48 protein-coding genes (1 of these 48 running past the window's edge) are annotated in these 57,671 nt (G+C 56.5%); 20 read left to right on the top strand and 28 right to left on the bottom strand.

Features of this window, described 5'->3' with window-relative positions; genetic code table 11:
* Nucleotides 1–126, top strand: partial view of a LysR family transcriptional regulator gene (locus IV433_RS16410; RefSeq protein ID WP_195815150.1) — the end only. It extends 780 nt beyond the left edge of the window; 126 of the gene's 906 nt are visible here — the last part of the coding sequence; its start codon lies off the left edge, out of view; it ends in the stop codon at nucleotides 124–126.
* A 3-nt stretch (nucleotides 127–129) separates the two neighbouring features.
* Here the strand turns inward: IV433_RS16410 and IV433_RS16405 are convergent, their stop codons facing one another.
* Nucleotides 130–456 carry a YnfA family protein gene (locus IV433_RS16405; RefSeq protein ID WP_152326211.1) on the bottom strand — a complete coding sequence of 109 codons (327 nt, stop codon included), beginning with the start codon at nucleotides 454–456 and terminating at the stop codon, nucleotides 130–132.
* A gap of 134 nt (nucleotides 457–590) precedes the next feature.
* Between IV433_RS16405 and IV433_RS16400 the strand changes: the two genes are divergently transcribed.
* Nucleotides 591–947, top strand: coding sequence for a DUF1283 family protein (locus IV433_RS16400; protein ID WP_195815151.1), 357 nt, complete (start codon nucleotides 591–593; stop codon nucleotides 945–947).
* Nucleotides 948–1,057: 110 nt separating this feature from the next.
* Nucleotides 1,058–1,354, top strand: coding sequence for a DUF1161 domain-containing protein (locus IV433_RS16395; protein WP_195815152.1), 297 nt, complete (start codon nucleotides 1,058–1,060; stop codon nucleotides 1,352–1,354).
* 625 nt (nucleotides 1,355–1,979) lie between these two features.
* Here the strand turns inward: IV433_RS16395 and malI are convergent.
* Entirely contained in the window at nucleotides 1,980–3,011 is a 1,032-nt protein-coding gene (malI, locus tag IV433_RS16390) for a Mal regulon transcriptional regulator MalI (protein ID WP_152326208.1), read from the bottom strand.
* 256 nt (nucleotides 3,012–3,267) lie between these two features.
* Here malI and malX point away from each other — a divergent pair, with 256 nt between their 5' ends.
* The 3 genes from malX (at nucleotide 3,268) to add (ending at nucleotide 7,265) form a co-directional block, all read left to right on the top strand.
* Nucleotides 3,268–4,881, top strand: coding sequence for a maltose/glucose-specific PTS transporter subunit IIBC (malX, locus tag IV433_RS16385; protein WP_195815153.1), 1,614 nt, complete (start codon nucleotides 3,268–3,270; stop codon nucleotides 4,879–4,881).
* Nucleotides 4,882–4,941: 60 nt separating this feature from the next.
* A complete protein-coding gene (locus IV433_RS16380; RefSeq protein ID WP_195815154.1) occupies nucleotides 4,942–6,129 on the top strand; it encodes a MalY/PatB family protein in 1,188 nt (395 codons plus the stop codon).
* 137 nt (nucleotides 6,130–6,266) lie between these two features.
* Nucleotides 6,267–7,265, top strand: a complete 999-nt coding sequence (gene add / locus IV433_RS16375) for an adenosine deaminase (protein WP_195815155.1) — start codon at nucleotides 6,267–6,269, stop codon at nucleotides 7,263–7,265.
* Nucleotides 7,266–7,340: 75 nt separating this feature from the next.
* Here add and IV433_RS16370 read toward each other — a convergent pair whose 3' ends face one another.
* From IV433_RS16370 to argH, 9 genes are all read right to left on the bottom strand, one after another.
* Entirely contained in the window at nucleotides 7,341–8,351 is a 1,011-nt protein-coding gene (locus tag IV433_RS16370) for a bile acid:sodium symporter family protein (protein WP_165057505.1), read from the bottom strand.
* A gap of 51 nt (nucleotides 8,352–8,402) precedes the next feature.
* On the bottom strand, nucleotides 8,403–9,446 hold the full coding sequence (locus tag IV433_RS16365; protein WP_195815156.1) for an oxidoreductase: 1,044 nt from the start codon (nucleotides 9,444–9,446) through the stop codon (nucleotides 8,403–8,405).
* Nucleotides 9,447–10,237: 791 nt separating this feature from the next.
* Complete coding sequence (locus IV433_RS16360) at nucleotides 10,238–11,593, bottom strand: MmgE/PrpD family protein (RefSeq protein ID WP_195815157.1); 1,356 nt, start codon at nucleotides 11,591–11,593, stop codon at nucleotides 10,238–10,240.
* The gene (locus IV433_RS16355; protein ID WP_195815158.1) at nucleotides 11,586–12,488 is read right to left on the bottom strand and encodes a polysaccharide deacetylase family protein; all 903 of its coding nucleotides are present in this window, start codon (nucleotides 12,486–12,488) and stop codon (nucleotides 11,586–11,588) included. The genes IV433_RS16360 and IV433_RS16355 overlap by 8 nt, the downstream gene beginning before the upstream one ends.
* The gene (locus IV433_RS16350) at nucleotides 12,481–13,338 is read right to left on the bottom strand and encodes a polysaccharide deacetylase family protein (RefSeq protein ID WP_195815159.1); all 858 of its coding nucleotides are present in this window, start codon (nucleotides 13,336–13,338) and stop codon (nucleotides 12,481–12,483) included. Before IV433_RS16350 ends, IV433_RS16355 begins: the two co-directional genes overlap by 8 nt.
* A gap of 21 nt (nucleotides 13,339–13,359) precedes the next feature.
* Nucleotides 13,360–14,181: an ABC transporter substrate-binding protein gene (locus IV433_RS16345; RefSeq protein WP_195815160.1), complete on the bottom strand. Its 822-nt coding sequence runs from the start codon at nucleotides 14,179–14,181 to the stop codon at nucleotides 13,360–13,362.
* 38 nt (nucleotides 14,182–14,219) lie between these two features.
* Nucleotides 14,220–14,984 carry an amino acid ABC transporter ATP-binding protein gene (locus IV433_RS16340; RefSeq protein ID WP_195815161.1) on the bottom strand — a complete coding sequence of 255 codons (765 nt, stop codon included), beginning with the start codon at nucleotides 14,982–14,984 and terminating at the stop codon, nucleotides 14,220–14,222.
* A gap of 11 nt (nucleotides 14,985–14,995) precedes the next feature.
* Nucleotides 14,996–15,868, bottom strand: coding sequence for an amino acid ABC transporter permease (locus IV433_RS16335; RefSeq protein WP_195815162.1), 873 nt, complete (start codon nucleotides 15,866–15,868; stop codon nucleotides 14,996–14,998).
* 37 nt (nucleotides 15,869–15,905) lie between these two features.
* A complete protein-coding gene (gene argH / locus IV433_RS16330) occupies nucleotides 15,906–17,333 on the bottom strand; it encodes an argininosuccinate lyase (RefSeq protein WP_195815163.1) in 1,428 nt (475 codons plus the stop codon).
* Nucleotides 17,334–17,519: 186 nt separating this feature from the next.
* Between argH and IV433_RS16325 the strand changes: the two genes are divergently transcribed.
* The 7 genes from IV433_RS16325 to IV433_RS16295 all read left to right on the top strand — a co-directional run bounded on the left by IV433_RS16325 (nucleotide 17,520) and on the right by IV433_RS16295 (nucleotide 24,801).
* Nucleotides 17,520–18,500 carry a LysR family transcriptional regulator gene (locus tag IV433_RS16325; RefSeq protein WP_195815164.1) on the top strand — a complete coding sequence of 327 codons (981 nt, stop codon included), beginning with the start codon at nucleotides 17,520–17,522 and terminating at the stop codon, nucleotides 18,498–18,500.
* Nucleotides 18,501–18,778: 278 nt separating this feature from the next.
* Complete coding sequence (locus IV433_RS16320; RefSeq protein WP_195815165.1) at nucleotides 18,779–19,789, top strand: ABC transporter substrate-binding protein; 1,011 nt, start codon at nucleotides 18,779–18,781, stop codon at nucleotides 19,787–19,789.
* Nucleotides 19,786–20,595 carry an ABC transporter permease gene (locus IV433_RS16315; protein WP_195815166.1) on the top strand — a complete coding sequence of 270 codons (810 nt, stop codon included), beginning with the start codon at nucleotides 19,786–19,788 and terminating at the stop codon, nucleotides 20,593–20,595. Before IV433_RS16320 ends, IV433_RS16315 begins: the two co-directional genes overlap by 4 nt.
* Nucleotides 20,595–21,365 (top strand): ABC transporter ATP-binding protein, encoded by a 771-nt coding sequence (locus tag IV433_RS16310; RefSeq protein ID WP_101079694.1) that lies wholly within the window; start codon nucleotides 20,595–20,597, stop codon nucleotides 21,363–21,365. The genes IV433_RS16315 and IV433_RS16310 overlap by 1 nt, the downstream gene beginning before the upstream one ends.
* A gap of 16 nt (nucleotides 21,366–21,381) precedes the next feature.
* Entirely contained in the window at nucleotides 21,382–22,722 is a 1,341-nt protein-coding gene (gene hisD / locus IV433_RS16305) for a histidinol dehydrogenase (RefSeq protein WP_195815167.1), read from the top strand.
* Nucleotides 22,723–22,724: 2 nt separating this feature from the next.
* Nucleotides 22,725–24,053: a hypothetical protein gene (locus IV433_RS16300; protein ID WP_195815168.1), complete on the top strand. Its 1,329-nt coding sequence runs from the start codon at nucleotides 22,725–22,727 to the stop codon at nucleotides 24,051–24,053.
* Nucleotides 24,046–24,801: an SDR family NAD(P)-dependent oxidoreductase gene (locus IV433_RS16295; protein WP_195815169.1), complete on the top strand. Its 756-nt coding sequence runs from the start codon at nucleotides 24,046–24,048 to the stop codon at nucleotides 24,799–24,801. The genes IV433_RS16300 and IV433_RS16295 overlap by 8 nt, the downstream gene beginning before the upstream one ends.
* Nucleotides 24,802–25,575: 774 nt before the next feature.
* On the opposite strand, the gene IV433_RS16290 is transcribed toward IV433_RS16295, so the two are convergent.
* The 10 genes from IV433_RS16290 to IV433_RS16245 all read right to left on the bottom strand — a co-directional run bounded on the left by IV433_RS16290 (nucleotide 25,576) and on the right by IV433_RS16245 (nucleotide 37,485).
* The gene (locus tag IV433_RS16290; RefSeq protein ID WP_195815170.1) at nucleotides 25,576–26,661 is read right to left on the bottom strand and encodes an iron-containing alcohol dehydrogenase family protein; all 1,086 of its coding nucleotides are present in this window, start codon (nucleotides 26,659–26,661) and stop codon (nucleotides 25,576–25,578) included.
* Between the two features lie 81 nt (nucleotides 26,662–26,742).
* On the bottom strand, nucleotides 26,743–27,891 hold the full coding sequence (locus tag IV433_RS16285) for an alpha-hydroxy acid oxidase (RefSeq protein WP_195815171.1): 1,149 nt from the start codon (nucleotides 27,889–27,891) through the stop codon (nucleotides 26,743–26,745).
* Nucleotides 27,888–29,042, bottom strand: a complete 1,155-nt coding sequence (hisC, locus tag IV433_RS16280; RefSeq protein WP_195815172.1) for a histidinol-phosphate transaminase — start codon at nucleotides 29,040–29,042, stop codon at nucleotides 27,888–27,890. Before hisC ends, IV433_RS16285 begins: the two co-directional genes overlap by 4 nt.
* Nucleotides 29,043–29,223: 181 nt before the next feature.
* Nucleotides 29,224–30,906, bottom strand: a complete 1,683-nt coding sequence (hutU, locus tag IV433_RS16275; protein ID WP_195815173.1) for a urocanate hydratase — start codon at nucleotides 30,904–30,906, stop codon at nucleotides 29,224–29,226.
* Between the two features lie 61 nt (nucleotides 30,907–30,967).
* Complete coding sequence (gene hutH, locus IV433_RS16270; protein WP_195815174.1) at nucleotides 30,968–32,518, bottom strand: histidine ammonia-lyase; 1,551 nt, start codon at nucleotides 32,516–32,518, stop codon at nucleotides 30,968–30,970.
* Between the two features lie 117 nt (nucleotides 32,519–32,635).
* Nucleotides 32,636–33,421: an ABC transporter ATP-binding protein gene (locus IV433_RS16265; RefSeq protein ID WP_101078820.1), complete on the bottom strand. Its 786-nt coding sequence runs from the start codon at nucleotides 33,419–33,421 to the stop codon at nucleotides 32,636–32,638.
* The gene (locus IV433_RS16260; RefSeq protein WP_195815175.1) at nucleotides 33,421–34,302 is read right to left on the bottom strand and encodes an ABC transporter permease; all 882 of its coding nucleotides are present in this window, start codon (nucleotides 34,300–34,302) and stop codon (nucleotides 33,421–33,423) included. Before IV433_RS16260 ends, IV433_RS16265 begins: the two co-directional genes overlap by 1 nt.
* 17 nt (nucleotides 34,303–34,319) lie before the next feature.
* Nucleotides 34,320–35,300, bottom strand: a complete 981-nt coding sequence (locus tag IV433_RS16255) for an ABC transporter substrate-binding protein (protein WP_195815176.1) — start codon at nucleotides 35,298–35,300, stop codon at nucleotides 34,320–34,322.
* Nucleotides 35,301–35,533: 233 nt separating this feature from the next.
* The gene (locus IV433_RS16250) at nucleotides 35,534–36,115 is read right to left on the bottom strand and encodes a HutD/Ves family protein (protein WP_195815177.1); all 582 of its coding nucleotides are present in this window, start codon (nucleotides 36,113–36,115) and stop codon (nucleotides 35,534–35,536) included.
* The gene (locus IV433_RS16245; protein ID WP_195815178.1) at nucleotides 36,112–37,485 is read right to left on the bottom strand and encodes a formimidoylglutamate deiminase; all 1,374 of its coding nucleotides are present in this window, start codon (nucleotides 37,483–37,485) and stop codon (nucleotides 36,112–36,114) included. Before IV433_RS16245 ends, IV433_RS16250 begins: the two co-directional genes overlap by 4 nt.
* A gap of 241 nt (nucleotides 37,486–37,726) precedes the next feature.
* Here IV433_RS16245 and hutC point away from each other — a divergent pair, with 241 nt between their 5' ends.
* From hutC to hutG, 3 genes are all read left to right on the top strand, one after another.
* A complete protein-coding gene (hutC, locus tag IV433_RS16240; protein WP_195815179.1) occupies nucleotides 37,727–38,527 on the top strand; it encodes a histidine utilization repressor in 801 nt (266 codons plus the stop codon).
* A 180-nt stretch (nucleotides 38,528–38,707) separates the two neighbouring features.
* Complete coding sequence (hutI, locus tag IV433_RS16235; RefSeq protein ID WP_370530267.1) at nucleotides 38,708–39,970, top strand: imidazolonepropionase; 1,263 nt, start codon at nucleotides 38,708–38,710, stop codon at nucleotides 39,968–39,970.
* Nucleotides 39,967–40,803, top strand: coding sequence for an N-formylglutamate deformylase (hutG, locus tag IV433_RS16230; RefSeq protein ID WP_195815180.1), 837 nt, complete (start codon nucleotides 39,967–39,969; stop codon nucleotides 40,801–40,803). Before hutI ends, hutG begins: the two co-directional genes overlap by 4 nt.
* A gap of 774 nt (nucleotides 40,804–41,577) precedes the next feature.
* On the opposite strand, the gene IV433_RS16225 is transcribed toward hutG, so the two are convergent.
* The 5 genes from IV433_RS16225 to bcsR are packed head-to-tail and all read right to left on the bottom strand — an operon-like array spanning nucleotide 41,578 to nucleotide 50,765.
* Nucleotides 41,578–44,868: a cellulose biosynthesis protein BcsC gene (locus IV433_RS16225; protein WP_326838660.1), complete on the bottom strand. Its 3,291-nt coding sequence runs from the start codon at nucleotides 44,866–44,868 to the stop codon at nucleotides 41,578–41,580.
* Nucleotides 44,869–44,872: 4 nt separating this feature from the next.
* Nucleotides 44,873–47,230 (bottom strand): cellulose biosynthesis cyclic di-GMP-binding regulatory protein BcsB, encoded by a 2,358-nt coding sequence (gene bcsB, locus IV433_RS16220; protein WP_195815181.1) that lies wholly within the window; start codon nucleotides 47,228–47,230, stop codon nucleotides 44,873–44,875.
* The gene (bcsA, locus tag IV433_RS16215; RefSeq protein WP_195815182.1) at nucleotides 47,227–49,842 is read right to left on the bottom strand and encodes a UDP-forming cellulose synthase catalytic subunit; all 2,616 of its coding nucleotides are present in this window, start codon (nucleotides 49,840–49,842) and stop codon (nucleotides 47,227–47,229) included. The genes bcsB and bcsA overlap by 4 nt, the downstream gene beginning before the upstream one ends.
* A 1-nt stretch (nucleotide 49,843) precedes the next feature.
* A complete protein-coding gene (gene bcsQ / locus IV433_RS16210; protein WP_195815183.1) occupies nucleotides 49,844–50,563 on the bottom strand; it encodes a cellulose biosynthesis protein BcsQ in 720 nt (239 codons plus the stop codon).
* Between the two features lies 1 nt (nucleotide 50,564).
* A complete protein-coding gene (bcsR, locus tag IV433_RS16205; RefSeq protein ID WP_195815206.1) occupies nucleotides 50,565–50,765 on the bottom strand; it encodes a cellulose biosynthesis protein BcsR in 201 nt (66 codons plus the stop codon).
* A 203-nt stretch (nucleotides 50,766–50,968) separates the two neighbouring features.
* Here bcsR and bcsE point away from each other — a divergent pair, with 203 nt between their 5' ends.
* The 3 genes from bcsE to bcsG are packed head-to-tail and all read left to right on the top strand — an operon-like array spanning nucleotide 50,969 to nucleotide 54,452.
* Nucleotides 50,969–52,567: a cellulose biosynthesis protein BcsE gene (gene bcsE, locus IV433_RS16200; RefSeq protein WP_195815184.1), complete on the top strand. Its 1,599-nt coding sequence runs from the start codon at nucleotides 50,969–50,971 to the stop codon at nucleotides 52,565–52,567.
* Between the two features lie 5 nt (nucleotides 52,568–52,572).
* Complete coding sequence (gene bcsF, locus IV433_RS16195) at nucleotides 52,573–52,806, top strand: cellulose biosynthesis protein BcsF (protein ID WP_195815185.1); 234 nt, start codon at nucleotides 52,573–52,575, stop codon at nucleotides 52,804–52,806.
* Nucleotides 52,803–54,452: a cellulose biosynthesis protein BcsG gene (bcsG, locus tag IV433_RS16190; protein ID WP_195815186.1), complete on the top strand. Its 1,650-nt coding sequence runs from the start codon at nucleotides 52,803–52,805 to the stop codon at nucleotides 54,450–54,452. Before bcsF ends, bcsG begins: the two co-directional genes overlap by 4 nt.
* A gap of 690 nt (nucleotides 54,453–55,142) precedes the next feature.
* Here the strand turns inward: bcsG and IV433_RS16185 are convergent.
* Nucleotides 55,143–55,841 (bottom strand): FadR/GntR family transcriptional regulator, encoded by a 699-nt coding sequence (locus IV433_RS16185; protein WP_195815187.1) that lies wholly within the window; start codon nucleotides 55,839–55,841, stop codon nucleotides 55,143–55,145.
* 196 nt (nucleotides 55,842–56,037) lie between these two features.
* Between IV433_RS16185 and uxuA the strand changes: the two genes are divergently transcribed.
* Complete coding sequence (uxuA, locus tag IV433_RS16180) at nucleotides 56,038–57,222, top strand: mannonate dehydratase (protein ID WP_195815188.1); 1,185 nt, start codon at nucleotides 56,038–56,040, stop codon at nucleotides 57,220–57,222.
* Nucleotides 57,223–57,310: 88 nt separating this feature from the next.
* Here uxuA and IV433_RS16175 read toward each other — a convergent pair.
* Nucleotides 57,311–57,671: hypothetical protein (locus tag IV433_RS16175; RefSeq protein ID WP_229893428.1), on the bottom strand; the 361-nt coding region annotated here is incomplete at its 5' end.

The following is a 57,671-nucleotide window of genomic DNA, read 5'->3' as shown; positions in this document are numbered from 1 at the left end:
TTGCAAGGGCGCAGCGCCAAACCGCTGACGCTCGCGCTGTGCGTTGCGCCCCGCCGTCAGCTTTCCCGCGCCGCGCAGATTGTGATTCAGAAAGTGATCGTGATGATGGAAAAACTGTCGCAGTAACCGTTATGCCGCTTTCCAGCCAGAAATGATAATCAGCATCCCGGCCAGCGCCACACAGGCTCCGAGCCAGTCGGTGGTGCTGAGTTTCACGCCATCGACAAACCGCAGCCACAACATCGCCGTCATCACATAGACTCCGCCGTACGCCGCATAGACCCTGCCGCTGGCTGCCGGATGCAGCGTCAGCAACCAGACAAACGCCGCCAGGCTCAGCGCCGCCGGGAAAAGCAGCAGCCAGCTGCCGCCTTTGCGCAGCCAGAGATATGGCAGAAAACAGCCGATGATTTCCGCCAGCGCGGTCGCAAAGAACAGTAAAGTCGTTTTGAGCATGTGAATCGCCAGGTTTACAGTCGTAAGTTAAACATGAATTCAACCCGTTAGCAGGCTTTGGGTGACGTGACTCAGGGTGATGTTATAATTGAAAGTATTCGCCTGAGCGATGTGTAAATTAAAAGGATTAGCTAATGAATACAACGTTTTTACGCCATTTACTGCCTGTTGCGCTGCTTGTTATGACAGCAAGCTGGCAGGCACCTGCGCTGGCAGCCACCAACTGTGCGGGCGGAACCTGTGTCTTTGGCGGCAGCGGCAATGACGCCATGTCCAACGAAGAAGCGCGCCAGAGCAAAGAGCAGTGGAACGAAACCCAGCGTCTGCGGGCTTTGAAAAACCAGCGCGCTGAGAAAGATTATTCCAAGTACGATAATTCTGTGGATCTGCGTGATAAATGCAACGCCAGCCAGAATATCAACGCGTACTGGGAAGATAACACCCAGCGCTGCCTCGACCGCCGCACCGGCCGTCAGCTGATGGCACCGTGATACCGTAATAAAATCTTTCCGCCCTTTTCCTGCCCGACAGCGGCAAACTTTGCTGCTGTCTCTATCTGCTAAACTCATTAATACACTGTTTCTCATAAAAGGAATGAATGATGAAAAAGACACTCTTAGCTGGCCTTGCGGTCATGATGTTAGCGCCGCTGGCGGTTCAGGCTGCCACCTGTGAAAGCGTGAAAGCGGATATCACCCAGAAAATCGTCGCCAACGGTTTGCCGGAATCCGGCTTTAAGCTCGACATCGTCCCGAACGATCAGGTTGATCAGGCCGGTGGCCAGGTTGTGGGTCATTGCGGGAATGATACGCAGAAGATTATCTATACGAAGACCGCTGGCGCGGATGATGCGACAGCAGCGAGTCCTAAGACGGGGACAAGCCAGGATTCTCAGTGATGCAGACCGGCATCACGCTCGGTAATATTTTGTGGCAACCCAGGTCAAGACCTTGGGTTGCCACCCAAACCGGCTTCAAGGGGCGCCTATCGCCGCACCCCTTGAAAATCCCGGGCTCTTAAACTGCGCGCTGCCGCTCGCTGGCTATGTTTCAGCAACTCCTGCTAGTGCCGCAAACTCCGCCGCTGCGCGGTCCTCTCATTTCGGATTCGAACCAGCGAGAAAAAAAGACTCTCGCAGTTTCTCACCACTCACTCGACGTCGTTTTGAAAGCGGCCATAGACTTTCTAATTCGCAACCTCACTGCGGATTGCTACTTAAAAATGCCGTTGAATTTAGATAAGCCCCAAGCCGCTTTCAGAAAGCTTGCCGAACGAAGTGTTTCGAGACCAATGGCTCGAAACCGAGTAAGGGAACCGCGTAGCGGCAAGTTTTCGCGGCAATCACTATTGTGTCTGAAACATAGCCAGCGAGCGGCAGCGCGCAGTTAAAAAAGCGCAGAGTCCAGAGACCCGCGCGTTACCGGGTCTTTGGTCGGTGTGGGCCGACGCCCACGACTTTGAAATTGAATTTGAACTTGAGCTTGAGCTTGAACTTGAATTTGTCACCTTTCTCAAAGGTGCTCTCAGGCCGACTCCCTCTCTACCAGCCCCGGTGGCACAATAATATTCTGTGCTTCGAGATTCTGCCCCCCGATCCTCAGCAATAACCGTCTTGCCGTCGCATGACCAATCTCCCGCGCGGAGTTCGCGATTGACGTCAGCGGCGGTTCGGTGAGTTCAGATTCAGGGGCATCTTCCATGCCGATAAGGGCCACTTTTTGCTGGAAGAAACTGTCGACCGCCCCGCCGCCGACTTCCGCGCCGGTGCGCAAAACGCCGAAATAAGCGCCGAGCGCGACGGACGATTTATGGCAGACGATGGCGCTGATTTTCGGATAATGGGTCAGCAGCGTTTCGGCGGCGTCGGCGGCGCATTTCTGCTGGTAATCGCACTCGATAATCCATTCGCTGCGAAACGGCAGGCCGTACTGCACGAGCGTGGCGCAGAAACCGCCGAGGCGTTCGGCGCGGGTTAACGAATTACTCAGGCCGCCGAGGTAAGCGATTTGTTTGTGGCCGTGACGGATAAGATATTCGGTGGCCATTTTGGCGGCGAGCATATTGTCCGGGCGGACAACATCGACGCCTTCAATACCACCGGAACGCGCGGCGCAAATCAGCGGAACGCCCTGTTCATCGGCCTTTTCTTTCAGGCCGGAAATAGAACTGGTGCCACCGGCGATGACAATGCCGTCAACGCCGTGGGTCAGCAAAGTGTCGAAACAGCGCATCAGACCTTTGCCTGACGGACCACTTTGCAGCAGAAATAATACTTTGCCCTGCGCTTCAAACATCTCGCTGAGACCGGCGGTCATTTCCGCATAAAACGGCTCGCAGATGTCACGCACAATCAACCCGACCACGCCGGACTCACCGCCGCGCAACGTGCTGGCCTGCCGGTTACGCACAAAACCCAGTTCATCCACCGCACGGTTTACCCGCTCAGCCGTACTCAGGGAAATGCGCCCTTTGCCGCTGAGCACCAGCGAAACCGTGGTGACAGAAACACCGGCGTGCTGCGCAACATCGATAATCGTAATTTTTTTATGATTCATCAGGCTATGTCGTTCATTCCAGACTCCATGAAGCGGGATTATGACCCGTTCGTCGGACTTAAGCGTTTAAATCAGTAATGCGGTCAAACAGTTATACCCGACTCGTCAGATTGAGTAAAACGTTAAACCTCCATTTCACCCTGATGGTGCAGCAATCTTCCAATATTGTGAGTTCCGACACGTATTGTTTTGGTAAAACGTTTTATCTTAGCCACCATTACCACACAGCCAACACCAAACCACTCAGGGAGCAGTCATGCCTGCAAATAAAAAACAAAAAGTCACACTTTGGGAATTCTTCCAAAGCCTTGGTAAAACCTTCATGTTGCCCGTCGCATTGTTGTCATTCTGCGGCATCATGCTGGGCATCGGCAGCTCATTAAGCAGCCACGATGTCGTTACATTACTGCCTGCACTGGGCAATCCTGTTCTTCAGCTGATTTTCGTGTGGATGAGCAAAGTCGGCTCATTTGCCTTCAGCTTCCTGCCGGTCATGTTCGCCATCGCTATCCCGCTGGGTATGGCGCGTGAGAACAAAGGCGTTGCCGCCTTCTCCGGTTTTGTCGGTTTTGCCGTGCTGAACCTGGCCATCAACTTCTACCTGACCGCCAACGGCACCCTGCCAACGGTTGATCCGCTGGTACTGAAAGCCAACAACATCCAGATGATCCTCGGTATCCAGTCTATCGACACCGGTATTCTGGGCGCGGTGATCGTGGGTATCATCGTGTACATCCTGCACGAGCGTTACAACACCATCCGCCTGCCGGATGCGCTGGCATTCTTCGGCGGTACGCGTTTTGTGCCGATCTTCACCACCGTCGTGCTCGGTTTAGTCGGTCTGCTGATCCCGTTAATCTGGCCATTCTTCGCCGCCGGGATTAACGGTCTGGGCCGTCTGATTCAGGGCGCAGGCGTTTTCGGGCCGATGATTTTCGGTTCCGGCGAACGCCTGCTGTTACCGTTCGGTCTGCACCACATTCTGGTTGCGCTGATCCGTTTCACCGAAGCCGGTGGCACAATGGACGTCTGTGGCCGCGAAGTCAGCGGTGCCCTGACTATCTTCCAGGCGCAACTTTCCTGCCCGACCACGCACGGTTTCTCTGAAAGCGCGACACAGTTCCTGTCTCAGGGCAAAATGCCTGCATTCCTCGGGGGTTTACCGGGTGCTGCGCTGGCGATGTACCACTGCGCGAAACCTGAAAACCGTCATAAAATTAAAGGTCTGCTGATTTCCGGTGTGGTCGCTTGTGTTGTCGGCGGAACCACTGAACCGATCGAATTCCTGTTCCTGTTCGTTGCGCCGGTTCTGTATGTGATCCACGCAATCCTGACCGGTCTGGGCTTCACCATTATGTCGGTACTGGGCGTCACCATCGGGAATACCGACGGTAACATCATCGATTTCGTGGTCTTCGGTATCCTGCACGGCACAGCCACCAAGTGGTATCTGGTGCCGGTGGTGGCAGCAATCTGGTTCGCGGCTTACTACGTAATCTTCCGCTTCTCCATCACGCGCTTTAATATCAAAACGCCGGGTCGTGAATCTGAAAGTACGCCAGCCGCCGCGGCCGTGCCGTCTTCCAGCAAATCCGGTTACAACGTACCGGTGATCTTAAGCGCACTGGGCGGCGCCGCTAACATCGTTTCACTCGATAACTGCATCACCCGTCTGCGTCTTTCCGTGGCAGATATGTCGCTGGTTGACGATGCGACGCTGAAAGCCAACCGTGCAATTGGCGTGGTTCATCTCAACGAACACAACCTGCAAGTGGTGATCGGCCCTCAGGTGCAGTCGGTGAAAGATGAGCTGGATTACCTTATCCGTGAGGCAGCTAATCAGCCCGCGCCCGAACCGGCGATGGTGTAAACACTGAATCCACAGGGCGACTTCGTGTCGCCCTTTTCTGCTTTCTTCAGGGAGTGAAAAATGTCCTCAGCTTCTTTTGATTTCTCCACCGTCGTTGATCGTCACGGAACCTGGTGTACTCAGTGGGATTACGTCGCCGACCGTTTTGGCCGTGATGATTTACTGCCATTTACCATTTCAGACATGGATTTCGCCACCGCGCCGTGCATTCTGGACGCGCTGCAAAAACGCCTGCAACACGGCGTGCTTGGCTACAGCCGCTGGCATCATGACGATTTTCTCGGTGCCGTTGAACACTGGTATCAGCAGCGATTTAACAGCCAGATTGACCGCGACTGGGTGGTGTATGGCCCGTCGGTGATTTACATGGTGGCGCAACTTATCCGCCAGTGGAGCCAGCCGGGTGACGGCGTGGTGACGTTTACCCCGGCCTACGACGCGTTCTTTAAAGTGGTTGATGGCAATGAGCGCAACCTGCTGGCCTGCCCGCTGATTAAACACGGCAACGACTGGTCGCTGGATGCCGAAAATCTGGAAAGCCTGCTGGCACAACCGGACTGTTCGCTGCTGTTGCTGTGCAGCCCGCACAATCCGACCGGCAAGGTCTGGACGCGCGAAGAACTGACGCTGATTGCAGCACTTTGCGAGCGCCACAGCGTGCGGGTGATCAGCGATGAAATCCACATGGATATGGTCTGGGGCGGGAACCCACATACGCCGTGGAATGAGGTGGCGCGCGGTGAATGGGCGCTGCTGACGTCCGGCTCGAAAAGTTTCAATATCCCTGCGCTGACCGGCGCGTACGGTTTTATCAGCCATAAAACGCCGCGTGATGCGTATCTGCATCAGCTGAAAGCCTGCGACGGTTTATCCTCTCCGGCGGTACTGGCGGTGCATGCGCACGTCGCGGCGTATCACGCGGGCGAACCGTGGCTGGACGCGTTGCGCGACTACTTGCAGGGAAATCTGCACTATGTGGCGGAACAGCTGAACGCCGCGTTCCCGCAGCTGAACTGGCAACCTCCGCAGTCCACATATCTGGCCTGGATTGATTTGCGTGCGCTAAACATCGACGACAAACTGCTGCAAAAAGAGCTGATCGAACATCAGAAAGTCGCGATCATGCCGGGCTACACTTATGGCACGGAAGGCGAAGGCTTCCTGCGCCTCAACGTCGGTTGTCCGCGTACAAAAGTAGAAGCCGGTGTTCAGGCGTTAATTCGCGCGATTAATACCCTGCTGCCGTAACGTTCAGGAATTTTCCGTTTCGCTCCTTCCTTGTACAGGGGAAGGAGCTTTCTCCTGCCGTTGCGCAACAACGTTTTCTTATCCCCCGATCTGACGTTATAATGCCCCGCACATTTCAATAATAACGAGTGCACCCCATGATCGACACACGCCTTCCCCTGACCGACATTCACCGCCACCTTGATGGCAACATCCGCGCTCAAACGATTCTCGATTTAGGCCGCCAGTTTAACCTGACGTTACCTGCCAGTGAACTTGAAGCCCTGCGCCCGCATGTGCAGGTGATGCACGCGGAACCCGATCTGGTGAGCTTTTTACAAAAACTGGACTGGGGCGTCAAAGTGCTGGGCGACCTCGACGCCTGCCGCCGTATTGCTAAAGAAAACGTTGAAGATGCGGCCAAAGCCGGTCTGCATTACACCGAGCTGCGTTTCTCCCCTTACTACATGGCGATGAACCACAAACTGCCGGTCGCAGGCGTGGTGGAAGCCGTGATCGAAGGCATCCGTGAAGGCCAGAAAAGTCACGATATCGATGTGCGTCTGATTGGTATTCTGAGCCGTACTTTCGGTGAAGATGCGTGTCTGCAAGAGCTGGAAGGTTTGCTGGCGCACCGCGACGGCATTACCGCGCTGGATCTGGCCGGTGATGAACTCGGTTTCCCGGGCAGCCTGTTCCTCAGCCACTTTAACCGTGCGCGCGACGCAGGCTGGCGCATTACCGTTCACGCCGGTGAAGCCGCAGGCCCGGAAAGCATCTGGCAGGCAATTCGTGAGCTGGGTGCAGAGCGTATCGGCCACGGCGTGAAAGCCGCGCAAGACCCGGCGCTGATGAATTTCCTGGCGAAGCACCAGATTGGGATTGAATCCTGCCTGACGTCGAATATTCAGACCAGCACGGTCTCATCGTTTGAACAGCATCCGCTGGCAACTTTCCTGCGCCACGGCGTTCTGGCGTCAATCAATACTGACGACCCGGCCGTTCAGGGCATCGAAATTGCCAACGAATACAACGTTGCCGCGCCAGCCGCTGGTCTGACTCAGAATGAAATCCGCAAAGCGCAGGAAAATGGTCTGACGATGGCCTTCCTGACCGGCGCAGAAAAACAGGCGATTCGCGATAAAGTGTCTGCGTAACGTTTTCTGAGCACCAGATTATGAGCACAAAAAAGGGCGGGATGAATTCCCGCCCTTTTCTTTTCAATCAGCCCGTTATGCTGATTTGATTTCTTCTTTCACGGCCAGTTTCGCCGCCTCTTCACGCGCAACCCGTTTCGCGTAACGCGACGCCAGAACCGCGCACACCATCAGCTGGATCTGATGGAAAATCATCAGTGGCAGCACCATCGCGCCCACCGCTGACGCCGGGAACAGCACGTTCGCCATCGGAATACCGTTCGCCAGACTCTTCTTAGAACCACAGAAGACAATGGTGATTTCGTCTTTGGTATTGAAACCAAACAGCCGCGCAACAAACGTATTGATAATCAGCACAATGGTCAGCAGCACAATCGAACAACCCAGCACCGCCAGCAGAGACCAGCCATCAATCTGATGCCAGATACCTTCCACCACTGCCGCGCTGAACGCCACGTACACCACCAGAAGAATCGATGAACGGTCTGTAATATTCACGATCTTCTTATGACGCTGCACCCAGCCGCCAATCAGAGGACGACACAAATGCCCGATGATAAACGGCACCATCAGTTGCAAAACAATCGAACCGATCGCGTGCAGCGTATCGCTGGTTCCGCCCTGCGTATGCATCAGCAACCCCACCAGCACCGGCGATAAAAACACGCCGAGAATACTGGACGCCGACGCGCTGCAAATCGCCGCCGGGATATTCCCGCCCGCCACCGACGTATAGGCAATCGCCGACTGCACGGTAGCCGGCAGCGCACACAGATACAGAAAACCGTAATACAGCGTGGGTGTCAGAATCCCGACCGGCACCAGCCATTTCATGCCCAGCCCCAGCAGCGGGAACAGCGCAAACGTGCTGAGGAAAACCACAACATGCAAACGCCAGTGGCCGATCCCCGCCATAATCGCCTCACGCGAGAGCTTCGCGCCGTGCATGAAAAACAGCAGCGCGATGGCAGCGGTGGTCAGATGTTCGAAAATCGTCTTATAGATCCCTTCACAAGGGAAAAACGACGCGACCACGACCACACAAATCAGAATCAGCAAAAATTTATCGATTTTTAACCAGGACATGAACCTTCCTTGCCAGTTGAACGAGTAAAAGTGAATCGGTTTAACGGCGGCTTATTTTTTTACTTTCAGCGTCGCCTGTTGTTCTGAAGATTGCATGCCCAGCTCAATCATTTCCATTACGCGGATAGCGTCTGACGCCGGAACCGGATTTTCGCCGTTGCCGTTAATTGCATCGCGCACACCGGCGTAATACGCAGGATAGTTCCCCGGAATGGTCAGCAGGGATTTCTCTGCCAGCACACCGTCGTGGCTCAGCGTGATCACGCCGTCACGTTTGTCGTATCCCCAGTCTTCCTGCGGCAGACGTTCGCCCGCTTTCAGACGATCTTCCTGGGGATCCAGACCAAATTTCACGTAGCTGCCGGTTTCGCCCTGAACGATAAAGCGGGCCGTTTCTGCCACGGCGTACACGGTGCTGTGCAACACCACGCGACGGCGCGGATACGTCAGCACGGCATTGAAATAATCCACGGCTTTACCGCCCGGACGCAGCACTGCCAGGTCAGCCTGTAACGAATCCGGCGAACCAAATAATTGCAGCGCCTGATCCAGCAGATGCGAACCTAAGTCGTACCAGATGCCGCTGCCCTGCGCATCGCTTTCACGCCAGCGCGCAAGCACCTGCGGTTTGTAGCGATCGTAATGGGATTCGAAATACACGATTTCGCCCAGCGAACCCTCTTCGATCAATGCCTTCACGGTCTGGAAATCAGAATCCCAGCGACGGTTGTGGAACACAGAAAGCACTTTGCCTTTTTCACGCGCCAGCGCGTCCAGCTCGCGGGCTTCTTCGAGCGTCACGGTAAACGGTTTATCGACAACAACGTGTTTACCGGCTTCCAGCGCCAGCTTCGCCAGCGGGAAATGCGTAGTGTTTGGCGTAGGGATCACCACCAGATCGATAGACGGATCGGCGAGAAGCTTCTCCGGGGAATCAACAACCGTGACATTTGGCCAGTCGGCATGGACTTTTGCGGCGTCACTGCTCGACACCACCGCCAGCTCAAGGCCCGGCGTGCCGTCAATCAAAGGTGAATGGAAAGTTTTACTGGCGAAGCCATAGCCGATCAGGCCAACGCGGAGAGTCTGGGACATGGGATTTTCCTCTGTTTAACGGTCTTGCCCGTCAGGACGCTAATCACCTGATTTGACACCAGCTTACAGAGCGGGACAAGTAAAAATTTGGTTCGGGCCAACAGGGCAGAACCTTGGGTTGCCACCCAAACGGGCCTTAAGGAGCGCCTGTCGCCGCGCCCCTTAAGAATCCCGGGCTCTTTAACTGCGCGCTATCGCTGGCTGGCACTGTTTCAGCCACCACAATTATTGCCGCGAAAACTTGCCGCTACGCGGTTCCTTCATTTCGGTCTTCGAGCCCACGGTCTCGAAACACTCACTCAGCAAGCTTTCTGAAAGCGGCCACTGGCTATGCCATTCTGCAAGCTTTTATGAGCGGCTGGTTTGCTCCTCCCCCTGCGAAGGGGGAGGCTGGGAGGGGGTTTTGCAAACAACTCAGCTTTAAAGTTGCCATTTCGAACCCCATCCCGTCCTTCCCCTTGCCAAGGGGAAGGAGCAAATCAAAACCAGCCTGCATGTATCTTCCGAATTACATAGCCTGTAGCCGCTTTCAAAACGACGTTGAGTGAGGAGTGAGAAACGGCGAGAGTCTTTTTTCGAGCAGGTTCGAACCCGAGGCGAAAGAACCGCGCAGCGGCGGCGTTTGCGGCAATAGCTGCGGCAGCTGAAACATACTTTACAAGCGACAGCGCGCAGTTAAAAAGCGCGGGTGTCCAGAGGGCGCGCGCGTTAACGCGCCCTTTGGGCCAGTTTGGGCGGCGAGCCCAAGGTCTTAAAGTTGAACTCGAAATTTTCCAATTTCAACTCCCCCCTCACCGCCCAAACACCCCCTGCACATCAGGCAAATTCTCCATCTCCATCCCGCTGCTCCAGATCCTCCCGGCACCCGCCACTGAAATCACCCGGGTCGCCAGCGACATAAACTTCTCCTTAAGCTGCTCATCCGACACCGGATTTCCCGGCGCGCCCAGCGCGACATCTACACGCAAGGTTTTTGATTCGCCGGTTCGGGTGAAAATCGTGACATCCGGCTCGCCGTCGGAACTCATCGTGGCATCTTCCGTCAGCACGATCCGGGTAATCATCGCCAGCAAATCCGGGGCCTGCCGTTGTGCTGCGCCGTAAGCGTCCAGCCCGGCGTGGCCGAAAACGACACGCGCCGCAATGGCGTAACGCAGGCTCATCTGCGCCGCCGCCAGCGTGGCGATTTCATTATCTCCGCACATGCCGTTGAGGAACGGGCACAAACGGACGACGATTTTTTCGATATCACCGGCGGTCGCGTGCATTTCCTCAAGCAAAATGCCGGTCGCGTCGATGGCGGAATGCGTACCACGGCACGAGGCGTAAGGCTTGATGGAACAACGCTCCAGCTTCCAGATTTCACCCAGATTTGCCGTCAGCATTTCGGGCATTGCGCTTGGCGGTGCCAGCGTTGAGAGGAATCCGCCCCACTTATCTTCGAATAACTGCGCAGGCCCGCTGATACCCTGCCGGGCGCTGAGCGCGGCGAGTACTCCGCCTTCTGCGGCGCGGCCTGCGTGCAATTTTTTGCTCTGTGAACCGTCATGGATAAACGCCCACAGGCCGCCGCTGAAACTGCCGGAAATGCCCAGTGCTGAGCTGATCTGCCCTGCGCTCAGGCCGAGAACTTTCCCCGCGGCCGCCGCTGCGCCAAATACGCCGCAGGTTGACGTGGAATGCCAGCCCGCACGGTTATGCGGAGAATAGCCGCCGCAGGCTTCCAGCACGCGGCGCGCCACGTCGTAACCAATAACGACTGCCGTGATAAACGCTTTGCCGCTGACCGGTTGCGGGCACAGCGGCAACACCGCCAGCAAGGCGGGAATGACCACCGCGCCGGAATGATCGCAGCCGCCGGTGTCATCGAGTTCCAGCGCGTGCGCCGCCACGCCGTTGAGCAGCGCAGCGTTGCGCGCGGACGTCAGCTCGCGGTAGCCCCAGACCGGCGAAAGCGGCAGTGCGCCTTCGCCGAGGATCATCGCGGCCACATCTTTCGCCACGTCGCTGGTGGCGCCCACCAGCCCCGCGCCAATCGTATCGAGAATATGCCTTTTGGTACGTTCCACCAGCCGTGGCGGCAAATCGTCGAAATGGGTATTCACCACAAATTCGCTCAGAACTTGCTGCTGCGAAATCTTACTCATGGCTGACTCCCGGCGCGGTGTGTTGCATCCAGATCTGCGCCGGATGGGACGCCTCGTTTTGCAGCTGATTCTGTGACCACCAGTCGGCCACCTCGCTGGCGCTGGCGACCCAGACATCCGGTTTTGACGTGATGTAGTCCAGGAGTTCAGCCAGCACGCCAATGCGTCCGGCGGTGCCGATCACTTCCGGATGCAGCCGCAGCACATAGCACAGGCCAAAACGGTAGAAACCGTCGAAATCCATCTTCATGTTGCCCAGCGTCTGGCTGTAGGACGCAATACGTGACTGCGCCGGGGGCACCGCCGGGCTGAGGTTAAAGGCGAAATACGGCTCGTCTTCCATCTCATAATGCAGTGGTAATTCCACCAGCCGCGACGGCAAGCCATCCTGCATGGGCTGGAAATACGGCAAATCATCGCCGCGCCAGCCGGAGGTCCAGCTGAAACCTTCATCCGTCAGCACATCCGCAAAACCCGGTGCCCAGTTTCCTGCGGGCAGACGGAAACCGCGCGGCACCTTGCCGGTCAGGGCTTTTAGCGCCGCTTTGCCCCGTTGCAGACTGTCAGTTTGCTGCGCCAGCGTCAGCCCGTCGAAATGCGCAAATTCATAGCCACAGGTCGCCAGCTCGTGACCGGCGCGGTCGATTTCGCGGATCTTCTCCGGGTTTTCGTCCGCCACAATGCCCGGCACACACCAGGCGCTGCGCAGTTTTTTTTCATCCAGCAGCGCCAGCAAACGGTCAATGCCGCGCAGCGTGCCGTATCGCCAGACCGACAGCGTTTTTTCGCGGCCAGCTACGGCGGGAACCTGGCTGAGAATGCCGTGAATATCGTTGAAATCCACAGTGATAATCACCGCGCAGCGATAGCCCTGCGGCCAGTTTTGATTAGTCATTGGCGTGCTCCTGCATCCACCAGTGCGCCACGTCGCGGCAGCGCGCAAACCACACATCGTCACGCGCTTTAAGGTGGCTGAAAAATTGATCAAGCAGCATGATGCGCCCCGGTTTTCCGCTGATTTTCGGATGGAACAACGTCGTCAGGCTCAGCCCTTCATTCATCGCGCCGTCGTATTCACGGCACCAGTTGTCGAGCGTCAGCGCGTAACTGGCGGTGCGATCCAGACCCGACGGGAAATTCGGCTCGCGGGTGTAGGCCAGAGACGCGTAATCGTCCATTTCCCAGCGGCCGGGGATTTCCACCAGCGGGCGCTCATGGCCGGGCACGGTGATCAGATAAGGCCGGTCGTCGCCGCGCATACTGCTGGAATACGTCACGCCCGCGTCGAGCAGCATCGCCGGTGTTTCCTTGTGCCAGTCGCCGGACGGTGTGCGGAAACCTTCGGCGCGTATCCCTAACACCTGCCAGAAAATCTCGCGGGATTTCTCCATCACCCAGCGCTGTTTTTCGGCGCTGATGGCGTAAAAAGACTCATGACGATAACCGTGATACGCCACTTCATGGCCGTGTTCGACAATCGCCTGACACTGTTTCGGCCAGTTTTCCACCACCCACGCGGGAATGAAAAACGTCGCCGGAAGCTGATGTTCACTGAGCAAATCGAGGATCCGCCCCAGCGCCCGGTAAGGGCCGTAAGCACCGAAGGTAAAGTAATCCGCTTTCTGCCAGATTGTGCCGTTAAGCATCGCGTCGCCGGTCGGGCCGTCGAGATCAAACGCCAGCGCCATGCAGCCGCGTTTGCCTTCCGGCCATAGACTGGCCGAGTGTTGTGCTGAAATCGTCATGAGTCGGTCCGTTACCTGAGGTTATTTGCCTTTATTGATGGTGACTTCCTGAATTGCACCATCCTGCAGGCCCCATTTGGTGAGGATTTTCAGATACGTACCATCGGCAATCATGCCGGTCAGCGCGCCTTTCACCGCGTCAATCAGCGGCTGATCGTCTTTGCTGATCCCCATGCCGGTGACCTGATACGCAAAAGCTTTGCCCAGCGGTTTATAGGTGTCTTTTTCCAGATTCATGATGTACGGCAAAGTTTCGCTGCCCTGCACCACGCCTTCGATTCGCCCCTGACGCAGCTGGGTACGCGCATCCGCCGTGCCTTCCGCGCCAATCACCACGATGGACGGTTTGCCTGCCGGAACGCAGTTTGCTTCGCTCCAGGCGGCGATTTCAGCCGGGAAAGTGGTGCGGCGGCTGGTGCCGACTTTCTTGCCACAGAGATCTGACATGGTGTTGATTTCTTTGTGCGCGACGGTGGTGTAGAACTGCGGTCCGCTGTTGTAGTAATCGACAAATGTGGCGATATCCTGGCGGGGTTTGGTGTCAGTCATGCCGGAAAGGATCATGTCCACGCGATGCGTGGCGACGGCGTTCACCATCTGTTCGAAGCCGATTTCCTGCCAGCTGATTTTGCGGTTCAGGCGTTTGCCGAGTTCCATACCCAGATCGTAATCCATCCCGGTCAGCTGGCCGGTGGCCGGATCTTTGAATTCCAGCGGCGGATAGTTCGGCATCATCGCCACTTTGATTTCGTCTTTTTGTTTCAGCTCAGCGGCGCTGGCGACAGAAACCGCGCCCTGCAACAGAACAGCCGCAGTAATAAGGGACAACAGTGTTTTTTTCATGAAGGCATTCCCATAGTCAAAAGTTAACGGCAAACGGGTCAAATGAGGACGGCAGAGATAAAGTTCTGCGTCCGCGGGTTTTGTGGATTAAGCAAAATGTCTTCCGGATTACCACTTTCTATAATTCCGCCCTCATCCATGAAGACCACGCGGTTAGCGACTTCCCGCGCGAAACCTAATTCATGCGTGACCACAATCATCGTCATCCCTTCAGCGGCAAGGCCGCGCATCACCGCCAGCACTTCGCCGACCATTTCCGGATCGAGTGCTGACGTCGGTTCATCAAACAGCATCACTTTGGGTTTCATCGCCAGCGCACGGGCAATCGCCACGCGCTGTTGCTGACCACCGGAAAGCTCCAGCGGATACGCATCGCGCTTATGCGCCAGCCCGACGCGTTCGAGCAGCACCATGGCTTCCTGCGTGGCTTCTTTCACCGGCCGCAGCAGAACCTGACACGGCCCTTCGATAATGTTTTCCAGCGCGGTTTTGTCCGGGAACAGATTGAAACGCTGAAAGACCATGCCGGTTTTCAGCCGCTGGCGGGCAATCTGCCGGTCATTGAGCGGATAAAGTTTCTTGCCGTCCATGCGGTAACCGACCAGTTCGTCATCCACCCAGACGCCGCCGCTGTCGATGCGCTCAAGCTGATTAATGCAGCGCAGAAACGTACTTTTCCCCGAGCCTGACGGCCCGATGATGCACATCACTTCGCCGTGTTTAACCTCAAGATTGATGTTTTTCAGCGCCTGAAACTGGTCAAAGTACTTATTGACGTTGACGGCTTTGATAATACTTTTCATGGTCTCGCTCCTCAGTGGCTGGTGCGGCGGCGGGTGCCACGGCCGAAATAGCGTTCCAGACGGTTCTGCCCGAGCGACAACACCGTCACCACCACCAGGTACCAGATACCGGCGACAAACAGCAGTTCCATCACCCGCGCATTGGCGAAGTAAATGGTCTGCGCGTTATAAAGCACTTCGGAATACTGGATCATGCTCGCCAGACTGGTGGTCTTCACCATGCTGATGAATTCATTGCCGATAGGCGGAATAATCACCCGCATCGCCTGCGGCAAAATGATCCGCCGCAGCGCATGCAGACGCGTCATGCCGATGGACTTCGCCGCCTCGTACTGCCCGAGATCGACCGAAATCAGCCCGGCGCGCACCACTTCCGAGGTGTACGCGCCCTGATTAATGCTCAGGCCAAGCAGCGCGGCAGTGAATGGCGTCATGATGTCCACGGTCTGAATGCTGAACAGGCCGGGAATGGAAATGGTCGGGAAAATCAGTGCCAGGTTAAACCACAGCAACAGCTGTAGAATCAGTGGCGTACCGCGAAAAATCCACGTATAGCCCATCGCCACGCTGCGCAGCACCGGGTTTTGCGACATGCGCATCACCGCGATAATCACCCCGAACACAATCCCCAGCGCCATCGCCAGCACCGACATCACAATGGTGTTGCCCAGCCCGAACAAAATCGCTTTGGCGGTCAGAAACTGCGCCACGTACTGCCATTCGATTTTGCCGTGCGCAAAGGCGTTCACCAGCAAGGCCAGCAGCACCAGGATCACAACCGAGGCAAAAATCCGGCCGTAATAACGCTGCGGCACGTAGTGGTATTCGCTGAGATCGATATCAGCGGTTTTCACATTTTCAGACGTCTTTTGATACAAAGTCATTCGCCGCTCCCCGCGAGGTGTAGAAGTTATGCAGACGTTATAAAGACAGGCCGGTGTACGCCGTTGCCCAGGCCGACTGCCCGGCCAGACGCACTTTCAACCGTTCAATCTGCTCGGCCACGCGCACCGGAGACGTACCGCCCCAGCCGCTGCGGGCATTCACCGCGGCTTCTAACGTCAGGCAATCGCGCACGTCAGCGTTCAGACGCGGATCTACAGCCAGCAGCTGTGCGTCGCTGAGTTCATGCAGCGCCAGATTGTGTTGCTCGCAAACCTGCACCAGCTGGCCGGTGATTTCGTGCGCTTCCTTAAACGGCACGCCGCGGCGGGAAAGCCAGTCCGCCACTTCGGTCGCCAGCGTGAAACCTTCCGGTGCCTGTTCGCGCAGCCGTTCAACGTTCACCTTCATGGTGTCGATCATTCCGGCCATTGCAGGCAGCACCAGCAACAGTTGATCAACGGTGTCCATCGCATTACGTTTGTCTTCAATCAGGTCGCGGTTATACGAAAGCGGCAGCCCTTTCATGGTGGTGAGCATCGCCGTCACGTTGCCAATCAGACGGCCACTTTTGCCCCGGGTCAGCTCGGCAATATCAGGGTTTTTCTTCTGCGGCATGATGGAACTGCCGGTGGCGTAACCGTCGTCAAGCTCGACCCAGCGGAACTGGCGCGACGCCCACAGGCAAACTTCTTCGCAAATGCGCGATAAGTTGACGCTCAGCATGCTGCCGGCAAACAGAAATTCAGCGACGTGGTCACGGCTGGCAACGGCGTCAATGGAGTTTTCACAGGCACCGTCGTAGCCCAGATCTTTGGCGGATAATTCCGGGTGCATCGCGATGGCAGAACCGGCCATCGCCGCCGCCCCGAGCGGGGAAAGTGCGCAGCGTTTATCCCAGTCACGCAGGCGTTCAACGTCGCGGTAAAACGACTGCGCATGCGCCATCAGCTGATGACCAAACACAATCGGCTGCGCCTGTTGCAGATGCGTAAAACCGGGTGCGAGGGTATGGATATGCTGTTCAGCCTGTTTGATCAGCGCGGTTTGTAATTCCAGCAGCGCCACCACGATTTTGCGGGTGTTATCGCGCAGATACAGACGCAAATCGTTGGCGGTCTGGTCATTACGGGAACGTCCGGCGCGCAGTTTGCCGCCAAGTGCGCCCAGCCGTTCGGTCAGGCTGCGTTCGATAAACGTATGCACGTCTTCATCGCCCTGAACCGGCGTCACGGTTCCGGCGCGAAAATCGGCGGCCAGTTGCTCAATGGCCTCAACCATCTGCCGGGTTTCATTCTCGTCAAGTAAACCGGCGCGCTTTAATTCATAAGCGTGTGCGCGGCACCCTTCCAGATCATATTCAGCAAGTGAAAAATAATATTCCGGGCTGCGCGATAAGGCGCTTAACGCCGCGGCTGGCCCGTGTTTGAAGCGGGCTCCCCAAAGAAGTTCTGGCTGCTGGGACATGATCGTTTCCTTTTATGGCATAGATGTTGCAAACCTGAATCCAGCGTATTGTCTGACGGCGTTGAAATAAATTTCAGCCGGCAGCATTTCGAATGACACTGAACAATCTGGGCTTACAGCGTAATAACGAGTGAGGCTAAGTGAATTTGATGTTGTAGATTTTTAGAGCGGGGGTAAATATTTATTATGGAAAGTCCACTTTCCAAATCAGGAAACACGTCACCCGCGAAAAGTGATATTAACCAGCACAGCCTTGGCGTCGCAGATTTAAAACTTTTGCGCGTGTTTAAAACCGTGGTAGAGGCCGGTGGATTTACCGCCGCCTGTAATGAACTGAATATTGGCCTGGCGGCAATCAGCAAACAAATATCGGATCTGGAGATCCGCTTCGGGATGAAACTTTGCACGCGCGGGCGTGAGGGGTTTTATTTAACCGAACACGGAAAAGTCGCCTATCAGGCTTGTCTGGATTTATTCTCTTCCATCAACCTCTTTCGCGACAAACTCAATCATGCCCGCCACGAACTGTTCGGCGAACTGAACATCGGCATTATCGACAACACCATCACGGATCCGCAATCGCCCGTCGTCTGTGGCTTAGGCGAGGTTTACCGTCAGGCGCCAAAGGTGAACATCCGCCTGCACGCCACCCAGCTCGATGAGATTGAACGCGGCGTGATTGATGGCCGTTTTACCTGCGGCATCATGCCTGTCTATCAGGAGAAACCGGAATTTGATTACTTTTTCCTGTATCACGAAATGACCTATCTTTATTGTGGCGATAAACACCCGTTCTTCTCCGTTCCGGCTCAGGAAATTAAAGAATCACAAATCAAATCCTCGCAAATGGTGAATCACTTTTACGCCAATCACAGTAAGAAAAATATCTTCTCCGACGTCACAACGCCGCACGCCATCGCCGTACAGGTCGAAGCAGTCACCATGTTACTGATGACCGGTAATTATCTCGGTTTTTTACCGGAACATTATGCCAGTGCGTTCATGGGCGGAAATAAACTCAAAGCCCTGATGCCGGATAATATTGAAATAGCCACCCCGTTCAGCCTGGTAGTAAAAAAAGGCGCACCGTTTAATTCCGTGCTGAATTTATTCTTTAGCGCCCTCAAACAGGCACTCATTCCCCGGCCTGAAGCGAAAGCCAGCTGATTCGATTAAGCGGGAATATTGCCGGTTCCGTCGTCTTGTGCACCGGCGCAGAGCAATGAAAGTCATATTGTGGTGCAGGTTATCACTTTTAATTATAAATTCGTTTACCTCCTTCTCATTAATTATCCAAAAATGTATAACATCAATGCCCTGCCTGATTTCCTTCCGTGATTTCAACTGTGGCGTAGTAATTGCTTTACTCACTTGTCTATACAGGGTTGCACATTAGGATTTCTATTAGCCGTCTTTCTCTCTTTCAACACCATGCGAGGATCACCATGTCACCTACTCAGACCTTAAACGCCTTAAAAAACAAAGTTGCGCTGGCCTGTTGCCTTGGCGCTCTCACGACATTCAGCCTGAGTGCTGGCGCGGCAACGACAGCGCCGGAAGCCGGTACCTTCAAAATGGGTATCGAACCCTGGCTGGGCTACGGACAATGGCACGTCGCACAAAGTCAGGGCATTTTTAAACAGCAGGGGCTGGAAAAGGTCGACATCATTAACTTCGCCGAAGACAAAGACATCAACGCCGCGTTAGCCAGCGGGCAGATTGACGGCGCAAACATCGCCACACACACCGCGATGGCAATGGTTTCCGCCGGATTGCCGGTGAAAGTCGTCTTACTGCTCGATCAGAGCGAAACCGCCGATGCCCTGCTGGTCGGCAAAGACATCGCCACGCTGAAAGACCTGAAAGGTAAACAGGTGGCGTTCGAAGAAGGCACCACCAGCGACATTCTGCTGCACAGCGCCGTCAACTCGGCCGGGCTGAAATGGAGTGATATCACGCCGGTGCCGATGCCTGCCGATTCCGCAGGCAGCGCGCTGATTGCCAAACGCGTCACCGCTGCCGTGACCTACGAGCCGTACATTTCTGCCGCCAGAAAACAGGATCCGTCGCTGAAAATGCTCTACAGCGGCTCTTCCGATCCGGGCCTGATCGGCGACGTTCTGGTGGTTCGCGATTCCGTATTGAAAGAAAAACCGGGCCAGATTGCCGCGCTGATTAAAAGCTGGGACGCCGCCCTGACCCATTATCAGGCCAACACCACCGCCGACCGCGCCCTGATTGCCAAAGCCGTGGGTGCCACACCGGCTGATTTAGAATCAGCGTTTGACGGCGTGAAATATTATTCGCTGGCCGAAAACAAACAGGTGCTCAGCCATTCGTTCTCCGACCAGACGTTTGCGCATGTGCTGAAAGCCGCCACCGCCGCCGGGTTGATCCCAAAACCAGTCGCCGCCGCGCAGGTGATTGACGCCAGCTTTGTGAACAGCCTGCCATGAGTTCGCGCCGTAAACCGCTCAACCTGATGGTGATTGGCCGCCTGCCGTCGCGCAAATTGTTCGTCGGCATCGCCGTGGCGCTGTTCGTTGTCCTGTTTCTGGCGTGGGGGCTGGCGACCCGCAGCGGCGCCATTCCGCCGATTTTTCTGCCAAAACTCACCGACGTGTGGCTGAAAATGGTGTCACTGGCGCAGGACGGCACGCTGTGGAGTGACGTCAAAAGCAGCCTCTACCGCATCAGTATTGCGTTCGCCATTTCCTCGGTGATGTCGATTGTGATTGGCGTGCTGGCAGGCTGTTACGGTTTCTTCAAAGCCCTGACCGAACCGCTGGTGGATTTCATTCGCTACATGCCGGTGGTGGCGTTCGTGCCGCTGACCATTTTATGGACCGGTACGGACGATGTGCAGAAATTCCTGATTATCTGGATCGGCACCTTCTTCCAGCAGGTGTTAATGGTGATCGACGCCGTGAAGCGCGTGCCGGGCGATTTCGTCGGTTTAGGCCGCACGCTCGGCATGCCGGATCGCAAAATCCTCTTCCGCATCGTTTTACCGGGCGCGCTGCCGGGCATCTGGGACGCACTGCGCATCAGCCTCGGCTGGGCGTGGACGTGGCTGGTGCTGGCCGAACTGGTCGCCTCCACTTCCGGGCTGGGTTACCGCATCGTCGTGTCCCAGCGCTTCTTCCAGACCGACACCATTATCGGCTACATCCTGCTGCTGGGGATATTGGGGTTAATCAGCGACCAGATTATGCGTGCCGCCGAGCGCGTACTGTTCCGCTACAACAAGAGGCATGCGTGATGTCGGTTTTAACCATTTCCCATTTACACAAAAGTTTTCAGGTCGGCAAACAGACGCGCGAAGTACTGCACGACATCAGCCTGACGCTGGCGGACAACGAATTTGTCTCGGTCGTCGGCACGTCGGGCTGCGGCAAAAGCACCCTGCTGTCCATCGCGGCAGGCCTTGAGGATTACGACAGCGGCGACGTCCAGGTTGACGGACAAACCATACGCGGCGCGGGCATCGACCGTGGCGTGGTGTTTCAGTCCTATACTTTATTACCCTGGCTGACGGCGCGGCAGAACATCGAATTTGCGCTCAAAGCCGCCGGGTTCAGCCGGGCGGAATGCCGCGAAAAAGCCGATCAGCATCTCGAACTGGTTCAGCTGACGGCGTTTGCTGACGCCTGGCCGTCCGAGCTTTCCGGCGGTATGAAACAACGCGTGGCGATTGCGCGCGCGCTGTCCTATCGCCCGAAAATATTGCTGATGGATGAACCTTTCGGCGCGCTCGATGCCATGACGCGCCACCAGATGCAGGAGTTGCTCACCGGTATCTGGGAACAACACCGGCTGACGGTGATGTTCGTCACCCACGATATCGAGGAAGCGGTTTATCTTTCCGATCGCATCGTGGTGATGGGACCGGGCACCATTCAGGCAACGTTTGATGTGCCGTTGCCGCGCCCGCGCCGCGAAGAACTGACCGCCAGCCCTGAATTCACTGACCTGCAACGTCAGGTTCTCCACACTATCCGCAGCGGCCACACCCGCGCCGCGCTGGCCTGATCACCGGAGATTTACCATGTCTGCACCTTTTCAAGCTGTGACTTTTCATGACCTGAGCGACTCGACCGACCTGCCACCGGCATTATTCCAGCGCACCGAAGCGGATTTATCCTTTTTCATTGAGCGCGTGACACCGATTATCGACGCCGTGCGCACCGAAGGCGACGCCGCCCTGCAACGCTTTGCCCGCGATTTCGACGCGGTCACCGCGCCGGAAATGAGCATCATGGCGGAAGATTCCGAGTTCGCCACGGCGTTTGAACGCCTTGATCCGCAGGTTATCGAATCCATCCGTTTCTCGGTGGAAAACATCCGCGCATTCCACGAAGCGCAGAAACCCGAAGACATGTGGATGAAAGAAATCCGCCCCGGCGCATTTGCCGGTGACCGCCATGTGCCGATCGACTCCGTCGCCTGCTACGTGCCGCGCGGCAAAGGGTCTTTCCCCAGCGTCTTTCTGATGACCACGATCCCGGCGGTGGTGGCTGGCGTCAAACGCGCCATTGTCATCACCCCGCCGGGGCCGGACGGCAAAGTGGACGACGCCACGCTGGTCGCCGCAAGGCTGGTGGGCATCACCGAAGTGTATAAATGCGGCGGCGCACAGGGCGTGGCGGCCGTGGCATTCGGCACCGAAACCGTACCGAAATGCCTGAAAATCGTCGGGCCGGGCAGCCCCTGGGTTGTGGCGGCTAAACGCCAGTTATCAAACCTTATCGATCCGGGCATTCCCGCCGGGCCCAGCGAAAGCTTAATTCTGGCCGATGACAGCGTGGACGGCGCGCTGGCGGCCTTAGATCTCATTATAGAATCCGAACACGGGCCGGATTCCTCGGCTTATCTGGTGACAAACAGCCGCCGCGTGGCCGAAGAAGCCATTGCCGCCTTGCCCGGCTACTGGGCGCAAATCGGCGAAAAGCGCGCCGGTTTCTCGCAGGCTGTGTTATGCGGTACGCACGGCGGCGTGGTGCTGACGCCCGATTTCGACACTGCGGTTGAATTTGTTAACCAGTACGCGCCGGAACATCTGGAAATCCTTGCCGAAGAACCGATGGCCGTGATGGGCAAAATCCGCAACGCCGGAGAAATCCTGCTCGGCAACTACACGCCGATCACATTGGGGAATTTCGTGCTCGGCCCGAACGCCGTCCTGCCCACCAACGGCGCGGCAAAAACCGTCGGCCCGCTGTCCGTTTTCGATTACATGAAACGTATTTCAGTCGGCTACGTGACCCGCGAAGGCTACGCGCCGCTGGCCGAAAAAGCCCACGCGTTCGCACTGTACGAGGGCTTCCCCGGCCACGCGCTGGCGGTATCGGCATTACGCACTGAGATCCTCAACAAAAAAGGCCAATAACGATGAGCAATTTGACGGGCAGTGAACCGCTGGCCGCGCAGGCGCGTCAGTTAGTCCACGCGGGAGAATGGCAAAAAGCGGCGGATGCGCTCCGCCAGCTGATCGGCGAAGTCACCGGCGTGAAGGCCGGTCAGCTGACCATCAACCGTGACCAGTACAGCCTGAATTCCCTCAACGGTACGGTGACGCTCGACGATGGTCGCGCCCTGTTCTTCAAATATCACAATGAAGAAGGCGAAGATAAAACCATCGAAGAGTATTACAACGCTGAATTGCTGCGTGAAAGCGGCTTTCGGGTCGATGTGCCAGTGTATGCCTGCGGCGAACCGGGGCGGCAGATTCTGATGTATACCCTGCGCCACGACCGGCGCATGGCGGATGTCTGCCGGGACATCGAACAGCAGCAGGCGTGGGATCAGGAAGCCGAAATCGAAGAAGCCCAGCGCCGCGCTGACCGCGATATCCTCACCTGTACGCTACCGACGCTGAAAGCCGGTTCGGTGGACGCCGTTTCCGCAGAACCCATTCACCAGCTGTTCCATCACCGGCTGGTTTCCCCGGACAACCCGGAGATCCCCGCCGGTTTCGGTGGCCGCGTCGCGCGTTTTTACGCCGGCAAAAGTTTCCAGCTCGAAGACGAACAGCTGGAATGGCAAACGCTGAGCAACCTGCGCTGGGTCATCAACGGCGTGGCGTATGAACACAGCCTGCGGCAATTATTCGCCGAAGCGGGAACGCGCCTCGCGCCCGCCGCACTTGCCGATCACGGCGTCATCACCGCACACGGCGACGCGCACAACGCCAACGTCTGGTACGACACGTCAGAAGAAATTCCGCAGCTGGTGAGTTTCGACCCCGCGTTCGCCGGGCGCAACATTCCGGCGCTGCTGGCGGAAATCAAAGCCACCTTCCACAATATTTTTGCGCATCCGCTGTGGCTGTATGAACCCGCGCGCTGCGGCGAACTGTACAAAGTCACGGTCATGCGCCGTGGCGATACGCTGTTTGTGGATCACAACTGGCAGCTGACGCCGCTGCGCGCCGCCTTCCTGCGCGACAAGGGCGAGGAATACTGGCAGCCGTTACTGGCACAACTCGCCCGCCGTGGCTGGTTGCCGCCGCACTGGCAGCGGATTTTCCGCCTTGCCATGTTCTGCTGCCCGACGCTGGTTCTGGATCTCCGCGCAGGCGGTTTCAGTGGCCATACCCCCACCAGCTCCGCTCTCGGTCTGGCGATGTCCGTCATGCTGGGCAGCCAGCCGGTGGAAGATCTCGACGAATTCAGCCAGTGGCTGGCCGGGATCAGCCCGGCGGAGAAAGCTAATGACTGATCCGTTCTCGCTGCAAGGCAAACGGGTGCTGATCACCGGCAGCTCACGCGGCATCGGTAAAGCGCTGGCGATCGGCATGGCAAAAGCCGGTGCCAGCGTGATCCTCAGTGGACGTGACAACGTCACGATAAACGCCGTCTGCGGGGAAATCCGTCAACTTGGCGCGGAGGCCTTTCCGCTGGTGCTCGACGTCACGCAACCCGCCACCTTCGCCGCCGCGCTGGCTTCGCTGCCCGCACCGCCTGATGTGCTGGTCAACAACGCCGGAACCGAACACCTTTGCCCGTCACTGGACGTTGACGAAGCGCTCTGGGACACCATTCTCACTACTAACCTCAAAGGCGCATTTTTCTGCGCACAGGCCGCCGCACGCCTGATGGCCGATAACGGCGGCGGCAGTATCCTCAACCTCTGCTCGCTCACCAGCCAGGTCGGCGTTCCGGGTGCCGCAGCATACGGTGCATCGAAATCCGCCATGGCCGGTCTGACCCGCACGCTGGCAACGGAATGGGCCGCAAAAAACATTCGCGTTAACGGCATCGGCCCGGGGTATTTCAAAACCGATCTGACGGCTGAGTTTTACGAAAATGCCGACTGGTGCCAGCAAATGCAGGAGAAAATCCCGCTCGGACGTTTCGGAGAACTCGACGACCTGACCGGCGCGGCAGTGTTTTTAAGCAGCGAGGCCGCGCGGTATATCACCGGACAGGTGTTATATGTGGATGGGGGGTATCTAGCGGGGATCTGAACGCTTGCAGCTTTTGCGCTGACAAATGATCGAGAAAATTTCGGTTTATCAATGTCGCTGCTCGCTCAGGTCAAGACCTTGGGTTGCCACCCAAACCGGCTTCATGGGGCGCCTATCGCCGCACCCCTTGAAAATCCCGGGCTCGTTAACTGCGCGCTATCGCTGGCTGGCTATGTTTCAGTTACCACCGCTATTGCCGCGAAAACTTGCCGCTGCGCGGTTCCCTTTCTCGGTTTCGAGCCACAGGTCTCAAAACCCTTCGTTCGGCAAGCTTTCTGAAAGCGGCTGGAGGCAAAGTAAATCTGCAAGCTTTTGCGAGTTGCTGGTCTGCTCCTCCCCCTGCGAAGGGGGAGGTCGGGAGGGGGTTTTGCAAACAACCCACCTTTAAAGTTGCCATTTCGAACCCCATCCCGTCCTTCCCCTTGCCAAGGGGAAGGAGCAAATCAAAATCCAGCCTGCATGTATCTTCCGAATTACATAGCCCCTGGCCGCTTTCAAAACGACGTCGAGTGAGTGGTGAGAAACAGCGAGAGTCTTTTTTCGAGCAGGTTCGAAGCCGAGGCGAGAGAACCGCGCAGCGGCGGCGTTTGCGGCACTAGCCGGAGTTGCTGAAACGTATCCAGCGAGCGGCAGCGCGCAGTTAAAAAGCGCGGGTGTCCAGAGGGCGCGCGCGTTAACGCGCCCTTTGGGCCAGTTTGGGCGGCGAGCCCAAGGTCTTGATTTTGAATTTAAAACCCGTTCAGGTCGCTACCCCAAACTTGCAAGCCAAAAAGATCAAATCAGATCCGCCATTGCCTCTACCCGTGAAATCGCCTCATACAATCCCCCGGCCGTCACATGCCCCGGCATATTCTCCATATCCGGTGCGTGCAGCGAGGCCTTCACGATGCTGTCGAGTTCTTCGGCGTTCAGTTCGGCGATTTCACTCAGACGGAGCGGCACGGCGCAGGCGTGGGCGAGTCTGATGGCTTCCATCAGCTCTTCGTCGCTGCGGTTTTCCAGCGCCAGCAGGCAGAGATTACCGAAACCGACCAGCAAACCGTGGCCGAATTCACGCGTTTTATCGCAAACGGTAAATCCTTCATATATCGCGTGGGATGCGGCGGCATGGGCCCCACTGCTCATCAGCGAGGTCAGACCGGCAAACATGAAAATGGCGTCCAGCACCTGATCCAGTTCGGCGTTCGGTTTACCGGCGCGCACCGCGTCGCAGGCAGCCGGGCCACAGGATTCGATCAGGTCATAACAAATCCGGCTGTTGGCGCTCGAAGATCGCGCCACGCCGCTTAACTGGCCGTGATGACTGCTGATGGCGCGGAATTCGTACCATTTTGCCAGCGTATCGCCCAGCCCGGCAGCCAGCCACCGCAACGGCGCGGCAGCCAGAATATCACTGTCGATAATGACCGCCGCCGGGGCCTGCGGCAGCGGGAATAAATCACGGAAATGCCCGTCATCGTGATAACGGATAGTCAGCGGCGTCACGGCAGCGCAGGTCGCAGCGATGGTGGGAATGGTCACCACCGGCACGTTGGTTTCCACGCCAACGGCCTTGCAGGTATCGAGAGATTTCCCGCCGCCCACGCCAATCACGATGTCAGCCTTTTTGTCTTTCACGACTTTCGCCAGACGCGTGATATTGCTTTCGCTGCTTTCACCGCCAAACCATTCGCTGCCCACCAGTTCCACCGCACAGCCTTCAAGCTGATGACGAATTTTATCGCCCACCGCCATCAGGGCCTGATGCCCGCCAATCACCAGCGCGCGTTTTCCCAGCAACGCACAAATATCGCCAAGCTGAGAAATAACGCCGGGGCCGCGCAGAATTTGCGCCGGAAAGATAATGTTCTGTGCCTGCATAACTGCTTCTCCGTGATGCTTGTGTCTGACTGATTCAGGTTAAAAATTCTGAGGATGTTGACTGTTTTTACTTTGTGCGCATTAACGCTGAGGGCGCAGCAAATGCGGCCCCAGCTGTTTCACCGACGTACAACCAAGCTGCGCCAGCGTGCGGTCTACTTCCTGCAAGATAATCTCCAGCGCACGTTGTGCGCCCGCTTCGCCCGCCGCCGCCACGCCGTAGAGCATCGGGCGGCCAAGCAATACGGCATTCGCGCCCAGCGCCAGCGCTTTCACCACGTCGGTACCGCGACGAAAACCGCTGTCGATAAGAATAGTGGCATCCGCGCCGCACAGTTGGCGAATTTCCGGCAGGACTTCCATCGCACTGACCGAACCATCGAGCTGTCGGCCGCCGTGGTTGGACAGCACAATGCCGTCGGCGCCCGCGTCCAGCGCCCGTTGCGCATCGGCCGGTGCCAGAATGCCTTTAATCAGCAGCGCGCCCTTCCACTGGCTGCGGATCCAGGCAAGAGTTTCCCAGTTCAGGCGGGTATCCATCTGCTCCGAGAAATAACTCGCCCCACCCGCGCCACGCTGTTTATCTGCAGGCACGTAAGGTTTTAAATTGCCAAAACCGGGCATACCCGCCGGTTTCAGCGTCCGCCACACCCAGCCGGGATGCAGCGCAACATCCACCAGGCTCGACAACGAAAGCTTCATTGGCCGCCGGTAGTTGCGTTTGTCTTTTTCGCGATTACCGAAATGGACGGCATCGACTGACACCACCAGCGTGGTGCATCCGGCAGCTTTCGCCCGCTCCAGCAGACCGGTTGTCACCGCGCGATCTTTTAATACGTACAGCTGAAACCAGTGCTGCGGCAGGTTTTCAGCCGCGATTTCTTCAATCGACGCCGTGGACACCGTGCTCTGGATGTATCCGATACCGGCGCGTTTAGCCGTGCGCGCCAGCATGGCGTCTGCGCCAAAACGCAGCATGCCGTTGTAACCGGTCGGTGCAATCAGCAGCGGCGCAGAGAGCGTCTGCCCGCAGAGCGTGACAGATAAATCGCGCTGGCTGGAATCCGTCAGCACCGGCGGAATAAAGCGCCAGCGGGCAAAAACCTCACGGTTATCTTTCAGCGTTTTTTCATCATCCGCCCCGCCTTCCACATAGCTGAAAGCGAAACGCGGCAACGCGCACCGGGCCTGACGGCGCAATTCTTCAATGTTTAACGCAGCACGCTTCACGCGGCTTCCTCCGCCAGAATGTGTTTCAGGCTTTCCATAAACTGCCGGTTATCCTGCTCGTTGCCGACTGAAACGCGGATCCAGTTTTCATAACCGGTTTCGCGCCACGGCTTAATAATGACGCCATAAGTAAGCAATCGTTGTGCCAGTTCCGCGCTCGGCTGACCGCAGTCAAAGAACAGGAAATTGGCGTGCGACGGGGCAACGGTAAAGCCCAGAGCCGTCAGCTCTGCAGCCATTTTTTCTCGCTGCGCGGTGACCAGCGCAATGCTGTCACGCACGTGCTGTTTGTCCTGCAAAGCCGCAACGGCGGCAGTTTGCGCCGAGCGGTTAATGTTAAACGGTGTCCGGACACGGTCGAGCAGATTCACCAGTTCAGGATGACTGGCTAAACCATAGCCAATGCGCAAACCGGCCAGCCCGTAAGCTTTGGAGAAGGTACGCAACACAATCCACGGACGCGGCTGCGCAGCCAGAACGCGCAGGCTGTCAGGGTAATCCGGCTCGTCTTCGCAATATTCGAAATAAGCTTCGTCAATCACCAGAATGCAATCCTGCGGGGCGGCATCGATAATTCGGGCGAATCCTTTGCGCCCCAGCATGCAGCCCACGGGGTTCGACGGATTGCTGAAAATCACCATTTTTGCAGGTGTGGAAAGCGCCTGTTCCCAGGCCTCAATATCGAACTGCTGCTGTGCGCTGACGCCCACCAGCGTGACGTCTGCCCCCATCATGCGCGGGAAAATTTCATGCAAACCAAAAGACGGGATCAGTGTGACGACGCGGTCGCCGGGGTTCAGAAAGGCCAGCGCCAGCATGTGTAAAATGTCTTCAGAACCGTTGCCGGCCACAATGTTTTCCGCGCTGACACCGGTTTCTTCCGCCAGCGCCGCACGCAATGCCGCACTCGAGGCATCAGAATAAATCGCGCTGAAACGGGCATCGGCTTCAAGTGCTGCGATGACTTTCGGGCTGGCCCCCAGCGGGTTTTCATTGCTCGCCAGTTTGGCGATACGGGCTGCGCCATATTTTTGCTGTACAGCGTCGGCTGAAAGCCCGGCGTTATACACGCCCAGCGCCCGTGATGCGGGCCTTGCCAGATTTTTCAGGCACTCTTTTGCTGCATCAAAAGCTGTCGGATCTGAAGCCATCTTTTACCTCGTGCTGTGAAGATTCTGTTCCCGAGTATGCCGGAAGTCCGCGCGGTTTTACGCCACTTTTTAACGCATTTTCAGATTATTTTAGAAACAAAACGGGCAGCGACCTGCGCCACTGCCCGCTGATTTTGTTCAGTTTAATTGCCGTTGTATTAATGACTCACCCAAACGGTTTTCATAACATCGGCAGGTTCAGGTCATTGCGTTCCGCGCAGGCTTTGGCCTGCTCATAACCGGCATCAGCATGACGCATCACGCCGGTTGCCGGGTCATTCCACAGAACGCGCGAAAGGCGTGCATCGGCTTCTTTAGTGCCGTCCGCCACAATGACCATACCCGCATGTTGTGAGAAGCCCATGCCGACGCCGCCGCCGTGGTGCAGGCTGACCCAGGTCGCGCCGCCCGCGGTGTTGAGTAACGCATTGAGCAGCGGCCAGTCGGAAACCGCATCGGAGCCGTCTTTCATGGCTTCGGTTTCACGGTTTGGCGAGGCCACTGAACCGGTATCCAGATGGTCACGGCCAATGACAACAGGCGCTTTCAGCTCACCGTTGCGCACCATTTCATTGAACGCCAGACCGGCAATATGACGCTCGCCCAGACCGAGCCAGCAGATACGCGCCGGTAAACCCTGGAAGGCGATGCGCTCGCGCGCCATATCCAGCCAGTTGATCAGGTTGGCATTATCCGGGAACAGCTCCCTGAGTTTGGCGTCCGTTTTATAGATATCTTCCGGGTCACCGGAAAGCGCCACCCAGCGGAACGGGCCTTTGCCCTCGCAGAACAGCGGACGGATATATGCAGGGACAAAGCCCGGGAAATCAAAAGCATTGGTTACGCCTTCGTCTTTCGCCACCTGACGGATGTTGTTGCCGTAATCAACGGTCGGAATGCCCATTGCGTGGAAATCCAGCATCGCCTGAACGTGTTTTGCCATCGAGGCTTTTGCGGCCTTCACTACAGATTGCGGATCCGATTTACGCGCTTCCTGCCATTTTTCCAGGCTCCAGCCTTCCGGCAGATAACCGTTCAGCGGGTCATGCGCCGAGGTCTGATCGGTGACGATATCCGGGCGCAAACCGCCTTCTTTCGCACGTGCCACCAGCTGCGGCATCAGCTCCGCGGCGTTGCCCAGCAGGCCGACGGAAATGGCTTTTTTCTCCGCACAGGCTTTTTCAATCATCGCCAGCGCTTCATCAATGCTGTGCGCCTTGTAATCGACATAACGGGTACGCAGACGGAAATCGATACGCGATTCCTGGCATTCAATCGCCAGCACGCACGCCCCGGTCAGAACGCCCGCCAACGGTTGTGCGCCGCCCATACCGCCCAGACCGGCGGTTAAAATCCACTTGCCGCGCAGGTCGCTGTTGTAGTGCTGACGCCCCGCTTCGGCGAACGTTTCGTAAGTGCCCTGAACAATGCCCTGCGCGCCGATGTAAATCCACGAACCGGCGGTCATCTGGCCGTACATCATCAGCCCGGCTTTATCCAGCTCATGGAAATGCTCCCAGTTTGCCCAGTGCGGCACGATATTGGAGTTGGCAATCAGCACGCGCGGCGCATCGGTATGGGTACGGAATACGCCGACCGGTTTGCCGGACTGAACGAGCAGCGTTTCGTCTTCACGCAGCTGGCGCAGGCTTTCCAGAATGCCTTCAAACGCGGGCCAGTTACGCGCCGCTTTACCAATCCCGCCGTAAACCACCAGGTCTTCCGGGCGCTCTGCGACATCCGGATCAAGGTTGTTTTGGATCATGCGGTACGCGGCTTCAATCAGCCAGTTCTGGCAGCTCAGTTCAGTCCCGTGCGGCGCACGAACAACGCGGGCTACGGCCGTTTTTTGTGGAGCGTTCATCGTCGGTTCCTTCTCTCAAACAGGGTGTGTTAACACAAAAATAATCAGGCGAATCTTGCAGTCAGACAAAGCTTGGCAGCAGCGCTTCAATCGCCGCTGGCCAGTGTTCACGGGAAGCCCACAGGCGCATCATTTCGACGTCCGGCGCCATCAGGCGATCCTTTTCAAGAAATGCGACGTTTTCGCGGATGTCCTTCATTTCGTTTTCCAGCGTCACAGAGCTTTGCAGCGGACGATGGAAATCAATCCCCTGTACGGCCGCCATGGCTTCGATACCCACCACGACGCTGGTGTTAAAGCACATGTCGCCCAGACGGCGTGCGGCGTAAGTCGCCATTGAAACGTGGTCTTCCTGATTCGCCGACGTAGGCAGGCTGTCGACGCTGCCCGGATGTGCCAGCGATTTGTTTTCTGACGCCAGCGCGGCCGCCGTCACCTGCGCAATCATGAAACCGGAGTTCACACCGCCGTCGTTCACCAGAAACGGGGGTAAACCGGAAAGGCCGGTATCAAGCAGCAGCGCCATGCGGCGTTCTGAAATCGCACCGATTTCCGCCACCGCCAGCGCGATGATGTCCGCAGCAAATGCCACCGGTTCCGCGTGGAAGTTACCGCCGGAAATCACATCACCATTTTCAGAGAAGACCAGCGGATTGTCGGAGGCGGCGTTGGCTTCGATGCGAAGAATACGTGCAGCGTGATGCAGATTATCCAGACAAGCGCCCATCACCTGAGGCACGCAGCGGATGGAATACGGATCCTGCACACGCCCACAATCGGCATGAGACGTGACAATGTCACTACCTGCCAGAATAGTTGATAGCGCCGCTGCAACGCCAATCTGGCCCTGCTGACCGCGTGCTTCGTGAATGCGCGAATCGAGCGGTTTTACCGAACCTTTGATGGCTTCCAGCGACAATGCGCCTGCCACCAGCCCGGCAGAAAATACGCGTTCCGCTTCGAACAAACCGGAAAGCGCCAGAGACGTTGAAACCTGGGTGCCGTTAAGCAGCGCCAGCCCTTCTTTCGGGCCAAGTTCAAACGGCACCAGACCGGCGGTTGCCAGCCCGGCGATGGCCGACATTTTTTCACCTTTCGCCGTGACCTGACCTTCACCAATCAGCATCAGGGAGAGGTGCGCCAGCGGAGCCAGATCGCCGGAAGCGCCGACCGAGCCTTTCTCCGGAATACACGGATACACGCCCGCGTTAAACAAGGTAATCAGCGCATCAATCACTTCAATGCGTATCCCGGAATGCCCGCGCGACAGGCTCAGGACTTTGGTCGCCATGACCAGACGCACCACGTTATCCGCCAGATCCTTGCCGATACCGACGCTGTGCGACAGCACCAGATTACGTTGCAACTCAGCCAGCCGTTCAGCAGGAATGCGCGTCTGCGCCAGTTTGCCGAAACCGGTGTTGATCCCGTAAACCACTTTGCCCGACTCGACGATGCGGGTGACCGTTTCCTGCGAAGCCAGTACGCCAGCGCGTGCCTCCTCAGCCAGTTCAAGGCGGACATTGCCCTGATAAATTTTGCGCAGCATCGGCAGGTCAACGTGGCCCGGTTGCAGGCGGCAAAGGGTTAAATCGGTGGATGAAGAAGCCATAATCTATTCCTGTATAGACAAGTGAAACGGGAAGTAAACCCGGCTAAGGCCTCAGCCCGCCGGGTGTTTATGCAATACCTGACACAACAACGTTCAATGCTTACCCGCAGGGAGAGATCAGTGATCCATCGTCTGCAGTGTTTCGGTACGGATTTCTTCCGTCACCCGCGCTTTCAGCGCCATAAATTCCGGTGACGTTTTCAGGGTGTAATCACGCGGATGCGGGAAGTCGACGGCTATTTCTGTCTTAATCCGCCCCGGCCGCGCACTGAAAATGGCCACTTTATTTGCCATGAAAATCGCTTCGTCGATATCGTGTGTCACGAACAGCACGGTTTTACGCGAGGATTCCCAAATCGACAGCAGAAGTTCCTGCATCATTACGCGGGTCTGGTTGTCGAGCGCGCCGAAAGGTTCGTCCATCAGCAAAATTTTCGGGTCATTCGCCAGCGCACGGGCAATGGCGGTGCGCTGCTGCATGCCGCCGGACAACTGGCGGGGAAAATGCTGCTCAAATCCGCGCAGCCCGACCTTATTAATAAAATAGTCGCTGCGCTCTTTTTGCGCCGCTTTGCTGACACCGCGTTCCTGTAAACCAAAACGGATGTTTTGTTCCACCGTCAGCCACGGAAACAGGGTGTAGCTTTGAAACACCATGCCCCGGTCAGCGCCCGGCCCGTCAACCAGCTCTCCGTCAAGCCAGACTTCCCCGCGCGTCGGCTGATCCAGCCCTGCCACAATGCGCAAAAGCGTGGATTTGCCGCAGCCCGAAGGCCCGAGAATGGTGATGAAGTCATTTTCATTAACCTGATAATCCACCGGCAACAGCGCCTGCGTTTTCTCGCCTTTCGGGCCGGTGAAAATACGTTCCACCTGCCGGACACTCAGTTTCGGATGGCTCATCACAGTGAACTCCAGACAAACAGGCGGCGGTTTGCCGCTTTAAATAACAGGTCAGAAAGCAAACCGATGCAGCCAATCACGATAATGCCGAAGATCATTTGCCCGGTATTGAGAAGCGCCTGACTGTTAACAATCATATGGCCGATGCCGCTCGATGAACCGATAAGCTCCGCCACGATGACGTATGTCCACGCCCAGCCCAGCACCAGCCGCAGCAGCTCGGCAATTTCAGGCGCGGCACCCGGAATAATCACCCGGCGAACCACGCTCTGATTCGTCGCACCCAGCGTGTACGCGGCTTCGACCAGATCACGTCGCGCAGCGCCCACCGTCACGGCCACCATCAGGGTTATCTGGAAGAAGGAGCCGATGAAAATCACCAGAATTTTCTGCATTTCACCGATACCCGCCCACAGGATCAGCAGCGGAACAAACGCTGACGCAGGCAGATAACGGCAAAACGACACAAACGGCTCAAAAAACGCTTCAATCAGTTTGTACGACCCCATCAGAATGCCCAGCGGCACGGCAATGGCGCAGGCCAGAACAAAACCGCCCAGCACGCGCATCACCGTCATGCCGATATCGGTAGTGAAATCGAAATCGGTAAACAGTAAAACGCCTTCCTGCAACATGCTGGCAGGGCTGGCCAGGAACGTCGGTGACACGAATCCGGTAAACGTCACCAGCGACCACAGGGCGAAAAACAGGACAAAAAAACAGAACCCGAGGAAACCGCGTCGCCTTGCGGCGACCGGACGCAAAGGCACCATCATCGGGTTATGCCAGATTTTTTTGCTTGCCGGCAACGGGGCCGGCTCGCGTAAATCTGACGGCGCATTAACGGGATGTACGGCTGCCTGAGTGACAGAACTGTTCATGTCTTTGTCCTTCATGGCTATTTCACGTACTTCGCGTCATATAACGTGTTGATGTCCGGCGTTTTGCGCAGGATTTTCATCTCAGTCAGCAGGCGCGCCGCTTCGTTGGTGAAGGTGACGATTTCACCGCTGAAGAATTTCTTGTTGGCATCGCGATCCTGCCAGCGCAGATAACTGGATTCTTCCGCAAACTGTTTGCCGGTTTCTTTCACCGCAGCCCCCATGATTTCGTTGGATTTCTCAGGGTCTTTCTTGATCATATCCAGCGCTTCAAAGTAGCTGTTAACCAGCGCCTGTGCGGCTTTCGGGTTTTTATCCAGCCATGCAGGCGTACAACCCAGCGTATCCATCACCATCGGATAATCGAGCGTCGTGGCAAGGATTTTGCCTTTGTCCGGGCTCTGGCGGATGGTGGAAAGGTAAGGCTCGTACGTTACCGCCGCATCGTTTTGCCCGGCGATAAACGCATGCGCGGCTGCGTCAGGCCCGAGAGTCGCTAGTTTGACGTCTTTCATCGTCATGCCGTTTTTATCGAGGATCCACGCCAGCAGGAAGTAAGAAGAAGTGCCCGGCGCATCGACGCTGACGGTTTTCCCTTTCAGGTCGGTAATTTTGTTAATCCCGCTGCGCACGGCGATACCGTCCGCACCGTAGGATTTATCAAGCTGCACAATCTGTTTAATCGGTACGCCGCTGGCGTTCCAGGTTAAATAGGTTTCCACCGTAGTCGCCGCGCACTGCAATGAACCGGAAGCAATCGCCAGATGACGGGACTGCTGCGGCACCATTTTCAGCGTGACTTCAAGGCCGTTCTTTTTGAAGATCCCGGCTTTGTCCGCCAGCGTCAGCGGTGCAAAACCTGTCCACCCTGAGATACCAATAGCTACCGGTGTATCTGCCGCCTGTGCCGCGCTGACAGTCACGCTGCCCATCGCTACAGCCAGCCCTAACAAAGACAACGAACGTTTCAGTACAGCCCTGGAAATCATGTTGCTCATCTGCCACTCCTGCCAAAGTACCTGTCGGGGGAACGCCTGAAGCGGTGAAAAAACCTCAGGCCAATTGCGCTACTGTATATTCTTGTCTATACAAGTCAGTCAACTGTATTAAAGCAAGCTTTGTGCCAGTTCCGGCAGAGGCCGTTTTACGTCGTTTTCTGTCTCACACTGCCCGGTGACCCGGCAGCGGATGAATCAATTCGGTGCGCCGCACGCTCTTTTTTAGCGCACGGTTAACGCGCGATTTTTGCCCGGAGCAGAAGGCCGTTGTCCGAAAGCGCCGTGATTTCCACGCTTTTACCGTCGTGGTTCGCATCAGCAAGAGTGGCGTGGTAGAACCCTTCTCCGCCACCAAACTGGCGACCATCCGGCCATTGCCATGTTCCGCGGATGGCGTACAGCACACCGCCATCGTTAAGAGAAACACAGAGGCTTTTAGCGGTGGAAATCACCTGCGCGGAACACACGTTGCGGCGGGTCATGATATTGAAATCTGTCGTTGTTCCGCCCGGCAGACTTGCATTCAGCGCGATGTCTCCGCTGAATGCGAAAGGCGTACCCGTTTCACTGAGATGATGATTAATTTCCGGTTCGCAAAGCAGGTGAACGCCCCCACCGCTCAGCAACGTGATAGAGCGGTCAATGCCGGGAAATGCGGAAAACGGACCGTCCTGCGCGATGGTGGCAATGCTGGCGCGCCAGTCGAAATCGGTTTTACCCGGCGGCCAGCTGAGGATTTCGCGGGTTTCGCCGCCACCGTTTTTCCACGGGCTTACCGGTAAGTTCTCAAAGGAGAAATGCTGCCAGTTCGTCATGCGGCATCCTCTGCCAGCTGATTCAGCAGGTGCAGGAAATCTTCCGCCGCTTCCTGTTGCTGTTCATGCTGCCCGCCGACAATGCGCGCGACACCGCCGACGAACACATCGCGGATTTGCCCGGTATTTCCTGCAAACAGCCAGCGGTTAAGCAACTCGCTGTCTCTGGCGGCGGAAAGATAAGGATCCTGCCCGTCGAGCACCAGCCAGTCGGCGCGGTAGCCTGCGGATAACTGCCCGATTGCCGCACCGCACGCCTGCGCGCCGCCCTGTAAGGCCTGTGTATAAAGCACATCGCCGACGGAATTTTGCGAGGTTGTGGTCAGACGGTTCCGGCGCTGGTCGCGCAGCCGCTGGCCATATTCAAACCAGCGAAGCTCTTCCACCACGTTGAGGGACACATGGCTGTCGGAGCCAATTCCCCAGCGGCCAGATTGCGCGAGGTAATCCACACCGTGGAAAATGCCGTCGCCAAGATTGGCTTCTGTCGTCGGGCAAAGCCCGGCAACTGCCCCACTGTTCGCCATGCTCGCCAGTTCAAACCGGTCGGCGTGCGTGGCGTGGATCAGGCACCAGCGGGCATCGATGTCGAGATTGTCATACAACCAGGCGATCGGGCGCTGCCCGCTCCAGCCCAGACAATCGTTCACTTCTTTTTGCTGCTCGGCGATATGGATATGCACCGGCGACTGTGTATCGCCCGCCGCCAGCACCTGCTGCATTTGTTCGAGCGAAACGGCGCGCAGCGAATGGAAGCACAACCCCTGATTTTGCAGCGGCTGGTTTTTAATCTGGCTGCGGATTATGTCCTGCTGTTGCAAGTAACCGTCAGCATCCTGAATAAACCGCTTTTGCCCGGCCTGCGCGGGCTGAGCGCCGAATCCGGCGTAGGTGTAAAGCACGGGCAGCATGGTCAGGCCGATGCCGGTTTGCGCGGCCGCCTGGCTCAGATGCGCGGCCATTTCACCGCGACTGGCATAAGGATTTCCGCTGATATCGTTGTGGAGATAGTGGAATTCGGCAACTTGCGTGTAGCCACCTTTAAGCATTTCGATGTACAACTGACGGGCGATAACGCCAACCTGTTCAGGCGTCAGGCGCCGGACCATGCGATACATCAGGTCACGCCATGTCCAGAAGCTGTCCTGCGGATCACCGGCGACTTCCGCCAGCCCTGCCATTACGCGCTGAAAAGCGTGAGAGTGCAGGTTTGGCATCCCCGGCACAACCGGGCCGGAAAGGCGGATACAGCCTTGTGGATCACCACCGGGCGTCACGGCGCTCAGTGTTCCGGCGGCATCAACGTCCAGACGCACATTGTGCGACCAGCCGTGGGCAAGTAAGGCGCGTGAAGCAAAATAAGCAGGCATAACAGCATTCCTGATCAGCAATGAGAAACATAAACGCAATTTTATAGAAACAATTGCAAAACTTTTAAGCGACTTGTCTATACATATACATATGCCTGATTGCGCTGTAAACTTGCAACAATCCTTTTTTTATAAATTTAGTTTTCCGTCACGCCTTTCCGTTTCTTTTCCTGAAGGGAAACTGGCGTACATTCCGGGAAACTTTCCAGATACCTGTGAATTTTTTTGAGAGGTCAGAGACATGTCGGAGCCCACACCACTTTCTTCGCAAAGTGCAGCGCAACAGGGAGTGTCTCAGCAGACATTGTCCGAACTGGCTGCGGCCATGAGCGACACGCCCGCGCCGATTTATCAGCGCGTGAAACAGGCGATCATCGGGCAGATCCGCGCCGGTGTCTGGAAACCGCATCAGCGCGTGCCTTCTGAAAGTGAACTGGTCAACGAACTGGGCGTCAGCCGCATGACCATCAACCGTGCGCTGCGCGAGCTGACCAGCGAAGGTTTTCTGATTCGCATGCAGGGCGTTGGGACGTTCGTTGCCGAAGCCAAGGCCTACACGCCGATGCTCGAAGTGCATAACATCGCCGATGAAATTGCCCAGCGCGGGCACCGCCACGACAGCAAAATTCTGGTGTGCGAAGCCCGTCTGGCCGACGCAGAACAGGCGCTTCAGCTGGGTATTGCACCGGGCGCCATGCTGTTTTACTCGCAGATTGTGCATTACGAAAACAATGTGCCGGTGCAGATTGAAGACCGTTTTGTTAACCCGGAAACTGCGCCGGATTACCTTCAGCAAGTGCTCAATAAGCAAACGCCTTACACCTATCTGATGGAAATCGCACCGCTGACTGCCGGTGAACACCGCGTTGAAGCCGTCGGTGCCAGCGATGAACAGCGCGAGCTTTTGCAACTCAGTGAGCATGAGCCCTGCCTCCTGATTCATCGCCGTACCTGGAGCGGCAGCCGCGTAGTGACTTCGGCGCGCCTGATTTATCCGGGTTCCCGTTACCAGCTGTTTGGGCGTTTCACCAGCCACGGCTGATGCCCTTTCATTTCGCCATACCCTAATCGCGGCCGTTCCAGGCCGCTATGCTTTCGTTTAAATTTTGGAAGACGTCTCGTAATAAGAAAAAACTATCGCTGGCTGCCTTGCCGGTTCAGCGGTTATGCGTTAGGTTGACTTTAGTTGTCTATACAAGATGAATTCAGCCTGGAGCCTGTCATGCCGGTAGCACTTTCCCCCCGTTTGTCTTCCGAACCGCCCTCTCACTGTGACAGCGTATGGCGCGGCGCCACGCTCGTCACCATGAAAGACGGGCATTACAACCTGATCGAAAACGGCGCGATTGCCGTCACCGGCGGCAAGATTGTCTGGACAGGCAGTGCCGCGGATTGCCCGGCCTTTTCTGACGCAAAACAGCACGATTTTGACGGCGGCATCATCACGCCGGGTTTTGTCGACTGCCATACGCATCTGGTGTTCGGGGGCGATCGCAGCGCTGAATTTGAACAGCGTTTGAACGGTGTAAGTTATGCCCAAATAGCGGCAGCAGGCGGCGGAATTCTCTCGACCGTTAACGCCACGCGTGACGCCACAGAAGATGAACTGCTGGCGCAGGCGTTATTTCGCCTCAAACCGCTGCTGGCCGAAGGCGTTACCTGCGTTGAGATTAAATCCGGCTATGGCCTTAGCGTGGAAAGCGAGCTGAAAATGCTGCGCGTGATCCGCAGGCTGGGAGTGATATTGCCGGTTGAGGTGAAATCCACCTGCCTTGCCGCGCACGCCCTGCCGCCTGAATTTAAGGGCCGCGCCGATGAGTATATTGACCTGATTTGCGACACGTTGCTGCCGGTGGTCGCCAGCGAAAATCTGGCCGATGCGGTGGATGCGTTCTGTGAGCATCTGGCGTTCTCGCCGGATCAGGTTGAACGGGTATTTACGGCTGCTGCGGCGCTGGGTTTACCGGTCAAACTGCACGCGGAGCAACTTTCTTCGCTGCACGGCAGCGCGCTGGCAGCCCGGCATCACGCACTCTCCGCCGATCATCTTGAATACGCCACGGAAGACGACGCCAAAGCCATGGCCGCCAGCGGAACGGTCGCCGTGTTACTGCCGGGTGCCTACTATTTGCTGCGCGAAACGCAGTGCCCGCCGGTGGCGCATTTCCGCCAGCATAACGTGCCGATGGCGCTGGCAAGCGACGCCAATCCGGGAACCTCTCCGGCGCTTTCGGTGCGTCTGATGCTCAATATGGGTTGCACGCTGTTTCGTCTCACGCCGGAAGAAGCGCTGGCCGGGATCACCTGTCACGGCGCGCGGGCGCTGGGATTACAGGAAACGCACGGCACGCTGGAAACGGGCAAAGTCGCTGATTTCATCCACTGGCCGCTGTCGCGACCGGCAGAACTGGTTTACTGGCTGGGCGGGCAGTTGCCCTGCACTATCGTTTATCGCGGAGAAATCCGGGGAGAATTTCGTTCATGAGCCTTTCAGCAGCTAACGTCATCGCCGATCCTTACCATTTCATTCCCGGCACAGCACCAATACTGATCAGCATTCCCCACGCAGGCACGCACCTGACGCCGGAAGTCGCCAGCGGGCTGAGTGACGCCGCCCTGCCGCTTTCCGATACCGACTGGCATATCCCGAAGCTGTATGACTTTGCCCGCGCGCTGGGTGCCAGCATTCTGGTCGGCCAGTATTCGCGTTTCGTGATTGACCTGAACCGTCCGTCCGACGATAAACCGCTCTACACCACGGCCACGACCGGTTTGTATCCGGACACATTGTTTGACGGGCGTGCCACCTTTAAACCGGGAATGACGCCGACTGACGCTCAGCGTCAGCAATATCTCGATGAAATCTGGCAGCCGTATCACCAGAAAATTCAGTCAGAACTGGCGCGGATGAAACAGGAATTCGGCTATGCGCTGCTGTTTGACGCCCATTCAATTGCCTCCGTGATCCCGCGTCTTTTCGACGGCCAGTTGCCGGATCTGAATCTCGGCACCAACAGCGGTGAAAGCTGTGCGCCCGCGCTGAGTGAAATCCTCGAAAAAACCTGCCAGCAGCAGACGCGTTTCACGCATGTCCTGAATGGCCGTTTCAAAGGCGGGTACATCACGCGGGCTTATGGCCAGCCGGAAAACGATGTGCATGCTGTTCAGCTTGAACTGGCGCAGGTGAATTACATGGAGGAAATTGAGCCGTTCAGCTATTCAGAGGACAAGGCCTCTGAACTCCAGGCTTTGTTGAAGCCATTGCTGGCGGGGATGCTGGCATGGGGATCGGAAAGATATAAACAGGGCGCTGTTTAATCACGCTTTTTAACGCTGACGCTTGGTGTGATCAGGTGTAAGTTTCGGTTTCTCACTAGCCGTGAGGCGATTTCAAAGGACCGAGAAAATTTCGGTTTCTCAATTGCAGTTATTACTCAGCGCCGGGTGCCGAAACCGACCAAAAGGGGAAAGTGCTTTTCCCCTTTTGGATTTCCCCACGCTTTCTCAACACGCGCTCCGCTCGCTGGCTATGTTTCAGCAGCCGCAGCTATTGCCGCGAAATCTTGCCGCTGCGCGGTTCCCTTGCTCGGTTTCGAGCCACAGGTCTCGAAACACTTCGCTCGGCAAGCTTTCTGAAAGCGGCTAACAGCTATGTAATTCTGCAAGCTTTCACGAACGGCTGGTTTGCTCCTCCCCCTGCGAAGGGGGAGGTCGGGAGGGGGTTTAGCAGGCCACTAAGCCGCTAAAACCAACACCCCATCCCGGCCTTCCCCTCGTGAGAGGGGAAGGAGAAAACCAACAATCGGCCTGCATCTATCTTCCGAATGATATAGCCTCTGGCCGCTTTCAAAACGACGTCGAGTGAGGAGTGAGAAACAGCGAGAATCTTTTTTCGAGCAGGTTCGAAGCCGAGGCGAGAGAACCGCGCAGCGGCGGCGTTTGCGGCACTAACGGTAGCCGCTGAAACATAGCCAGCGAGCGGCAGCACGCAGTTTAAGAGCCCGGGATTCTCAAGGGGCGCGGCGATAGGCGCTCCTTGAGGCCAGTTTGGGTGGCAACCCAAAATCTTAGCGCCCAATGCCCGCTCCGGGATTACTTAAAGTCCGCATACGGCACTAACGGCTCCGGCGGCATATCCAAATCCCCCTGCCATCCGCTTAAGGAATATCTCGCGTAGAGCAGATAATGACTCGGCGTGTAATCCTTCGCCTGCTGGATGTCGACCCCGGCGCCCACTGTCCAGTGAGAACTGACGCGACGTTCGACCAGCGCCTGAATCGTGTAACCAAACCCGGAACCGCTGCTGCCGGTTTCGACGGCGCCTTTGTCCGGCAGAGAATCAGGTATGAGATTCTGGATCGGATAGCGCTTTTCATCGCTGGTGGATGAACGTGACCACGAAACCGAACCGCCCAATTGCCATGACCAGTTTTCGGTGCGCTGGCGATAATTCACCGGTACCGATAAAGAGAAATACTGCTGCGGACTGTAGTAACCACCTTGCCCCAGCGTGTAGCCGCTGAGATCTTTCTGGTAATGCCACAGCATGGAGCTGAGGCCGACGGTCGCGCGGCGGTTATCTTCGTTAATAACTTTGTAGTAATAGCCGCCCATCAGGCGTTCGCGGGTGTTGTCTTCGACGTTTTCACCCGTCAGCTGATGTGCGCTGACGTCTGCCCAGACGCCGTTTGCCAGCCCCTGATCGTAGCTCAGGCCCAGGCTGGCACCGGTCGCGCGAACGCCGCCCCAGGTGGTGCCGGTTCCCGGGTCTTTTGCACCGGCAAAGGAAAGCAGTGAGCTTGAAACCGGACGGCGTGAAACGGTGGTCGTCCAGCCGATATCGCCCCAGTCTCCGCTGTAAGCCAGCCCGCCGACCCAGTCAACGACCGGGAAGCCCAGCGGCGTGGTGCCCAGATCCCCTTTCCATTTGTCGTTTTCCCAGCCCGCGCCAAGGCTGACGCCGTTGGCCGTCTGGCTGCGGTAGCTCCGGCAGTTCTGATCACTACAGGTCCCGAAACTGGCTTCGTAGTTGCCGTTTTCGTTGTCGAACGTTCCCGCATCCATACGCACCCAGTCGGCACGCAGGAATCCACGCCCCTGATAAACCGGCATATCCGCCTGGAACATGGTGGTGTTGGCGGTGAGGTCGGATTTCCCCGGCGTCCCGCTGGAGGTCCAGGAGTCGGTGTCCACCGTGAAGTTCACATCCTGCTGACGGTAAAGGTCATGCGCGTCCGAGCGGATACCACGTTTCAACCAGTCATCGCTGGCGTTGTTACGGGTCAGACGGGTGTAACTGTCGTTGTCCTGCGGCTGTTTGTCGGTGATCCCGCTGGCAATCATCGCCTGTTCGTAATCCTGACGCGCCAGTTGCGGCTGACCGAGCTGTTCTTCGACGTTTGCCGCATTGCGGTAAATCAGCGCTTTGTCCTGCCCGGCAGGTTGAGTTCGTGCTGCGGTTTTCAGCGGTTGTAACAGTGCGGCGGCGCGTGAGGTTTCGCCCACGTCCAGCCACGCCATCGCGACACGGCGTTGCTGATTCAAGCTCATGCCTTTCAGATCGGCGGCTTGCAGCCGTTGTTTCGCCTGCGATTTGTTACCCGCCGCTATCGCGGTATCAATGCCGGTGAGGGTTTTATCGAGCTGAATGCGCTGCGCCATTTCACGCATATTGTCGTTCCACTTCGTTTCCGGCAGCGTATGCAGATGGCGAAGCGCCGCGTCATCGCGGTCAGAACCGGAAAGGTAAAGTGAATATGCGTAAACCTGCTCCGGATCCGCCGGGCGTTTTGCCGCAAGATGCGCAAAAGCGGCGTCGGCCTGCGCCGGTTCTCCGGCTTCACGCAGCGCATTAGCGTAGTGGTAGGTCGTCCAGACGTCATCCGGATTGAGTTTCAGGGCTTCGGCATAACGGTTCGCCGCCTGATTCCACTGGTGGTTAGCAACATACTTCTCGGCCTGTGCGGTGACAATGTCACTTTGCAAACCACGTTGTTTATCAATCAGTTTGGCCTGAGAAGCAGCCGGTAATGAATTGAGGTAATCGAGCGCTTTTTGCGATGACTGACGCTGATAAATATTCACCAGCCCGCGCTGGGCGCTGCTGTTATCACGTTCAAGACGCAGCGCATGCAAATAAGCCTGCCCGGCCTGGGGGTCATTTTTGCGCGCCACGGCAACATCACCGAGGCCAATCAGCGCCCACGGATCGCGTGAGTCGATGCGCTGCGCCTGTTTGTACGCCGCTTCGGCCTGATCAAGCCGGTTGGCTTTCAGCGCGTTATCGCCCTGACTGATTTTCAGCCAGTAACTGTTGGTCTGGATCAGACTGGTCCATTTACCGGAATTATAACCGTCAGTTTCGGCGGCTTTGGCCCGTTCGAAAAGATTCAGCGCCTGCTGGCGGTTACCGGCGCGGGAATACGCCAGCCCCATCGCGCCCAGCACTTCGGCATCATTCGGTTTGGCCTGCAACGCCTGTTTAAGCGGAGCGATCGCGCCGGTTGAACCGCCGTTGCTGACCTGCGCCAGCCCGCGAACGCGTGCCTGATAATGAGGATCGGCCAGCAAACCCTGCTGACGCTGAAGCTCCTGCTGTGCCGCAATCACCTGCGGGCCGGTATCAAACGTGGCAATAAATTGTTGCAGCGCGTCAACGCTGGCATTACTCACCGGCTGGTCTTTGATTTTCGCCAGCCACAAATCAGCGGCGGGTGAACGCCCTTCGTTGGTGGAGGCAATCTGTTTCACCAGAACCACGGCTTTGGCGTTATCGCCCTGTTCAAAGGCCATCTGCGCCAGCTGCAAACGCAACTGCACGTCGCCCGGATACTGGTTATTCAGCGCCTGTAACTGCGCCTGCGCACGCGCTTTTTGCCCCGGAAGACGGGCAACCAGTTGCCAGTATTCTACGGCCAGATCTAAGGTTGGCGGCTGGCCATCAAAGAGCTGATCGTATTGCGCTTTCGCTTCATCCAGACGCCCTGCCGTTGCCAGCAAACGCGTCTGCTGGAGTTTTTGCTGCATCTCCGGCGAGGCGATCTTCAGGCTCAGCTGCGCCTGACGGTATTCGTCAGAACCCGGCGCCACCTCTTTAATTCTTTCCAGCTGTTGCTGCGCTTTAACCTGGTCGCCTTCCCGCAGGGAAAGGCGCAGGCGTGCGGACAACACTTTTGGATTTTTCGGATCCATTAATTCAAGACGAAACAGCGACTGACGCACCAGATCGTCCTGATGGCTGGCTTCCCCGACACGGACCTGTTCCAGCAACCACTGTTCAGGGGAAACCACCGGCGCCGAAATTGACGGCGCGGCGATCAGAGCCAGCCCCAGCGCCAGGGCCAGCCGGTTGAAAATAAACGGTATTCTTCGACGCGTGTTCACAAGCTTATTCCTGGTCATCATCAGACAGACGACGACGTGCCAGAGAACGCAGGCCGGTCCACAGTAAGATTGCAGCCAGAATCACCACAATAACCGCCATCAGTGCCAGCAATGCAGGATGGTTTGCCAGCCCATTCCACACGCGTTCCCACCACGGCAGATGGCCGACATAGTAGGTATCCCCGACTTTCAGACTGCTCACGCCGGAATCGCGCACCACGGTCACAGAACCAAAGACCTGCGCCCGTTGTTTCGCGTCCTGCATCGAGGTGTTCAGCATCTCAAAGCCTTTCTGACCGTTGGCCATCAGTGCCACAACGCTGCGCTGGTCAAAGTAAGGCGACTGCAAACCGACGATGGCCGCAATCGGCCCCTGCGCGCTGATCTGCGTGCTTGTGTCGACGCGCGCATCGCTGGCCGGAGCGGTGTTGTCCGGTAACGCAGCCTGACGGATTGGCGTGTTGACCGCATCACGCGCCGCATCCAGCAGCAGGTTGGCTTTTTTGTCATCACGCAGGGTGTCGTCTCGCATGCCTGCGGGCAGGTTGCCGATCACCAGCAAATCTGCGTCGGTGGTTTTCGCTTTTGCCGCGTCTTCCGTGAGGCTAACGCCGAGTGACGGATAACCGGTCAGTGCGCCGATATTGCCCATCGCATCCAGTAATGTGGTGAGCTGAACCGGCTGCGGCTGCGGCTGAACCAGTACCAGCGTCTGTGACAAATCGGCCATGCGGCTGAACGGGAAACCGGCGTTGGCAAATGCACGCAGATCCGGCATCGCCATAAAGTGACGGTAACCGGAGAAGTCGATGGTGGAACTGTCGTCGATCACGACGTGGTTCGGCACCGTGGTGTAGGTTTCGCAGCGTCCTTCCATTCCGCTAGCCAGCAGCGAGGTGTAATCGAAGTCAAAGCGCATCTGGTTTACCGCGCCGAGTTTAAGCGCCGGAATGTTCAGGTCTTTGCTGCCATCGAGCAGCCCCTGTAACAGGGACAAATGCAGAAGCTGCGAATCTTCGTCATGACCGGCTTTAAGGGTTAAATCCTGCACAAACTGGTTATTCAGGCTGATGCTCAGACGGGAGGTATTTTTCAGCTGCGGCGAGGTGTAGCGATATTTCAGGCGCATATCGATACCGGTGCTGTTAATCAGGAACAGGTCTGGCGGCAGATTGATGTTCATGGTGATCGGGTTCGGCTGGAGGCCGTCCGACTGCAACTGTTCCGCGTACTGTTTAAGCTCGCCGAAGTTCATCGGACGGTCTGTCCGCACCCAGTTTGGCGCGTCGTAAGGCTGGCGGGGCTGGATATGATCAACGTTATCCACGCTGACGGTTTCGCCACGGAACAGGATATTGCCCTGCGAAATGCCTTTTACGGCAGTCAGCAGATCGTTGTCATCGCGTCCCAGAATCAGCAGCATTTTGACGTAAGGATTGTCCGCGCGGCTGACCATCTGCACGACCGGCCCTTTCACCGGCGGCAGGTCTTTCAGGAAATCAGGACGTTTGTCGTTGGTGGCAAACACTACGGCGTGGCTGTCCGGCAGCTGGTTGTACAGCGTCGGGAAAGACTGCCCGCGCCACTGCGCTTTGGCACCAAACCATGATGCCAGAATGGCGGCCGCCTGTTGCTGGCTGGCGTCCGGAGACGCGGCAAACACCATCGGTAAATCCAGCGGACGGCTGTCGCGCGCATCAAAGAACGGCACCGGGAAATGCGCCAGATCGTTGCTGAGCGGCAGTTTCTGGTATTGCAGACTGAGCGAACTGCCCTTGCCGATTTCCAGCCACAGCGTGGTGTTAGCCGGATTTTCACAGACGTTCTGATAATGGCCGATAAACTCCAGCCGGATGCGGTTGAAGTCGGTGATGTAGCGCGGGTCAATGACCATCTGTAAGTGATTTTTCTTGCCGAGCTGGTCTTTATCAATCACTTCAACGCCCATCAGCTGGTCGTTGAGATACACCTTGAGGTGCGACTGCACCGGAATTAATGACGGCGACGGCGTGAACTCAAGATTGAGGGTGGACTGCGTCACCACTTCGTCACTGCGCACACCAAATTCAATTTGCCCGTTGGGCTGAATACCGCGCAGGGTAATCGCTCCCGGCGTCGGGGCGACATCCGCGAACGGCAGCGTCACGTTGCGTACCGGCGCACCCGGAATAATCATCGGATTGACCGCCGGCGCAACCATCGGCAATAGCACCTGCGGTGCAGGCGTATTTTGTGCGGCGTCGGGTGCTGGAGCATTGCCCGCGCGCGCCGGTGCCTGCTCGCTGAAGGCCGGAGCCGCTGAACCCAAAGCCAATGTCATCAAAGCGGATGCCATTAAAGTCGTCAAAGGAAGTCTTTTCATTGTTTAGTCATCATCAGGTTGGATTCATCAGGCTGAGCAGACAGCGGCGGATTGCGTGGAGCAAAAGACAGCAACCAGCAGCCAAACGCCTGTGTGCCGGAGGCCAGAGGGCGATATTGTTTCGGGGCAATGTCCAGCATCCGCAGATAACCGCGAATACCCAGCCCCATCACTTCACGCAGGCTTTCCATAGGTTTGTCTTCCGGGAAATTGTCTTCACGCAATACCCAGCTGTCAGCACGGGCAAAGGTACATTGAATGAAATCGATATGCTGTTGTGTGGTTAAAGGCTGAAGCTGCATGCCGATGCTTTTGCCAAATACACGGCTGATTTGCATCGGGAAAGTATATTCCTGCTGACCACGGTGAAGCAGCAACGTGACGTTGTCACCCGCCTGAAACTGGCTGGCACTCTCGGTTTCCAGCCCGACACCGTTGTCAGAGTAGTCCTGCACGGTACAGACATAAATGTGTCCGTCCGGGCGCATTAATGACGCCGGCATTTTGGCTTCCACGCGGTGAGCCTGGCGCACCTGCTTGGATTCGAACGCCACCGCGATCGCCCCGCCCAGAATAATCATGTTGTAAATCACCCACGCCATACTCACCAGCACGGTGAGAATTTCGTCGGTGCGGCCATACATCACGCGGTAAATCCCAAAGAACAGACCGGCCAGATTAAGCAGCATCAGCACCTGATACGGGCGGCTGATTTTCCAGTCGACATACGCATGTTTGTTCAGGCCGCCTTTTGCCGTGACGTTAAAAGTCCCGGCGTGCGGATTAAACAGCGCGATGGTCGTCGGCCTGGCGATATACCACGCCAGCACGGTTTCGTAGATTTCATTCCAGAAGGAGTGGCGGTATTTCCCCTGCACCCGCGAGTTGGTCAGGCTGGCGTGGATCATGTGCGGCAACACGTACAGCGCGATGGCCAGCGCAGGCGCGTAAATCACGTAAGCGTGCAGCAGCAGGAACGCCAGCGGCGCAGTCAGGAAGATCAGCCGCGGAATGCCGGCCAGAAAGTGCATCATGGCGTTGGCATAACACAGCCGCTGCGCCAGTTTCAGCCCTTTGCCAAACAGCGGATTATCAAGGCGGAAAATCTGCACCATCCCGCGCGCCCAGCGGATACGCTGGCTGACGTGCGCTGAAAGGCTTTCTGTCGCCAGACCGGCGGCTTGCGGAATGCGGATATACGCCGAGCTGTAGCCGTGGCGGTGCATCCGCAGCGAGGTGTGTGCATCTTCAGTGACGGTTTCCACCGCAATGCCGCCGATTTCATCGAGCACGTCACGGCGTAACACCGCGCATGAACCACAGAAGAAACTGGCATCCCACAGGTCGTTACCGTCCTGCACCAGCCCGTAGAACAGCTCGCCTTCATTTGGCGTGCGGCGCATGCGGCCAAGGTTGCGTTCGAAGGGATCAGGTGAGAAGAAGTGATGCGGCGTCTGCAACATGCTGAGTTTTTTGTCTTTAAAGAACCAGCCTACGGTCAGTTGCAGGAAAGAACGCGTTGGCACGTGGTCGCAGTCAAAAATAGCTACCAGCTGGCTTTTGGCATATTTCAGCGCGTGGTTAATGTTCCCCGCTTTCGCATGTTCGTGCGTTTCACGGGCAATATACTGTACCCCGATTTCATGCGCAAAATCGGCGAACTCCTTGCGGTTGCCGTCATCGAGCAGGTAAATGGTGAGTTTGTCGCGCGGCCAGTCCAGCCCGAGCGCGGCATACAGCGTCGGTTTCACCACGCTCAGATCTTCGTTATAAGTCGGGATCATCAGATCCACCGTCGGCCACGTCGATACATCCGCAGGCATCGGCACCGGTTTACGGTTTAGCGGCCAGATGGTCTGGATATAACCGAGCACCAGCACCGTCCAGGAATAGGTTTCCGCACCCAGCAGCAGCAAGCCGCAAATCAGGCTAAGCGGATCATCCCAGTTTAACGTCGAGGTATAACGCCACCATAAATAGCGGCAGGAAATGGTCAGCGAGAGAACAATCAGCATCAGCGCGGGGAATCGCCCCGGGATCCGCCGGATAATCATCGCAATGCTCCACAACAGCACCACGAAAACAAACTGCGCGATATAGCCGAAAGGCTGCGAAATACAGAACATCGCCAGCGTAATCGCCACCAGGCTGGTCAGGATAATCAGCACGCGTTTGCCGAGGCGGTTCATTTTACCAATGCGGCGTGTGACACGAATTTCCAGCGGGTTCTGTTTTACCTGTTTCGGCAGCGATTCCAGCCACAGAATGACTTTCTCACGCAGGCGCTGCGGCCACCGGGTGTAAACGATGCGCTCGCGCAGGCCGTTCGAAGGAATAATCACCAGCAACCACAGGCTCTGAACCAGATAACGCAAAGGATCGGCCAGACGTGGTTTTGACGGTGAAAATTGCGGATACCAGCGGGTGCGCCGGGCTTGCACATTTTGCCAGGAAGGCGATTCAAAACGCAGAAACAGCCAGCATACAGCGATACAAAAGACCATCGTTCCCGAGGCCAGCCGTGAAGCACGACTGGCACGATACCGCCGGTAGCGGTCTTGTAATTCAGACACCACCGGTGGCACGAGGAACAGGTTGAGCAGGCGGTTCATTTTATCGGGCTCCGCGCAAATTCAGCAGGAACCAGTTCGCCAGCGTGTTAATTTCGCGGCTGATTTTACTGTTTCCTTTCCACTCGCCGACCGGTTGTTTGGCCGCCAGAGATTCGGCCATCGCTTCGTCGCGGTGTAAAATAACCGGGATCATGGTCGGCAAAGTTTCCTGCCACAGCAGCAAAATGTCTTGCTGCAACTGGCTGGACGGCACGAACTGATTCACCAGATACCGGCCATTCGCCGGTAAAGCGCGCTGATGGAGACGGATATGAGATTGCGAGTCGGCGTGAAGTAAAACAAGCGTGCTGTCGGCGATGGCTTGTGCAGGCAGCGGATCGGCGGCGGGAGAATCAATCAGGATCCAGTCATAAACGCCGCTGTTTTTGAGCTGCGTGATGGCTTTTTTCCAGTCAAATTCTGGTGCTGCCCCGCTTTGTGCACGGTCACTTTCAGGGCCGATATTACCGTAAGGTAAAAAGTCCAGATGCGAGTGATAACGCATGGCGGATTTCTGCCAGGGTTCACCGGCATTAAAGGCTGAACGCCAGCCGCGCGTCTGTGTGAAAGGCATTCCGAAATGCAGACGCAACAAATTTTCCGGTGAAAAGTCGATCACCAGAACCCTTTCATTGAGTTGCGCGAGCCCCCAGGCCAGCGCTGCGGTGACTGACGTCGTCCCCGTGCCGCCACGAAATCCCTGTAACGCAATGACAGACATATTAGTTTTTCTCCGCGCCGTGTTTATCGTATTGCGCCAGTTCAGCCAGTAACGGCCAGCGTGACATTAGTTGCGGAATTTTTTCTTTACGGGCGACATCCACGTAATTTAATTCAGTTAAAGAAAAAAGGTGACTCAGCGCAAAGAAATCATCATCTTTTGACGGCTCGGATTCTTCCGAGTCTACAATATTGGGCCCCACCGTTCCTCCTCCCTGCTTCAATCAAAATGCTGGCAGTCTGGCACGAAAAAATTACCGATCACATACCGGCATTTTAGTATCAAACATAATTGTGAAGTATTATGATTATTTAATGTAGCAATGATAGAATTTATTATACTCACATTTATCAGTGTGTCCCAAGCAGACTTTTTATCTAAAACGAATACAAGCAGATTAACTATATGGCACTCTCCTTTTCATTGGGCATGAAGCAATACTGGAATGGATTAGCCCAAATGCAGGCCCGGGGGCTTTACTGGGTCAACGCTGACAAACAGGAAGCCGCGTATCACCTGTGCGGACAGGCTCTTGAAGCTCAGCAGGGCGAAACACCTGTCACTGTATTTTTCCCACAGCACAATTTAATTTGCGCTGAAGAAGAAAATAGACTAAATGACGACGACATTCTTCTCTCTCATTTGAAGAAACACCCCAGGCAAACGTTTTATTACCAGTTAGCCGACGGCAAGAAAGCGTTTCTTGGATTGCCAGGCGATATTAATCGTTTGCCTCGTCACCCTGCGTTATTAATGATCTTATTACTTCCTGTCACCTCCTGGCAGATGCTAAATGATAAACAATTCGCCCGCTGGGTGAGTGAAATGCGTACCAGCGCGAATAGTAAAGAAGCAACAATCCTTATTATCTGCTACGGCGCGGGTATTAATGCGGTTAAAACTCAGCTGCATTTATATCATCGCAATATATATGGTCTTGCTGATTTAAAAACCGATACCGTCCCGAATCAGTGGGGCATTTCCTGGTGGCACGACGGATTAGGGGCGGAAGCGAACACGCTCTATCCGCTGACACCACGCCAGACCGGCTGGGAAATTCAGAAAAACGTCCCTGCCTCCGTGGCCGAACAGGCCGGTGACGATCAGTGGATGTTGCTGGCGGAGCGGTCGGTGCTGGAAGGCGCACCGGCGCTGTCCGAGCGCTGGTTCCTGTTTGACAGTAATGAAGAACTGGCAGAAAGAGCCGCACACGCCCGCTCGGCGACGGTCATTTTTGCCCTGAGCGGCAATGACGCCGTAGAAGTGATGGCGCGCCAGATCCACCGTCTGCGTATGCAGCGCGGTACGGGTTTGAAAATTGTGGTGCGTGAAATGAATTCTTCCCTGCGCTACGTTGACCAGCGTTTATTGCAGGCCTGTGGCGCAAACCTGGTGGTTCCGCACGCCGCGCGGCTTTCCAATTTCCTGACGCTGCTCGACGATCTGCAAAACCTGACGTTTACCCGCCACGTGCAGGATGATATTGAAACCCTGCTCGACAGCCGGTTACCGACGCACCATAAAGGCTATCTGCCGCTGCCGGTTTTTTGCAGCGTCATGAACGATATCTGGAACCATGCTTCACTGGCGACTGAATCGCGCGGTTTGCTGATTTCGCTGCGCCCTGCCGCCGGGATCAGCCCGCAGCAGGCGATGTCGTTGTGTTCCCTGCGCCGCGACGGCGATATTCTTACCGTGACCGAACGGCATCTTTATTTGTTCCTGTCGAACTGTCAGGTCAGCGATGTCGAGAACGTTCTGGCCTTCCTGTTTAATCTGCCGGTGAAAGACGTTTTCACCAGCCAGACATTCTGGAGTCAGGAGCTGGATATTCAGACCGAAGTCCGCCGTCTTGCGGCTAAACCGCCGATGGCAAAAGCCGTGACCGGCCCTGAAGCCTATGTGCCACAAAAAGCAGAACCGCTGAAACGCGCGCAGGTCCACGCCCCTGTGCCGGTGACGCTCGCGTTAAACGACACGCCTGTTCAGCAGCAGCCGGAGTAAGCGAAATGGATATCCAGGACATCATTGAGATTTTTATTCTGGCTGCGGTGATTTTTATTCCGCTCGGATACGCCTTGCGCAGCCGCCTTCCCGGCTGGAAAAACCGTCTGGCGACACGTTTTCTTTCACCTCGTTATTTAACCCCGATGACAGTCAGCATGATCAGTAAGAACCGCAAACGTTCCGACGCGCTGACTGATGTTTCTCCGGTTACAGGGAAATCCAAGACTCCACTATGAACGAACCGAATTCTTCTTCACCGCGTTTGCGGATCTGGCAATCCTGGCGCGGACTTGGCGCCTGGAACTACTATTTCTTACTTAAATTCGTTCTGCTTTCACAGGGTTATCTGAATTTCGACGCGCTGAGCAATCTGGTATTTGCCGCCGTATTATTATTCCCGTTGCCTTCGCTGCGTCTGCACCGCTGGCGCCAGTGGATTGCCCTGCCGTTTGGTCTGGCGCTGTTGTATCACGACACCTGGCTGCCGGGCTGGCGCTCAATTATGAATCAGGGCGCGGACGTCGCGGGTTTCAGCGTGAGCTATCTGCTTGAACTGGCAGACCGCTTTATAAACTGGCAGTGGATTGCCGTCGGCTTTGCGCTGCTGGTGGGTTATCTGTTTATTTCCCAGTGGGTGCGCCTGACCACGTTCACGGTTATCGCGCTGCTGTGGGTGAATCTGAGCGGGATGATTACGCCGTTTTTCGCGCACTCTCCGGCGGCCGTGGTGGCACAAAACAGCCCCGCCGCGACCGCTGCCACTCCGGCGCAGGCAGCCGGTGATAACACCGTTAACGGCCCGCCGACCAATGCCAATCTGAGTGCTTATCTCGAGCAGTTCTACCAGAACGAAAGCCACAAGGCGACGAAGTTCCCGGACGCATTGCCTGCGGATGCCCAGCCTTTCGACCTGCTGGTCATCAATATCTGTTCGCTGGCCTGGTCGGATCTGGACGCCGTGAATCTCTCCAGTTCTCCGCTGTGGTCGCGTTTCGATTTCGTGTTCAGTAATTTCAATTCAGCGACCGCCTACAGCGGCCCGGCGTCGATTCGCCTGCTGCGCGCCAGCTGCGGCCAGACATCGCACCACAATCTTTACCAGCCTGCCGGTCAGCAATGTTATCTGTTTGACGATCTGGCGCGTCTGGGCTTCACCAGTCAGCTGGCGATGGATCACACGGGCGTGTTTGGTAATTACATCGGCAACCTGCGTGACGATGCCGACATGAAAGCCCCGCTGATGTCACAGGCCGGTCTGGGTTATGAACTGACCTCCTTCGACGGTTCGCCGATTTTCAACGACGGACAGTTGTTCTCCCGCTGGCTGGAAAATCAGGAAAAAGCAGGCACGGCGCGTACCGCCACCTTCTTCAACCTGATCCCCCTGCACGATGGCAACCGTTACGTGGGCAGCAACAAGGGCGCGGATTATCATAACCGTGCACAGACCCTGCTCAGCCAGCTCAATACCTTTATGGATCAGTTGGAGAAATCCGGACGTAAAGTGATGCTGGTGGTTGTGCCGGAACACGGCGCGGCGCTGGTCGGCGATAAAATGCAGATTTCGGGCCTGCGCGACATCCCAAGCCCGGGGATTACGCACATCCCTGTCGGCGTGAAGTTCTTCGGTATGCAGGCGCAGCACGCCTCATCGCCGATGAAAATCGACGGCCCGAGCAGCTACATGGCGATTTCCGAAATGGTTTCCCGCGCTGTTGATGGCAAAGTCTTCACCAGCCCGACGATGGACTGGAAAACCTTCGCCTCCAACCTGCCGCAGACTCCGCTGGTTTCAGAGAATGAAAACTCGGTGGTGATGGAATATCAGGGGAAAATTTATATCCGGTTAAATGGCGGAAGCTGGGTCCCGTACCCGAGTTGAGGGGGGCACTTGCAGTGAGGGGCCGTAAATTGATCGAGAAAGTTTCGGTTTTTCACTTGCAGTGATCGCTCAGCGGCTCGCGCCGAAACCGACCAGAGAGGGCCAGGACGGCCCCTCTCTGGACTCTCCACGTCTTTTTTACTGCGCGCTATCGCTGGGCCGATGGACGTGTTCTGTCATTCCAGCGTGTGGCGCGAAATCTTGCCGCTGCGCGGTGCCTTCCCTACGGGCTTCGAGCCTTGCGGTCTCGAACCCTCGGTCAGCAAAATTTCTGAGCGCGCCATCTCACCACACAAAAGAATCGATTTTGATTCTTCTTCGTTTTTTTAAAATAATGAATAGCATGGCAAGGTTGCGAACTATGAGCCTCTGGCCGCTTTCAAAACGACGTTGAGCGAGAGGTGAGAAACGGCGAGAGTCTGTTTTCGAGCTGGTTCAAACCCGAAGCGAAAGTACCGCGCAGCGGCGGCGTTTGCGGCACTAGCCGGAGTTGCTGGAACATAGCCAGCCAGCGGCAGCGCGCAGTGAAAGAGCCGGAGATTCTAAAGAGGCGCGGCGACAGGCGCCTCTTTAGGCCAGTTTGGGTGGCAACCCAAGGTTTTGAACTTGAGGCCAGTTTGGAGGGCAACCCAAGGTCTTGACGTTGAATTTAGAACTAAAAAGCGCCCCCGATGCCCGCTCAGGCATCATTTACTCCGCAAATAACTGATCGTACACATGTTGTAAATGCCGGCTCATCCGCGCTTTCGCGCCGGCTCCATCTTTCGCCAGAATGGCGTCCAAAATTCCCTGGTGGTCGGCGTTCATTTCACGGGCGAAATCGACTTCGGTGTAATGGCTTTCAAGCCGCATAAACCGGCGGGAACGGCGTTTGTCCCACAGGTATCCCATCATATCGTGCAGGACTTCGTTGCCGGTCATTTCACTGATCATCAGGTGGAAACGGCGGTCGGCTTCGAGAAATGCGTCGTTGTTGGCGTTCAGGCCATTTAGCTCATCGGCGATCTCTTTCAGTTTGGCCCGCTGGTCGTCCGTGCCGTTCAGCGCGGCCAGTTCGGCGGTCATTGATTCGTAAATCTGCCGCGCCCTGACCAGCGATTGCAGGCTGAACTCTTCTTCCGACGTCATCACCGGCGCGGCAGGGGTGGCTTGCGGGAGCGGGTCATTGACGTAAACCCCGGTGCCTGTGCGGATTTCCACCCAGCCGGTGATCTCGAGCGCAATCAGCGCTTCACGTATTGATGAGCGGCTGACGCCCAGCTGTTTGGCCAGATCGCGTTCTGAAGGGATCATCGCCCCCGGCGCGAACTGGCCGGTATTAATGCAATTAATCAATACATTAGAAATCTGGCGATAGAGCCTTTCGACTTTCAGGGTCGGCAAATCCATTATTTTCTCCATGCAGGTGCTGGATCCCAAATCTGTTATCCCGATCACATTAATGATCGGTTCGATGCTGAATCATATGTCGGTCTGATGGCCTGACCAGCAGACCACCTGACCAGACCGCGCATTAAGATTGAACTTATCACCGGCCATGCGTCAACTACATTCAGATGTCAGATAACACTTTTAAGGAAAACACATGGAACAGACTTGGCGTTGGTACGGCCCGAATGACCCGGTTTCACTCGATGATGTGCGTCAGGCTGGCGCGACCGGCGTGGTGACCGCCCTGCACCATATTCCGAACGGTGAAGTCTGGCCGGTGGATGAAATCAAAAAACGTCAGGCACAGCTGGAAGCTAAAGGTCTGGTGTGGTCCGTGGTAGAAAGTATTCCGGTGCATGAGGAAATCAAAACCCGCAGCGGAAACGTCGATCAGCACATCGCCAATTATCAGCAATCCATCCGTAACCTGGCGGAATGTGGCATCGACACTGTCTGCTACAACTTCATGCCGGTTCTGGACTGGACGCGCACGGATCTGGGTTATTTACTGCCGGACGGTTCCCGCGCCCTGCGTTTTGACCACATCGCGTTCGCCGCTTTCGAATTGCATCTTCTGAAACGTGAAGGCGCTAAATCCGATTACAGCGCGGAAGAGCAAAAACAGGCTGCAGATTACTTTGCTGCGATGACACAGGCGGAAAAAGACCAGCTGGTGTCCAACATTATTGCCGGTTTACCGGGCGCGGAAGAAGGCTATACGCTGGATCAGTTCCGTGCGCGTCTGGCCACTTACGACGGCATCGATAAAGCCAAACTGCGCGAAAACATGGCGCACTTCCTGCGCAGCATCGTGCCGGTTGCCGAGCAGTGCGGGATCAGTCTGGCGGTTCACCCCGATGATCCTCCGCGCCCTATCCTCGGCCTGCCGCGCATCATCTCCACCATTGAAGATATGCAATGGCTGAAAGAAGCGGTCGACAGCATCCACAACGGTTTCTGTTTCTGCACCGGTTCTTACGGTGTTCGCGAAGACAATGATTTAGTGAAGATGATGACGACCTACGCCGACCGCGTTCACTTCATCCATCTGCGCGCCACCCAGCGCGAAGAGATCCCGGGCAGTTTCCACGAAGCCGATCATTTAGACGGTGATGTGGATATGGTGGCAGTCATCAAAGCCATCCTGACCGAAGAACAAACCCGCCGCAAAGCCGGTAACCTGCGCGCAATCCCGATGCGTCCGGATCACGGGCATCAGATGCTCGATGACCTGCATAAGAAGACGAATCCGGGGTACTCGGCGATTGGTCGCCTGCGCGGGCTTGCCGAGCTGCGGGGAGTTGAGAGGGCATTGAAGCAAAGTTTTTTTAGCGAGTAACCTCGCGGGGCATCGCTGACCGCAGAGGTTTTGGTTTTTCACTTGCAGTGAAGTGGCTGAACTCTCTGACCGGGAAAATTTCGGTTTTTCACTTGCAGTGATTACTCAGCGGCTGGTGCCGAAACCGAGCAAGGGAGGAAAGTGCTTTTCCTCCCTTGCATCCCTCCTCGCTTTTTTCAACACGCGCTGTCGCTGGGTCGACGGACATGTTCTGCAACACCTGCGTGTGGCGCGAAATCTTGCCGCTGCGCGGTGCCTTCCCTACGGGCTTCGAGCCTTGCGGTCTCGAACCCTCGGTCAGCAAAATTTCTGAGCGCGCCATCTCACCATTCAAAAGAATCGATTTCGATGCTTCTTCGTTTTTCAGAATAATGAATGGCATGGAGAGGTTGCGAACTAAAAAGCCATTAGCCGCTTTCAAAAATCGCGCCGTATGGAGAGGTGGAAAA

It is taken from the genome of Rahnella laticis (genome assembly GCF_015644585.1).
Lineage (GTDB): Bacteria > Pseudomonadota > Gammaproteobacteria > Enterobacterales > Enterobacteriaceae > Rahnella > Rahnella laticis.
Note: the sequence above shows the minus strand (reverse complement) of the source record. Positions and strands in the feature narration are given on the sequence as shown.

Excerpts from the sequence above, each read along its gene's own strand:
- IV433_RS16405 (WP_152326211.1), bottom strand. The coding sequence starts at position 456 with ATGCTCAAAACGACTTTACTGTTCTTTGCGACCGCGCTGGCGGAAATC.
- IV433_RS16400 (WP_195815151.1), top strand. The coding sequence starts at position 591 with ATGAATACAACGTTTTTACGCCATTTACTGCCTGTTGCGCTGCTTGTT.
- IV433_RS16395 (WP_195815152.1), top strand. The coding sequence starts at position 1,058 with ATGAAAAAGACACTCTTAGCTGGCCTTGCGGTCATGATGTTAGCGCCG.
- malI (WP_152326208.1), bottom strand. The coding sequence starts at position 3,011 with ATGAATCATAAAAAAATTACGATTATCGATGTTGCGCAGCACGCCGGT.
- malX (WP_195815153.1), top strand. The coding sequence starts at position 3,268 with ATGCCTGCAAATAAAAAACAAAAAGTCACACTTTGGGAATTCTTCCAA.
- IV433_RS16380 (WP_195815154.1), top strand. The coding sequence starts at position 4,942 with ATGTCCTCAGCTTCTTTTGATTTCTCCACCGTCGTTGATCGTCACGGA.
- add (WP_195815155.1), top strand. The coding sequence starts at position 6,267 with ATGATCGACACACGCCTTCCCCTGACCGACATTCACCGCCACCTTGAT.
- IV433_RS16370 (WP_165057505.1), bottom strand. The coding sequence starts at position 8,351 with ATGTCCTGGTTAAAAATCGATAAATTTTTGCTGATTCTGATTTGTGTG.
- IV433_RS16365 (WP_195815156.1), bottom strand. The coding sequence starts at position 9,446 with ATGTCCCAGACTCTCCGCGTTGGCCTGATCGGCTATGGCTTCGCCAGT.
- IV433_RS16360 (WP_195815157.1), bottom strand. The coding sequence starts at position 11,593 with ATGAGTAAGATTTCGCAGCAGCAAGTTCTGAGCGAATTTGTGGTGAAT.
- IV433_RS16355 (WP_195815158.1), bottom strand. The coding sequence starts at position 12,488 with ATGACTAATCAAAACTGGCCGCAGGGCTATCGCTGCGCGGTGATTATC.
- IV433_RS16350 (WP_195815159.1), bottom strand. The coding sequence starts at position 13,338 with ATGACGATTTCAGCACAACACTCGGCCAGTCTATGGCCGGAAGGCAAA.
- IV433_RS16345 (WP_195815160.1), bottom strand. The coding sequence starts at position 14,181 with ATGAAAAAAACACTGTTGTCCCTTATTACTGCGGCTGTTCTGTTGCAG.
- IV433_RS16340 (WP_195815161.1), bottom strand. The coding sequence starts at position 14,984 with ATGAAAAGTATTATCAAAGCCGTCAACGTCAATAAGTACTTTGACCAG.
- IV433_RS16335 (WP_195815162.1), bottom strand. The coding sequence starts at position 15,868 with ATGACTTTGTATCAAAAGACGTCTGAAAATGTGAAAACCGCTGATATC.
- argH (WP_195815163.1), bottom strand. The coding sequence starts at position 17,333 with ATGTCCCAGCAGCCAGAACTTCTTTGGGGAGCCCGCTTCAAACACGGG.
- IV433_RS16325 (WP_195815164.1), top strand. The coding sequence starts at position 17,520 with ATGGAAAGTCCACTTTCCAAATCAGGAAACACGTCACCCGCGAAAAGT.
- IV433_RS16320 (WP_195815165.1), top strand. The coding sequence starts at position 18,779 with ATGTCACCTACTCAGACCTTAAACGCCTTAAAAAACAAAGTTGCGCTG.
- IV433_RS16315 (WP_195815166.1), top strand. The coding sequence starts at position 19,786 with ATGAGTTCGCGCCGTAAACCGCTCAACCTGATGGTGATTGGCCGCCTG.
- IV433_RS16310 (WP_101079694.1), top strand. The coding sequence starts at position 20,595 with ATGTCGGTTTTAACCATTTCCCATTTACACAAAAGTTTTCAGGTCGGC.
- hisD (WP_195815167.1), top strand. The coding sequence starts at position 21,382 with ATGTCTGCACCTTTTCAAGCTGTGACTTTTCATGACCTGAGCGACTCG.
- IV433_RS16300 (WP_195815168.1), top strand. The coding sequence starts at position 22,725 with ATGAGCAATTTGACGGGCAGTGAACCGCTGGCCGCGCAGGCGCGTCAG.
- IV433_RS16295 (WP_195815169.1), top strand. The coding sequence starts at position 24,046 with ATGACTGATCCGTTCTCGCTGCAAGGCAAACGGGTGCTGATCACCGGC.
- IV433_RS16290 (WP_195815170.1), bottom strand. The coding sequence starts at position 26,661 with ATGCAGGCACAGAACATTATCTTTCCGGCGCAAATTCTGCGCGGCCCC.
- hisC (WP_195815172.1), bottom strand. The coding sequence starts at position 29,042 with ATGGCTTCAGATCCGACAGCTTTTGATGCAGCAAAAGAGTGCCTGAAA.
- hutU (WP_195815173.1), bottom strand. The coding sequence starts at position 30,906 with ATGAACGCTCCACAAAAAACGGCCGTAGCCCGCGTTGTTCGTGCGCCG.
- hutH (WP_195815174.1), bottom strand. The coding sequence starts at position 32,518 with ATGGCTTCTTCATCCACCGATTTAACCCTTTGCCGCCTGCAACCGGGC.
- IV433_RS16265 (WP_101078820.1), bottom strand. The coding sequence starts at position 33,421 with ATGAGCCATCCGAAACTGAGTGTCCGGCAGGTGGAACGTATTTTCACC.
- IV433_RS16260 (WP_195815175.1), bottom strand. The coding sequence starts at position 34,302 with ATGAACAGTTCTGTCACTCAGGCAGCCGTACATCCCGTTAATGCGCCG.
- IV433_RS16255 (WP_195815176.1), bottom strand. The coding sequence starts at position 35,300 with ATGAGCAACATGATTTCCAGGGCTGTACTGAAACGTTCGTTGTCTTTG.
- IV433_RS16250 (WP_195815177.1), bottom strand. The coding sequence starts at position 36,115 with ATGACGAACTGGCAGCATTTCTCCTTTGAGAACTTACCGGTAAGCCCG.
- IV433_RS16245 (WP_195815178.1), bottom strand. The coding sequence starts at position 37,485 with ATGCCTGCTTATTTTGCTTCACGCGCCTTACTTGCCCACGGCTGGTCG.
- hutC (WP_195815179.1), top strand. The coding sequence starts at position 37,727 with ATGTCGGAGCCCACACCACTTTCTTCGCAAAGTGCAGCGCAACAGGGA.
- hutI (WP_370530267.1), top strand. The coding sequence starts at position 38,708 with ATGCCGGTAGCACTTTCCCCCCGTTTGTCTTCCGAACCGCCCTCTCAC.
- hutG (WP_195815180.1), top strand. The coding sequence starts at position 39,967 with ATGAGCCTTTCAGCAGCTAACGTCATCGCCGATCCTTACCATTTCATT.
- bcsB (WP_195815181.1), bottom strand. The coding sequence starts at position 47,230 with ATGAAAAGACTTCCTTTGACGACTTTAATGGCATCCGCTTTGATGACA.
- bcsA (WP_195815182.1), bottom strand. The coding sequence starts at position 49,842 with ATGAACCGCCTGCTCAACCTGTTCCTCGTGCCACCGGTGGTGTCTGAA.
- bcsQ (WP_195815183.1), bottom strand. The coding sequence starts at position 50,563 with ATGTCTGTCATTGCGTTACAGGGATTTCGTGGCGGCACGGGGACGACG.
- bcsE (WP_195815184.1), top strand. The coding sequence starts at position 50,969 with ATGGCACTCTCCTTTTCATTGGGCATGAAGCAATACTGGAATGGATTA.
- bcsF (WP_195815185.1), top strand. The coding sequence starts at position 52,573 with ATGGATATCCAGGACATCATTGAGATTTTTATTCTGGCTGCGGTGATT.
- bcsG (WP_195815186.1), top strand. The coding sequence starts at position 52,803 with ATGAACGAACCGAATTCTTCTTCACCGCGTTTGCGGATCTGGCAATCC.
- IV433_RS16185 (WP_195815187.1), bottom strand. The coding sequence starts at position 55,841 with ATGGATTTGCCGACCCTGAAAGTCGAAAGGCTCTATCGCCAGATTTCT.
- uxuA (WP_195815188.1), top strand. The coding sequence starts at position 56,038 with ATGGAACAGACTTGGCGTTGGTACGGCCCGAATGACCCGGTTTCACTC.